The organism is Ferruginibacter sp. SUN106 (assembly GCF_050611765.1).
Classification (GTDB): domain Bacteria; phylum Bacteroidota; class Bacteroidia; order Chitinophagales; family Chitinophagaceae; genus Ferruginibacter.
The window spans coordinates 115,089-172,759 of the sequence record NZ_JBODJC010000006.1; the positions used below are offsets into that span (position 1 = coordinate 115,089).

Here is a 57,671-nt window from a genome sequence, read left to right on the forward strand (position 1 = left end):
TGGATTACCCGACAATGGCACAATAGCCAATGCTACAGCTGGTAACTATCAGCTGGCGCCTTATACGGGTAATAATGCCTTGCTATTACAACGTACGCAAAGTGGCAGCCTTACTTTAACTACGCCTTCCAAATACAGTAAAATAAGATTGCTGGCCCTTTCTACCGAAGGATCGAGCCTGATAAATGCAACCCTTACTTTTACTGATGGGTCAACTACTAACGCATTAACCAACTATACGCTTGGCGACTGGTTTAATAATACTGCAAACCTGGTGTTATCGGGTTTTGGCCGTTGTACAAGGGCTACTCCTGCCTCTGGTGCAGATGCCTACTCAACAAATCCAAGATTGTATTATGCAGAGATATCATTGTCTTGTACCGACAGGCAAAAAACTTTGCAAAAAGTAACTGTAACCAATGTTACTACTGCAGGTACTAATGCTCCTTTTCCTAATGCGGTATTCTTTGGGGTTTCCGGTATAGATTTTACGCAGACTATCAGTGCGGCAATCACTAATGTAACCTGCACCAATGCAGGTAGTGCAACACTTACTGTTACAGGGTCTGCATCACCATACACCATTGTATGGAATACCAACCCGGTACAAACAGGCGTTACTGCTAATAATCTTGGTGTAGGAACTTACCAGGCTACTATTACTGATGCCAGTGCCTGTGCTACTGTTTACCCTGTAGTTATGGCTGCACCTGCGCCACCAACACTCACCCTTCATGCGGATACAACTATTTGCTCGGGCGCATCATTTAATGCCAACACTGTTAGTAATGCCACCAGCTTTGCATGGTCGCCAACTACAGGAGTAAATAATCCTGCAATTGCAAACCCAATATTGGCACCAACTGGCACTACATTGTATACCGTTACTGCATCAACAGGTAGTTGCATTACCACTAAATCATTTACTACTTCAGTAAATACAGCAGCAACACTTACCGTGCATGCCGATACTACTGTTTGTGCCCCCACAGCCTTTAGCGCCAATACAGTAAGTAATGGTACCAGCTTTACCTGGTCGCCAACAAGCGGTGTAAGTAATCCTGCTATTGCCAATCCTGTTTTATCACCAACTTTCAATACCCAATATACAGTAACGGCGTCGGCTAGTGGCTGTAGCGCTTCCAAATCGTTTAATGTTACTGTAAATCCCGGTGTTACCGTTAGTGCAGGAAGTAATATTATTATTTTCCAGGGACAAAGTACACAGCTACAGGCAACTGCTTCTCAGGGTACTTACTTATGGACACCGGCGACGGCACTTAACGCAGCAAATATTTTAAACCCGGTAGCATCACCAACAGCAACCACCACCTATACTATTAAGGTTACCTCACCACAGGGATGTACTGCATCTTCCAGCGTGGTGGTTTCAGTAATAAGCGATTGTGTAAAACCAATGCAGGCCTTTACACCAAACGGTGATGGGTTTAACGATAAATGGTTTGTTACCAATGGCAACTGTGTTACAAAAGTTGCGGCAAGCGTTTACAACCGCTGGGGTAGTAAAGTGTTTGAATCTCTTGATTATAAAAACGACTGGGACGGAACATATAAAGGCAAACCTTTGCCGGATGGTACTTATTATTTTGTAGTTCATTATGACCTGATAAATAATAGTGGAGTAGATAAGAAAGGAAGCGTAACCATTTTAAGATAATTTTCCTAACAGTTAAAAATATTACACATGTATTCAATAAAAATAAAAATAGCAGCAGTTGTATTGTTTACTGTTGCCTTATCTGTAAATGCAGCTGCACAGCAGATATTTAAAGTAAGCCAGTATATGGAAAACAGTTTTATTCATAATCCTGCAGCAGTAGGGGCCAATGATGTAACAACTGTTGGAGGTGTATTCAGGAGCCAGTGGGCCGGCATTGATGGCAGCCCTAAAACTGTGATGCTTTTTGGAGATACTTATATTCCTTCCAAAAACACCGGGGTAGGCGTAGTACTGTATTCTGATAAAACTGGACCAACCAGCCGTACAGGAGGAAATTTTAATGTTTCTTACAGCGTTAAATTAGATGGTGATGATAAAAAAAGGCTGATGATGGGATTAGGGGCAGAAGTGATACAATTTAAAGTGGACAAAGATAAAATTGCTGAATTCATTCCTAATGATCCTTTGCTGGCATCCTCCGGCTCTACCATTAAAGGCGATGCATCTGCAGGGGTTTACCTGCGTACACCAAAACTAACAATTGGTGCATCTGCCTTTCAGTTGATACAACCTAAACTGGATTTTGTTAAATCATCCACTAATGTTGATGGTAAGTTATACCGCCACTTTTTCTTTACTGCCAGTTACTGTATTGTAACTGACGAATCAAATGTATTGCTGCCGCATGTGGAAGTGCGCTATCAGCCCAATGCACCCGCTGATTATGAGGCAGGAATTATGCTGCTGCATAAAGACCTTATCCATGTTGGGGTTAGCGCTCATTACAAACAGGATTACACCATTTTTGCTGGTCTTAAGATAGACCACAAATTCACTATTGGTTATGCGTATGATGTATATAACCACCCTATAAACACTTTTAACGGTGGTAATGGTGCTCATGAGGTATCACTGCGGTATTTCTTTAAAAAATAAAAATAGTTGCCATATAGTCCAAGTTTAAAGGAACAGCCTGTTTTGGCTGTTCCTTTTTTTTAACAGCATTATAAGCGAACAGCCAGCTGATTATTCTTTAGTTGTTGCTACCTTGCGCAGATAAATAGTAAAGTGAAAAAGTTTTTACAATTCATATTATCTTTATTCAGGAAAAAAAACTGTTGTAAATGAAAAAAGTATTTTTTGTGGTAATTGTTTCAATAGCTGCCATAAGTGTTAAAGCACAAATCAAAGTGGGGGCACCAGTACCTGAGATCAGTTTACCTAATGTAAAAGATAGTATGGTTAGCTTGTCTTCTTTTAAAGGTAAAGTGGTACTGATTGATTTCTGGGCCAGTTGGTGTGGTCCCTGCAGGGAATCGAACCCTGGTGTAGTGAAATTGTACAATAAATATAAGGATAAAGGCTTTGAGGTATTTAGTATTTCAATTGATAATAAAAAGAATGATTGGATAAAAGCTATTAAACACGACAAGATAAAATACACCCAGGTAAATGATAATGGTGGATGGAACGGCAAGGTACCAGCAGCCTTTGGTGTTGAAATGATACCAACAAGTTTCCTGCTTGATAAAAATGGCAATGTGGTGGCCATTGATGCAGAAGGAAAAAAGCTGGATAAGCTGGTAAGTGAATTACTGCAGTAATTATTTGTTGGTAGTTTTAAAACGAAATGATGTACCAATAGCAAAATAATAATCCGGCGCTTTTTTATTTAAACCAAACCCTGCAGAAGCGTCTAATTTAAAATTGTCAGTTACATAATAAGCAATACCTCCATCAATACTGTTTTCTGGCTTTTCATTTTTCCAGATAAAACCGAACGCTTCGATATAGGCATACCATTTTTCGCTAAGGTTAAAGCCCGGCGCAAAAGTGTAAGTATAAGCGGCAGGTTCTCCAAAACGCTCCCATTCCATACCAAGATTATACCCCAATGATACTTTTTCTGAAATAGTGTGTTGCATGGTAAACCTGAAATTTATACCATCAGTAGTGTCTTTGTTTATAGTTCTCAAACCTGCAAAATCATAATGAGCTATAAGCGAAATTTTAGGCCGCCATCCTTTTTCATCAAAGAAATTCAATTTTCCACCGAATTGGACATTATCAATACCAGTTTGGGTTTCAACAAGCTGATTATCATCTTTGAGTTTATAAGTGGCAAAGCCGGTTATAAGCCTTAACTCAAAACGTTTACCAACACCATATTTTGTTAATAAGGAGGGATGCTCCAAACGTATATCTGTCCATTTTGTAAACGGGCTATAATAACCTTTATCAACTTCTTTCAAAAAACCCGATTCAAATTGCATCCATTTTTTAGGTACAGTAAAAGCGCTTTCTGTTTGATCTGGCCTATCGGTGTCAATTTTTTCTATTTGAGCAGTTACTGTTACCGCTGTTACAAGCAGGGTAACCAGTAAAATTATTTTAATCATATTTAAAAATAAATTTAGTCTTGTCTAAAAATTAAAACAAAAATAGGAATTTATTCAGATACCAATGATTTTTTTTAATAGTTAAAAACCGGGGTAAATTATTTTGCAGCCGCAATACCTATTACCAGATGCTCCAGGTTATTTTCGTCGAAAAAGGTTTTGCAAATGCCTTCAGCAGCACGCAGTATCTGTGGCAGTTTGGGTTGTTTGTTTCCCAATAACTGGTAGGCTTTTTTGTAAGCATCAGCATCACTTATTTTACCAGTCTGTTGCAATGCTTCTTTAATGGCAATAACACCCAGGCCGCTGTCTTTTAATTTGCCCAGCTCGGCAATGATCCAGCTGAGCGCATAAAAATAATCCCGGTTGAGTAATAGAAAATATTTGCAATCGCCGGAATCGGGCATTTTGTTATAGGGAGAAGTAGTGATCTCTTTAGTAAGGTATTTGGTTAAATGTTTGGGCGAAGTTTTGGATTTACTTAATTGTATACAACCCTGCAAAGCCTGGGGATAAATACTCAACCATCTTAATTTTCTTCTCAGCTCATGTACATCAGCCTCCACATTATCAAAATGTAGTTTATCCTTGCTGATAAATTCTACGATCTCATAAATGGCAGTGCCATAAAATTTATTGATGGCTTCTACTTCGTCTTCTTCTTTCAGCCAGTCTGCTTCTGATAATTTTTTTTGAATCTTTTTAATTCTTTCAGCACCTGCACCTAACCATCCTTCCTCAGTTAACAATTCATTCAGGCTCTGAATTTTTTCTCTTGTTTGCGCATGCAGATAATTTACAATCGTTACAGGAATATTTTTATTGGCTGAAAATGATTTTGCAAACGCATCGTAATAATCAATGGCACCCAGTACATCTTCCAGCAATTTAAAATGCTCTTTTAATTTGCTGAACTTTTTTTTGTTATGCAGGCCAATGTACATTTTCGCCAATCCCTCCAGCATGAATAAAGGAGTACGGGCATTGTTCTGGTACAACCATAATGCAGGATTTTTTTGTTTAGCTGCTTTAGCTAAAAGCGTTTGTAACTGAGTAAGAAAAAACTCAAATCTTGCTATACCATTTTTCATACCTGTATTTTTATTGAACATTGATCATTGAATATTGAGCATTGTACATTTGTTTTCTACCACTTATCTTTCAAAAAAAGCTACGGCTCCACCTACCCATTCCTTATCCTTATTATACCTCGTGCCAATCATCTTGCCTTTACTTAACCTGGATAAATTATGTACTGCCTTTGGCCTTGCCCATCCATCTTTCCAGAAATAAAATAAACGTATCTCTGCTTTAGCAGGAACATCGGGTGTTTCAATTACATCAGCATATTTTACTTTGCGTTGCAGTATCCAGTTTTCAGGGTCTTTTACATCATCAATATCTTTTTGGGTAACATCAATTACCACGCCCATACCTGCAAAAGAAAAAAGTGGTTTTAAAACATAATGCTCCAGGTCTGAAGGCACCTGTTTCAACTCGTTTAAAAAATATGTTTTGGGAACATGAGGATTATTGATGAAAGGCAAAGTGAATTTACTGATGCGGTAAAACCAATTGGGATGCGGCACCCATTCCACATCATAATCTTTGGTAAGGTCAATTACTTCGCCCATGCCTTCCTGTTTTTGCAGGTCATCAAAGATCAGGCGGTTGTAAATTCTTTTTATTAGTGTTTTTACTCCGTTGTTATCATAAAATAATTTATTGCCTTCGGCTATTAATTTGGTAAGACAAACAGTTTTGATACCCAACACATCTTCGGTACAATAAAAATCAATTCTTGTTTTTTGCTGATCAGGATAAATCTCCAGCAGTATCACATTTTCAGGATCAAGATCACTCACCACAATTTCTTTAAACAATTGCAGGTAGGATTTTTTATCATACCCATTTAAATAAGCTGAAAAATTAGCCGGCACATTTGCATAGGCAGCAGTTATTTCGCTATGAAAAGCCTGGAAGGCAAACAGGGTGGGGAAGCCCTGCATTTCAATCAACTGTGGTTCAAGTTCACCACTATCGTTCTGGCAAATACCAAAATCAAAAGCAATAAAATCAGAATAGCTTTTTTGATTGGGTATTTTTATATCATCAGGAATTCCTCTTTCTGTAAGTGCAATAAATTTTTCATCAACTATCACATCAATAATATCTTCACAAGCATCCAGCATTTTCTGTGTAAAATCTTTCGGAATAAAAATGGGTGTTTCTGCATTCCTGAAATCCAATGCGCCGGGATGTAAATTCTCTATTTGTTTTACATAAGCCTCATATTTTTCTTTTGTAAAATTGCTGTTGAACTGCTGCCTTAATGCTTTTATCATTATACAAGTAATTTGAAGATGAACAGGTTAATAAAAGTAAAGAATAAAATTCATTTGAAAGGCTATAAACAAAGAAGTCAAGTTTTCAAAAACTTGACTTCTTTAGCCGCAAACGCTTACAACCCTGGCGAAGCTTAAATTTCAACTGGTTGTATACTTTCTACAGCCAGGTATAAAAAGTTGGGAAGTATATGAGCGTAGGTCCACATAATTTTGTCAGGGTCGTTTAAATGTTCGATCATCGATTCCCATTTTTGTTGTCCGTAATTTTCAATCACCGTTTTTTTCTTGTCTTCTGTTTGCAGGTGCATGCTCATACCTACAGCATCAGCCTCGGGATGAAACTGTGTACCGATCATATTATCATTAAAACGTACTGCCATTATCGCCCTTTCCAGGGGTACATGTGGCCTTTCTTTTTCAATAGCTAAAATGCTGGCACCCATCTGGTGCAGCTTGTTGTGGTTAGGTTCTATCACCTGGTAATCCCTGCTGTCAACAGAGTAAAACGGGTTTTTTAAACCTGCAAAAACTGTTTCTTCATTACCGGTGGGCAATAAATGTATGGGGAACACACCAAAGGCAGTGCTTTTTCTTTTACAGACAGTAGCAATTTTCAGATGACGGCAGACTAACTGGTACGAATGACAAATTAAGAATACTTTCTTCTTTTGCACATTAGCATCATTGGCATTCCATTCCATTATATTGTTCAGCCATTTAAAATATATGCTTTCCCATTCGCTGCCTTCGCTTTCTAAGGGGCTGCCGGGGCCGCCGCTGGAAATATAAATATCGTAGTTTAAGTCAGGTATTTGCTGTTGTTGGCGCACTTCAAATTCATCCCATTCCAGGTCGAGGTTATTAGCATCCCCAAATTGATTCAGTATTTCACGGATACAACGCATGCCCTGGTTGGGCTTGCCCTCATTCATGTCTAAAATTGCAACACGTACAGCCTTTTTATCGGTCCAATTCATATGCAAAGGTAACAATTTTTTAAAAGTGGGGATTTGGGTAGGCCCCTTTAATTTACTAACGCAATGTGAATTAAAAGATTGCCCTGCCATGTGTAAAAAATATCTAATATAAAATAATGATATAAGTACAGCTTTGTAATGATAACGCTCAGTGTTTTGTGCTTATTTTTTTACCATCTTGTAACGATATTAATACAAGACATATGCTCAATCATCAACAGCAACAGCAGCCTGAGCAATTGTTATTTAATTATTGCACTACCTGCCAACCTGCACCGGGTTCATCAGAAGAGCTACGGCAATTTGAAAAAATACAAAAAGGATTTTCCAATCAATTTGAATTATTTTTTCCTGATAACCTGGCATCAAAAACCATTGTGGTTATTCCCAGCCTTACATTGGACCAGCAGGTACTTACAAAAATTACAGGCGCATTGTATTATGAGGAAAGATTATTGTGTTTATTAATGCTGTTGCGTATGCCCCGTGCACATGTGGTGTATGTGAGTAGCATGCCGATTGACCCGGTGATAATAGATTATTACCTGCATTTATTGCCTGGTATCACAGGCTATCATGCAAGAGAAAGGTTAACGCTGCTGAGTTGTTACGATGCCTCTAAAGTTTCATTGACAGAAAAAATACTAAAACGCCCCAGGTTAATTGAGAGGATCAAACAAAGCATTCCGCATGGCCATGTAGCACATATTGCCTGTTTTAATACCACGGGTTTTGAAAGAACTTTGGCAGTGCAATTGGGGATACCTATTTATGGCTGCGATCCTTCTGTATTGTATTGGGGTACAAAAAGCGGTAGCAGGAGGGCTTTTTTAAAAGCAGGCGTAACAATGCCACCCGGCGCAGAAGAATTGAAAACCTATGATGATATTGTACATGCGGTAGCGGCACTAAAGGATATGCACCCGCAAATAAAAAAAGCGGTTATTAAATTAAACGATGGTTTTTCCGGAGAAGGAAATGCGGTAATAAAGTATCCGGATGGCCTTGGTAAAAAAGAATTGTTTGAATGGATACACCATAACCTCCATAAAAAAATAATACCTGTAGCAGAGCATCTTTCTGTGCAGGCTTACCTGGAAAAGTTTTACAGCATGGGAGGTGTTGTGGAAGCATTTGTAGAAGGTGCTGTTAAGCGATCGCCATCGGTACAATGCCGGATAAATCCTTTAGGCGAAGTGGATATTATCTCCACACACGAACAGGTATTGAGTGGCGAAGACGAACAGGTTTTTGTAGGGGCACATTTTCCTGCTGATGAATATTACAGAACAGCTGTGGGAGGATTGGGAAAGATCATTGCTAATGGATTAAAAAAAGATGGCGTGTTGGGAAGGTTCAGCATTGATTTTATTTCGGTAAAAGAAAATGATGGATGGAAACATTATGCTATTGAGATCAATCTGCGTAAAGGAGGTACCACACATCCGTTTTTAATGCTACAGTTTTTAACCAATGGTCATTACGATGAAGCTACAGGCTTATTTGAAACCGCCAATAAACAACCGCGTTATTATTTTGCGTCTGATAATGTTCAGAACGATAGTTACAAAGGCCTTACACCCCGGGATCTTATTGACATTGCCATGTTTCATGGATTGCATTTTGACGGCGCAGCACAAACGGGTGTGATGTTTCATATGATCGGTGCATTATCACAATATGGTAAGATGGGCATTGTATGTATCGGCAGTTCGCCTGATGAAGCTATTCTTTTTTATAAAAAAACCATTGCCGTGCTGGATGCTGAAACTGCAATAAAATAAAATCTGCGTAGTAAAAGCTGTTGTAAAAAAGTAATCCACAGGTGTGGAAAGATAAAGTGCTGTTAAAGCCTGCCCATTTGCAATAATGAAATACTACAGGATGATTTTTTTTCGTTCAACAACTTTTTAACGTAAACCAAATAACTATGAGAGCAAAGGCAATTACCCTTATTATTTTTTCTTTTTGTTTGTATGGCGCAAAAGCGCAGCTTTTATTTAAGCCCAATGCTGCAGTACAACAGGCATTGAAAGGTGTACTCAACGATTTTCCTAACAGGCTGCAAAACATTACCGGTGCATTGATACAGGAAAATGTTGAAAGCAGTGATTACAGCAGTACGATAAATTTTCCGGGCACAGAAAGTTGTACGATCACACAGTACCGATCGCAAAATAATAAAAACCGGAGCTGGCAGGCAGTGTTGCCCGAGGTGGATAATTTTGCAGCGGCAAAAAAACAATACCGGGAGTTGTTTTTGCAGGTAAAAAATATGTCATTGCATTTACCCGGCAATACAAAAGCTATTACTACAAAAGCAATCTACGATGAACCTAAGGAGGAGAAAAAATTTGCTGGCAGTATTTTTCGTATTGGCAATGATGATGAATTATATAAAGATGTAAAAATTGAAGTGGCATTGCAGTATATCATCACCGGGTGGCAGGTAAGTGTGTATGTGTACGACAAAAAAGAAGATGATGAGATACGGCCTGATACAGAGGTTAAAACAAAATAATGAGCAAAGGGCTTGTATAATTACAAGCCCTTTATATTTTATTACCTCACTAAAATTACGGTGCCTTTCATTTCCACTACTTTTCCGTATTTGTCCATTCCTTTTATCAGCCACACATAAGTGCCTGCCGCAGCTGGCTTTCCTTTATAAGTGCCGTCCCATCCTTTTAGCCATTGGTTACTTTGAAAAACCATTTCGCCCAGGCGGTTGTACACATTAAAATAATCGGTGAAAGCAATACCAACCGGTATTGGCCTGAATACATCGTTCATACCATCGCCGTTGGGGGAAAAGGCATTGGGTATATAATAAGTGGGGCCCTTGTACACTTTTATTAAAACATCATCAGTATTCGTACAACCAATGTCGTCAGTAACTGTCAAAGTAAAATAGGTATCGTTGTATAAAGTGGCCAATGGTTTTTGTGCAAATGCATTATTTAACGGTGTGGAGGGCGACCATAAATAAAATTTTCCGCCGCTGCCGGATAATTGGTGGGGTATGCCATAGATGGCATTAGTATCGTTACCTGCAAATGCAGGAACCGGTGGCCGCATAGTGATCAGTACATCATCCGTTACAGTAAAATTACAACCGTAGTTATCGGTTACCGTTAGTGTATATAGTTGTGTGGTGTCAGGCTTTGCAATGGCATTGGCTGCGTTAGCCGGTGTAACATTTGCAGCCGGCGCCCAGGCGTAATTTACAGCGCCTGATAAGTTGGTTGCATTGCCTTTTAAAAAGGCCGGAGTTTTATAACAGATACTGCTGTCTTTGCCGGCAAACGCAACTGGCTTGTGTAAAATTTTTATCCAGATATCATCGGTACGATTGCACATTCCCCAGCTTGCATTTAATATGTAATGAGTGGTATCAGCAGGTGTGGCAACAGGGTTTTTAATGTTTGCTGCACTTAAACCGGTTACAGGCGTCCATTTAAAAACATCAGTTCCTGTATTTGTCTGAGGTGCTAATGTTACGGATTGTCCAACACAAATAGTGGTATCGTTGCCAAGCGTTAAAAACATCTGGTCGTTTAAGATAACTGTTGCAGTGGAATTAGCAATACAGCCATTGGCATCTTTAATTTTAATATTATTGTAGTTACCGGCGCTGACGGTAAAGATGTTGCTGCTTTGGTAAGTAAGTCCATTGTCTATTGAGTAAGTATAGGCAGGAGTGCCGCCGGCGGCAACAATGCTAATGGTCCCATCATTTCCTGCACAGGTGGCATCCAGTGCACCGGAAACGGCACTTAATGCTGCAGGCTCTGTAATTGTTGCAGTGGTGGTACCATTACAGGTTGAACCGATCAATCTTGCTATAATAGTGTAAGTACCGGCCGGTTTATTAAAAACAGGATTTGTTTGCCAGCTTGTACCGTTATCAATGGAATATTCCACGTTGCTTCCCAACGGTGCAGTAACCATAATTGTTCCGTTTGCACCATTGCATTTTGCATTGGTTACATCAGTTGAAAGCGGGTTAAATGTTTTGTATACGATCATTGTATCCGAACCTTCTGTTTCAATAGCAGGATTATCACATTGTTTATAAAATGCTTTTACAACATAACTCATGCTGTCTTCTGCCTGGCAAATGTTATTGAAAGTAGCTTCCAGCTCGCCGGTACCAAGATCGTTCACTGTTCCCACAGAGATCAATACATTATTTTTATAAAGCTCCACACGGTTCAATAATGAAGTAGAACCATTGGGTACAAACCTGTACCCTTCATTGCGTGCAGTCCATACCGTACCATTTTTACCGGGGAGTGTAACGGCTTCATTCTGAGCCCAGTTTTGCACTCCGGCTATTGCCAGTCCGCCCTGGTAAGCAGTACAGGCGGGTTTATTGGCGTAAAAAAAATCTATCAAACCCGTGCCTTCATATAAAACAGCCTGCATAGTACAAAGAAGTCTTGGTGTTTGGTTATTGCAGGTAGATCCGATCCAATAATCGATCTGGTAATAGGAGAGTACAAATTTTCTGCATGGCGCAGTGCCTTCTAAACGCCACTCAATTTTTTTTTTAGGTGGCGATGCAGTAAGCGACGGATCCATATCATAATAAGCTAAAAAAATACTTGCCCTGGGGGCATAAAATATATTGGCATTATTTGGAGTACCCACATTGGACGGAATTTTATCACCGGGATTTATTACATAAGCCTCCTGTGTACCGGAATTGCCTGCTACATCAAAAGTAAGAACGCCGTTTGATCCGGCAGTCAGATGATTATAATTGGATCCATAAAAACAAAATGTAAATGGCAGATCAATTGTTGTGGAGAAGATATCATCTAAATACAATGTGTTTAATTCATTGCCAGCAGGTGAAGTGAAAGCATAGGGGGTATAGTCGATGGGAACAACCTGGTAGTTCTCTGATGTTCTGATGCTGGGAATTTTTGCTTTTAAATTAAGGCAGGACTGATTGCATTGTATAGTGGTGTCCTTACCGGCGTTTACATTAAAGCAGGATTGTGCCGATACCGTAACGAGGTCAAAGAAAAAAATGATTACTAAAAGAACAGGTAAAATTCTCTTCATCGCAGTTAGTTAGTTTGATTTAACCTACGATGAAGATAAAAAAAAACAGCCAGATTTCAGCCTCCTAATAGTGCCATCTTACAAATGCTTCCATAGCAGCATATTGCGTTAAACCAAGCCTTGCGTACAGCGAGGCCGTATTGGCATTACGTTCTTCGGCACGTTGCCAGAATTCCCTGTCGTCGCTGCCCTGGAAGGGAACACTGTCTTTTTGTGACTGGTGAATAAATATACCATGGCGTTTTTTTACTACCTGGTCGGGGCTCATAGGTATGGCCATTTCAATTTCAGTAATATCCCATTCCTGCCAGGCACCTTTGTACAGCCATAACCAGCAATCATCTATCCATTGTTCGCTGGTTTGTGCCTTCAATCTTTTCAACGCTTCAATCACCACGTCAAAACAAACTTTGTGTGTACCATGCGGATCAGCAAAATCGCCTGCACAATAGATCTGGTGTGGTTTGATTGCTTTTAAAAGATCCATTGTTATCTGCACATCTGCTTCACCCATCGGATTCTTTTCAATGGTACCCGTTTCATAAAAAGGCAGATTCTGAAAATGAATCTGCGATTCTTTTAAACCAACATATTTGCAGGTGGCTTTGGCTTCACATCTTCTTATTAAACCTTTAATGGCCCTTATTTCTGCGGTATCTTTTTCACTGCTTTTTTTTGTTTTTAAAAATGCTGTAGCATCATCTAAAATTTTTTTGCTTTTAGTTTCATCAATGTCAAACATATTTTCAAAACCTACAGCAAAATCAATAAACCTGGTAACAAATTCATCGGTTACGGCAATATTGCCACTGGTTTGATAAGCTACATGCACTTCATGTCCCTGGTCGTGCAGGCGCATAAAGGTGCCACCCATGCTGATGATGTCATCATCGGGATGCGGTGAGAATAAAATAATTTTTTTAGGAAAAGGGGTGCTGCGTTCAGGATGTTTAGTACCCTGGGCATTGGCTTTACCGCCAGGCCATCCGGTAATAGAATCACGGAGCATATAAAATACTTCCAGGTTAGTTTCATAAGCATTCCCTTTTTCGGTAAGCAGGTCATTTAAACCATTGTCATTATAATCTTCATTGGTTAAACTTAAAACCGGTTTTTTTATTTTTAAAGCAAGATTAGTAACTGCACGGCGAACCATTGTTGGTGTCCATTCGCATTCTCCGGTAAGCCAGGGGCTTTTAAATCTTGTTAGTTCACTTGCTGCAGATTCATCAATGATAAAAGTACAATCATCATGATTTTGTAACAATGATGCCGGAATATCTTCTGTATCGTCCAGCTCTACCGATTTTTGTATTACCGGGGCTTTGGTCTGGCCCCAGGCCATCAAAATTATTTTTTTACTTTTTAAGATGGTACTGATGCCCATAGTGATAGCCATACGGGGCACTTCGCTCATATTGCCAAATTCGTAAGCATTGGCCATACGGGTACTGTGGTCAAGTGTAACCAATCTTGTTTTACTATAGATACCGCTGCCTGGTTCATTAAAACCAATATGCCCGTTAATACCAATGCCTAATATCTGAAGGTCCAGCCCGCCTGCATCTTCAATTTGTTTTTCATAATTCAGGCAATGTTCTTTCACTTTATCTTTTGGTACTAATCCATCGGGCAGGTGATAATTATCGGGGTTGATATCAGTATGTTCGAATAAATTTTTCCTCATAAAGTAATGATAGCTTTGCAGCGCATCTTTCTCCATGGGATAATATTGGTCCAGGTTGAATGTAATTACATTTTTAAAACTCAATCCTTCTTCCTGGTGCATACGTACCAGGTGAGCATACAGTGTTTTAGGAGAAGATCCGGTAGCAAGGCCGATCACACATTTTTTGCCTTCGTTCTCTTTTTGTTTTATTAATGCAGCAATTTGTTGTGCCACAAAAGCAGAACCATCGCTGGAATTGGAAAATATTTTTACCGGGATTTTTTCTAAAGAATCTGTAAGGTCTATTTTGTTCATAGCTGTTTATAATGTGATGGTGTAAAACTACAGCATTATTTTTTTATAAAATACCCTTGGGTAATCAATAAATGCGGTCTTATAAGATGTAAAAATTCTGAAATACTACTTTTAGCCCGAGCAAATGGCGATGCTATTTTGTACTGTGTGGCCATATTGTTCGTATTTTTTCAAGGAGAGCCCGGCATTTAAGCAAGGCGTTTTTTGTTTTTCAAACCTTACCTTTGCGGCTCAAAAAATATTGTACAATTTGTGCAATCTGTGGCAATCATGAAGTATATCAACGAAATCAACAAACGTAAAACATTCGCTATCATATCGCATCCCGATGCCGGTAAAACTACACTTACCGAAAAGTTCCTTTTGTTTGGCGGTGCTATTCAAACTGCAGGGGCTGTAAAAAGCAATAAGATCAAGAAGCATGCTACCAGCGATTTTATGGAAATTGAAAGGCAGCGTGGTATTAGTGTGGCTACCAGTGTAATGACTTTTGAATACAATGGTCACCTGATCAATTTATTAGATACGCCGGGCCACAAAGATTTTGCTGAGGATACTTACCGTACTTTAACCGCTGTGGATAGTGTGGTGCTGGTGATTGATAGTGTGAATGGAGTAGAGGCGCAAACAAGGCGTTTAATGGAAGTAATTGCCATGCGTAATACGCCGGTGATCGTTTTTATCAATAAAATGGACAGGGATGGTAAAAACCGTTTTGACCTGTTAGAAGAAATTGAAAATGAGCTGAAGATCAATTTGCATCCGATGACGGTACCTATTAACAGTGGCAAGGATTTTAAAGGTGTGTATGACCTGCATGAAAAAAGCCTGGTTTTGTTTACCGCAGGCACAAAAGCAAACGACGAAGATGTGGTAGAGATCAAAGATCTGAATGATAAAATTCTTGATGCAAAAATAGGAGAGAAGGATGCGAATACTTTAAGAGAAGATGTGGAATTAATTGATGGCGTGTATGGCGAATTAAATGACGATGATTATTTAACAGGAAAAACAGCGCCGGTATTTTTTGGCAGTGCAGTAAATAATTTTGGTGTAAAAGAAATGCTGGATACTTTTATCCGCATAGCGCCAACACCAAGACCAAGACATACTACTACAAGGGATATTAAACCCGAAGAGGATAAATTCAGTGGATTTATTTTTAAGATTCATGCCAACCTTGATCCCAAGCACCGGGATAGGATCGCATTTTTAAGAGTGTGCAGTGGCAGGTTTGAGCGCAACACATATTATCACCATGTAAGAATGGACAGGGATTTCAGGTTTAATAATCCTTACAGTTTCCTGGCACGACAGAAAGAAGTAATTGAAGATGCTTATCCCGGGGATGTAGTGGGTTTGTTTGATACCGGCAATTTTAAAATTGGCGATACAATGACAGAAGGGGAAAATTTTTATTTTACAGGCATACCCAGTTTTTCTCCGGAGATATTTAAGGAAGTAGTGAATAAGGATCCGATGAAGACGAAGCAATTAGAAAAGGGATTGATACAATTAACGGATGAGGGCGTGGCGCAATTATTCACCCAATTCGGAGGCAATAAAAAAATTATTGGTTGTGTGGGTGAATTGCAGTTTGAAGTTATACAATACCGCTTGTTGCAGGAATATGGAGCTTCTGTACAAATGAATAGTTTACCTTTTTACAAAGCCTGCTGGTTAACCAGCAAAGACCCGAAAAAGTTAGAAGATTTTATCCGTTATAAACAAGCCAACATTGCAGCTGATAAAGACGGGCACATTGTATACCTGGCACAAAGCGAATGGTTCTTAAATACTGAAAGGCAAAATAATCCTGATATTGAATTCCATTTTACGAGTGAGATACATAAGTAATTAAATCATCGCTTAAAGATAAACCGCACCATTCCGTTACTTGTTTTGCTGCTGCTTATGCTTACTTCATGGCGTTTGTTACCATCATAAACAATCATCAATGCCGTGTTTGGCGGAATACTACCCAGGTTTTCTGCATACATAATTAATTCATTAGGCTGGCCATTTGTATTAACCGGCAGTATAAATGTTTTGGGCTTATCAGTTAAAAATAAATGGGTAGTAATAATTTTATCATTAAACACTATGGTTACAGAGTCGCCGTCAATTTCGGCGTTGTCATAAAATGAAACGGATAAGGAATCACCCGTTACTTCAATTTCTTTTAAAAGATTATTTTCTCTTTGTTTAATTAAAGCAGTAGCGGGGTCATTGTTAACCGGAATAGTAACAATTGTGTCTTTTGCAGGCACAGGCGGTAAAGCTGCAATTGTAATTGTTTGTATTGCTGTATCGCTGCAGCCATTTTTATTTTCTGCAATAAGTAATACATCATAGTTTCCTGGCTGCAGGTAAGTATGTGTTACCTTTTTTTCTTTATCAGAAGTGGTACCATCTCCAAAAAACCATTTGTATTGTAGCTTTTGTTTATTATCGATATTAAAGTTAAAAGTATTTTTTTCTGTTGCCTTTTCATAAGTAAAAGCTGCTGTTGGTTTGGTAATGGTAAAGTTTTTGGTAATAGTAATTTCTTTTCCATTGCTTCCGGTAGCAATAAGTTTCACAACGTAACTGCCATCCTTCTTGTACAAATGTGTAAAGGATTCTTTAGCTGCAGTAGCATTATCCCCTAAATCCCACTTAAAGGATTTAATATTTTCTGATGTTGAAATTTTAAATTGTACTGCATTGCAGTTGGTGATAGTGTACGTAAAGTCTGCTGATGGTTCATTTGATGATACAGGTTCTTTTATGTTGCAAAGTGACACTATCTCTGCTGCGGATAATTCCCTGTTATAAATACGTACCTCATCCATTTTGCCTTTAAACCAATCTCCGTCCGCTTCTCCTTTTTTTCCAAAAAAAATTTTTGAATGCCCATCCTGAAGTATGAATTTTGTTTTACTAAGGTCTTGTTTTTCTAATTGGCAATTAATGTAAAGTTTCCAAACTCCGTTATTGTAAGTTGATGTGATATGATACCAATTCTCGTTCTTTGGCAAAGCTGCATCGCTTTGCAGTACATGAGTATCTGCATAGCCTGTCATGGCTTTGTAGTTTACTGTATAAATTCCATAATTCCATTGCGCCTGGGTATGATTGCTTGAAAAAGGAGATTTAACAATCAATGCCTGTGCTGGTATTTTATTATTTTGGTCAGGCATTATCCATACTGATATTGAAAACGAGTCGTGCGGTCCGAAATCATAACGGCTGGAAAAAGGTAGCTGTATGTAGGAAGAACCATTAAAATAATAAGCTGAATTTGGCTCGCCATTTCTATCTGTTGTTTTCGAAGCTTTTTTTACAATTCCATTAATATCATTGCCGCTCATATCTTCGGCAGTACCTGAAAAAGGATAATAAGCAATAAGCCCCTTATTAAGATTTACCTGAGCACCAGTAACTAGCCCTAATGATAAAAATAAATAAAGCAGTATGTTCTTTTTCATAGTTTCTATCTTATTAATAATACATTTCCTTTTCTTTCCACCATACCGCAAGCTGTTTTTGCTTTTATATAATATACATAATTGCCTGGCAATGGTTTATCGCTTTTGTACAATCCGTTCCAGCATTGATAAGGATCGGTGGTATAAAAAACTCTTTCGCCGTAACGATTATAGATAGCAAATTCCAGTTGTTCAATAATGCCCCAGTATTTTATACCAAAGCAATCATTTTTGCCATCGCCATTGGGCGTAAATGTATTTGGCATCAGGTAAAGACTTTGGCCAATTTTAGTAACTGCAACAGTTAAGGTATCTGAATCATAACAGCCAAATGCATTACTTCCTTTAACTACATATTGGGTAGTTGTAACAGGACGGGCAACGGGATTGGCTATGCTGCTATTGTTGAGGCCGGTAGTGGGTGTCCAGGTATATTGCACAGCCCCTGTGGCTGATAAGTTAGAGAATTCAATTGAACAATCTATATCATTAGACTTGCTTGCCGTTACCAGCGGTACCGGGTTTACAGTTACAAGAGTAGATAATGTCTGTGAAATATTACATATACTTTCAGTAATGGTTACACTATAATTAGTTGTAGCGCCGGCAATTGCAGTTGGGTTGGCAATAGCGGCGTTGCTTACAAGTGCGGCAGGGCTCCATAAATAAATATTTCCGCCCGATGCATTCAGCTGTACCGGAGTACCATTACAGGTAGACTGAGCCGGCGAAACAGTAAATACAGGATCGGGCTTTATAGTAACTTTTACAGAATCTCTGTTGCTGCAGGTATTTACGTTATTGTTAATTACGGTTACATAATATTTAGTAACAGCTGCAGTTGGTGTTGCAATCGGGTTAGCAATATTGGGATTGTTTAAAGTAGCAGCAGGCGTCCACGTATAACTGGTACCACCGGTAGCCAGTAATTGTACAGAAGTATTTTTGCAGATGCTGGTATCATTCGATTTTGTAATAACCGGTTTAGGTTGAACTGTAATAGCCACCGTTGCCTGTGCTGAACAGCCATTAACAGTTGTGCCGGTAACAGTGTATGTGGTATTGGCCGCAGGTGTTGCCAGCGGGTTGGCAATAGTGGCGTTGGATAAACCAGTTGCAGGCGTCCATATATAAGTAGCACCTCCTGTGGCATTCAACTGTGTGGTAACTCCTGCACAAACTGTTGCTGTGCCAAATGCAGCAATCTTTGGTGTGTCAACTGTTATCTTTACACTATCTCGTTTAATTGAAACGGAGTTGAAAGAAATATCATCCAGTGCAAAATCATTACCGTTAGCATTATATGTGAAATCCTCCAGCGAAAGATCAACTGTAGTATTATTACCTGAATTCCAGTTTAGTTTTTGTTGCACCCACTGGCATGCCACGGAAGGGGCATTTAATGTAGGACCAAACTGAACTCCGTTGATGTAAAATTTAAATACTGCAAAATTTGCCAGCGAAACAGATTGAATCCAGGCAGAAAATTGATAAGAAGTATTGGGGGTTACACTAAAACTGCTTTTCCACAATTTTACTCCGGGAACAGTTGCGCCATTTGCTACCAGCATATTACCCGTTCCGGTGGTATGGTCAAGGCATGGGCTTGCCCCAGCATTCCATGTCTGTGCGTTTGTGGTAACTCCATAAACAGCATTGGCAACAGTGTTTGAAGTTTGATAACTGTAATCAGAAGTAAAGCCTGTGTTGCCGGAACTGAAATCTCCGTTGGGTATAAGGTTATTACCTAAAATTTCAGCAGTGTAATAGTATGTGATATTTGTTGGTGTGGAAGTGGTTGGATTAGTTAAAGAAGGGTTATTTAAGTAAGTGGCAGGTGACCAGCAAAAATTATTTGCGTATTGTGCCCTTAAAAGTTTAGTTGAGCCAAAACAAATGGTGGTATCAGGCGTAATTACAATGTCTGCCTGGGCTACATTGATACTTATTATTTTGCTGATGGTATCATTGCACGCATTATTCACTGAAAACCGAACCAGGTAATTGCCGGCTACAGCATAAGTATGTGTTGGTGTAAGCGTTCCGGTACTTGTACCAAGATCGCCAAAAGACCAATAAGGGTTTACGAGTGCTGCTCCTGCACCCGTGAATTGTACAGATAGTGGATTACAAACATCCTGCTTATACGAAAAGTCAAAAGCTGATGTGCCGGCAACGACTACAGATTTTAAAATGCTGTCTTTACAACCATTGTTATCAGTGATCGTCAGTCTCACAGTATATGTTCCAGCCGCACTATAAGTATGAGATGTGTTTTGTGTGACTGCAGTATTACCATCACCAAAATTCCACAGCCATGAAACAACGGGAGAGGAATTAACATAACCAAAGCCAAAGAAATTAAAGCTGTTGCATGAATTGTTAGAAGTAGTAAATCTTACCGAATCTATATTTACTTTAAAAGGCACAGCATCAACAGGAACCTGCAGGTTAAAAACATTTATACCTGCAGCGCCGGCCGTGGTTCCCCAATTAATGTTGCCGCCGTTTGTCAGTACACCACCAATACCACCAGTATTTACCGGGTTTACATTAGTGAGTATTGCTGCGCCAGGCATCCATAATACGCCGCCACCGGCCCCGCCTCCGGGACCAATTGTACCACCGGCAATGGCGCCGGTCATGTCAGCACCTTTACCGCCTTTTTCTTCAACCGTAGTGCTGGTTAAAACCTGGGTTACATTCAGCAATACTGTTCCTCCTGCACCACCGCCACCCATTCCATCATGACAGGTAATACCAGCACCTTGTGTACAAATATTTGCACTATCTCCGCTGGCAATTATTTTAAAACCATTATTTTTTATTTTTTGTGCATTGATCATAATTATGCCGCCGCCATTTCCTCCCGCCGGTACAGTACCGGAATTATTGGCGTGGCCGCTACCACCACCACCGCCCATAAAAATTTTATTTACAGCATTATTATAAATTAATGCCCTGCCACCAATGCCCCTGTTATCAAAAGGATCGTTGCCACATTCTTTTAATTGATACCCTCCAAAACCACCAGCACCTCCATTGGCACCACCGCCGCCGCCGCCATTGTGATCGAGACCTGCGCCACCGGCAGATGCCAATGCGCCTTTACCTCCTGTAATATTATTGCTGATAGAAGTAATGCTTTCGCCCTTGTTGCCGGAATATATACTACCTAACGGGTACACATATTCGTTTTGAAAACAGTTTGAAGTACTGCCCAGGTTATTATTAAAACCGGCACCTCCCCTGAAGCCTTTCCCTTTTACATCTATATCAGCATTTAACGTTACACTATCTGCTGCATTTAAAACCAGTACACCACCGGTGCTGCCGTTCCATGGCGGGCAGGTAAGGGTAGAGGTAATAGTGGCATTTTGATAGTAAGGCACCCTTATCAATTGCACTTTACCATTTGGCAGATCATAATTACGGGTAACAACATTCTTTAATTCAATGGTGTTGCCGGTTTTTGACTTTACATAATTGAACTCATAATTACCCGAGTTTTTATAGTCGGTAATTGTGCCAAAAGCTGCAGTATTGGTACTGTCAATAACAGCTCCTTTCATTTGAATCAGTAAAACAGTATCACCCTGGTTAAAAGCTGTGGCATCGCCAACGGTTAAAAGGTTTTTACAGGGATCAAATGCCAGGGCGGGAGTGTATTGATTGACGATACCAGAGATACCGAGATTTGCTGTAGTACAATTTTCGGGGAATGTAAAAGCAAACTTAATACCGTCTCCCGCAGGAGATAAAGGGTGAGCAGTTAAAGTAAAATTAACCTGTGATATACCGGGGCCAAAATAAATGGTTGCGTTAGCGTCATCCGGCGATTGCAATGGATTAACATCAGGGATTAATACATTGTTAGTAAGAGAATTACTATTGCCCACATGCAGGTCTCCATCAGAAGAAGTTAAAGTGAATGATTTATCAAAATCTATTCTTGAAACAGTTTGATAAACGTGTAAAAAGAATCCTTGTGAAGGGGGACTGCTAAAACTTATAGATCCGGTTTCATTGGAGATTACAGGATAGATGCCAATAGCACCCAGGTCGTTGGTATTATGGGCTGTAGTATTTGGCGGAGATGTTGTAGCAATTGTTGGATTTGGAGTAAACCAATTACCAGGAATTAAGGTGCTATAGGCTGTAGGTGCTATTAAATGTGCACTGTTACTAAAGCCAAAGGTCATCGTGTTATTGTCCGGAATTGTTGTTGTATAACTATTGGGATTAAATTGAGGCCAGAATTTGCAGGAAGGAATTACTGAGGCTTCACACGAATCTGTAATAAAGTTGCAGTTTGGATTTGTTTCGTTAATAGTGGCAGCGCCATTTATTGTACCGTTGTATAAGGTGTTACCCTGTTTATTTATTAGGTTATCAAATGTATAGTAACCCAGTAAACCAGTTTGAGTAGATGGATTGGGTAGAGAGGTATTCATATTGGCACGAATCTGGGCCTGAGTACGTGCTACATTCCATATACGGACCTCGTTAATATATCCAATTTGCTGGTAAGCAGGTCCGGGACTATTTGGACCGCAGCCAATTGTAGTCAGAAAATCATTATTAATTAAGTTACCAGTCCATGGGATAGAACTCACCAGGTAACCATTTCTATAGAATTTCAAAACAGAGCCATTATAAACCATTGCTAAATGATACAATTTGTCGTTTACAGGCATGCAGGAGGGCGGTGTGTTAACATATCCATTTGTAGTAGTAATCTCACAGGTGGACGCCATTAATGAATAATTAACATCGGCAGGGCCAGTATGTTTTGATACTATTTTACCTAATTGAAATGAAGGGTTCAGGGCTGTACTGCTACTAAATGAAGCTTCAACAGTAAGTTGATTACCTGTTACATCTAAATCTCCAACCGAAACATTTGATGGGTAAGATGGAGTTTTAAGCCAATTACTGCAGTTGGTTAAACAGGGGGCATTTTGCTGACTTAAAAAACTAACTTCCTGTTGATTTAGTACCCTGTTATAAATCCTTACTTCATCTATTTTACCTTTGTACCAATCACCAAATGCTTCTCCCTTTTTTCCAAATACAATTTTAGAGCTTCCATCCTGCAAAATAAATTTCGTTTGGCTCAAATCCTGGTTCTCCAGTAATCCATTAACATAAAGTTTCCAAATGCCATTTTTATAAGTAAAAGTAATATTGTACCAACATTGATTGGTTGATAATGTAGTTGTTCCCTGTAAAAAATTGGTGTTTGCAAAACCTGTCATCGCTTTGTTACTCAGGTCATAAATACCGTAATTCCAGTTTGATTGTGTATAAAGTGCATTGAATGGAGATTTTACTACAATGGCCTCGGCAATCCATGCAGGGTTTAACTCTGGTAATATCCATACCGATATGGATAAAGAATCCTGCGGAGCAAAATTGTATAAATTAGAATAAGGCAATTGAATATAAGAAGAGGAGCCATTAAATTGATAGGCAGCATTAGGATTGCCATACCTGTCAGTAGTTAAAGTTGCATTTGTAACAGTGCCATTAATATTATTACCGCTGGCATCGTTAGCATTTCCATTAAATGGATAATATGCAATTAACCCGTTATTAAGGTTGATTTGAGAATAGGAAAGTAAACTAAGTAGGAGATATATTAGGCTTAGGGTAGCTCTTTTCATAAGTATTTTAGAAATGGTTTATTAAAAATAATGAATATTTGATGAATAGCCTAAACGAAAATGACTATTTTAAAGAGTATGAAGAATGTAGAAAAGTTGCACTTGCGGATTTTTAAATTCAATGCTATTCTTTCAACCTGAACGCCACCACACCATTACTATCCTTTGTGCTGCTGATATTTAATTCATAACGTTTTTTGCCATCATAAATTACCATCAGTGCAGTATTGGGAGGAATGCTGCCGAGATTTTCTGCATACATCACTAACTCATTGCGGTTATTACCCGGTTCAACTTTAAGGTTGAATGTTATAGGTTTATCTGATAGGCGTTGGTGCGTTGTAATGATCTTATTATTGTAGATCAGTGTAACACTGTCACCATCAATTTCTCCATTATCGTACAATGTTACCGAAACAGAATCATGCTCCACTGTAATCTGTTTTACCAATTCGTTATTTCTTTTTTCTAAAGGCGTTTCTTTTGGGGTAGTGCTTGTTTTTATAGTATCAATAAATGGTGCTTTAACCGGCTCAGGAGCTTTATTGGTATCTTTCTTCTTTTCCTCTTTACACAATGCAAATATCTCGTTGGTGTTAAGCGCACGGTCGTATATTCTTACGTCATCAATATCGGCGTTTAACCAAAAAGGGAATATCGGGTCGTTTGTTTTTCCAAACAACAGGTCATCATTATTAGTAAAGGTTTCTTTGAAGTTAATGGCATATTTTAATTCGCAATCCACATACAATTTTGCGGTAGTGCCATCATTAGTGTACACTAATGAATACCATTGATTTTTCTTGATGTATGGTGTATAGGGTATTTGCGATGTGCCTGTTCCCCTGAAATTTAAATGAACAGAATCCGTAAGCGGATCACCACTGCAACCCTTGCTGCCAGTAAACAAGGCGTCATCAAAACGAAGTGCGTAATTACCAGGATAATAATCTGCAGTTCCTTTTAGTATGATTGAACTGGCATGGCAGATATCGTAATAAAAACCTGTTGGTCTTACCCAAACAGCCAATGTTACCTGGTTGCCAAAATTAAGCGAAGGGTTATTCGGAATCTGTATGTAGGTATTTATTCCATTAAAATGATAAGCGCTGTTGGGATTGCCGATCCTGTCGCTGGTTAAAGTAGCATTATTAAAAACAGGATTATTATTATTTCCACTTGCATCATTAGCATTTCCGTTAAATGGATAATAAGCTTTAAGGCCTTTGGTAATATTTACCTGGGCAAAACCTGTGTTACATAATAGCAATAAAATAAAAAATAAGTTCTTCATAAATTATGATAACAGGTGTTGCCGCAATAAAAGTGCTACACACCTGTATAATTACCTGGTGTAATAGCCTTCAGCTCTTTTTTTAATGCAGCAGAAATTTTTAAACCACTTATAAACTCGTGAATTGCTTTTTTATCAATGGCAGCTTTACCTCTTGTTAAATCTTTTAATGCCTCGTAAGGATTAGGATAGTTTTCCCTGCGTAAAATAGTTTGTATGGCTTCTGCAACAACAGCCCAGTTATTCTCCAGGTCTTCCTTTAATTTATTTTCATTAAGCACTAATTTACCCAAACCTTTTTCTATTGATTTTACAGATAAAATAGTATGAGCAACGGGTGTTCCTATATTTCTTAATACCGTGCTGTCAGTTAAGTCTCTTTGCAGGCGGGAGATAGGCAGTTTGGCTGAAAGGTGCTCCAGTAAAGCATTTGCGATACCTAAATTACCTTCTGCATTTTCAAAATCAATCGGGTTTACTTTATGAGGCATGGCACTGCTGCCAATTTCACCTTTTACAGTTTTTTGTTTAAAGTAATCTATACTGATATAATTCCAGATGTCTCTGCAAAAATCAATTAATATGGTATTGATCCTTTTTATCGCATCAAAATGTGCTGCTAATACATCGTAGTGCTCTATTTGTGTAGTGTATTGCTGGCGTTGTAATCCTAATTTATTTTCTACAAAATCATTGGCAAATTTTACCCAGTTGTATTTTGGGTACGCCACATGATGTGCATTGAAGTTTCCTGTAGCGCCACCAAATTTTGCTGTAAAAGGTATGTAGCTGAATAGTTGAATCTGATTTTCCAAACGTTCTACATACACCATCAGTTCTTTACCCAAACGTGTAGGTGATGCAGGTTGCCCGTGTGTACGTGCCAACATCGAAACATTTTTATAAGCTACAGCTAATTTACCAATAGAGGCCTGCAGGTTGATTACTGCCGGCAGGTATTCCTGTTCAATACTATCTTTCCAGAGTAATGGAATAGATGTGTTATTAATATCCTGTGACGTTAATCCAAAGTGAACCCATTCTTTTAAATCAGCGGCGCCCAATTTATCCAGTTGTGCTTTTAAAAAATATTCCACAGCTTTTACATCATGGTTGGTAATGGTTTCTGTTTTCTTAATTTCGGCAGCATCTTCCAGAGAAAAATCAGATACTACGTCATGCAATTGCTTTTTTAATTTAGCATCAACTTTTAAAAATTTCTTTTCCGCCAGGAACAAAAAATACTCCACTTCTACTAATACCCGGTATTTTATCAGGGCATATTCGCTGAAATATTCATCTAAATGCTGCAGTTGCTTACGATAGCGGCCATCAATTGGCGAGATGGCAGTTAATTGGTTTAAATCCATGACGTTGCTGTAAATTTGCAGCAAAAATACAGGAATTGACACAGAAGATTAAAGTTGGGGCAGTAAGTTATTTAAATACAAAGCCCCTTATCTACGGATTTGAAAAAGGAATGATGCATGCAGAAACAGAACTGGTATTTGATTTTCCTGCTAATATTGCTCAGAAACTATTAAATAACGAAATTGATATCGGTTTGATTCCGGTAGCGGTTTTGCCACTGATGAAGGAATATCACATTGTGGCCGACTATGGTATTGGTTGTGATGGGGCAGTAGAAAGCGTTTGCCTGTTCAGCGATGTGCCACTGGCAGAAATAAAAACGGTTTTACTCGATTACCAAAGCAGAACTTCGGTGGCATTGTTAAAAGTATTGTTGAAAGAGCACTGGAAAATAACACCAGAATTGATTGCTGCAGAAAAAGGCTTTGAGCAGCAAATTAAAGGCAGCACTGCCGGGTTAGTAATAGGAGACAGAGCGTTTAAACAAATACCTGTATCTACCTATCATTACGATCTTGGCCTTGCCTGGAAAGAAATGACCGGCTTACCCTTTTTATTTGCTGCATGGGTGAGTAACAAAAAAATGACCCCTGAGTTTACAGTAGCGTTTAACAAAGCCACTTCTTTTGGTTTAGATTATATTGACAGCATTGTAAAAGCAATAGATTATAAAGAAGCTGACCTTGATGATTATTATAAAAATAAGATCAGTTTTTTATTGGATCATAAAAAGCGAACAGCGTTGGAATTATTTTTATCTAAGCTTGGGTAGTTTTTATGCCTAGTCTTTTTTTAATACTGTTAACTACCGGTTCCATATCCGGGGTTAATTTTAAAAAATAAACTGTAACCATAAATAAGAGGGAGAATAATGTTGACCTGATGATCATTGCAGGTAGCCCCGACAGCGTTTGTGATACAAAATAAACCAGGCCGTATATTGCCGCAGCAACTATCACACTTTTTAAAGAGTTGATGGTAAAAGGTTGCATTTTAAATTTGTAATAGATAAACCATAACCTGATTATATTGTATACTGTAAGGCTTATGAAACCAGCAATACCTGCACCTACCATATCATATTTTTGTGTAAGCCAGTAATTAAGCGGAATAGTTAAGAATAATAACACTACGCCTGTAATAAATTCAAATTTCCAAAAGTTGCTGGTATGCAACATCTGGGCATTTACACCTGTGCCCATATCAATAATAAATTTCAATCCTAGAATAAATATCACGTATTTGCCTGCAATAAAGGTTGGGTTTATTTTAAGAAAAATATAAGCATCATCTATATTGAGCCAGATGTTTAAAAAAATAAATAAGGATATAATTAAAAGATTGATGGAACTACGGCTATAAATCCGGGAGATTTCCTTTAAATTTTTTTCTTTCCATGCAGTGGCAATATGAGGACTTGTAATTGCCACGATACTTCTTTGTGGTACTGATATAATACTTGCAATATACATGGACAGCGTAAAGATGCCCGATTTTTCCAGTCCACCCTGGCGTGTAAGATTGATGCTATCGAAATTTAACCCCAGGTAAAATATAATACCTCCGGTATACACAAACAACATCATTTTTAATATTTCTTTATAATGCTTTTTAGTAACAGAGCTTATCTTGAAAGTAAAATTCAACAGCCCATGCTTAATTAAAAATGCAGCTAAAAAAAACATTAGCAACGCATAACTAAAGGCATAGGATTTAACCATTTCGTCAAAATTGATCACTTTGAAAACAAACAATACAATTAAAAAAGTTACGATTAACCGGTGTACAGTTTCCCTTAAAAAACTAGGTGCTACTGCTTTCTTACTGATATAACTTTGTACTTCCAGGATATAATAAATGGTATAAAAAAAAGTGTAGGGTAATATCCAGTAATAATAATGTATGAGTAAAGATGATGTGGCCTGGAACTTGCGTACAACCAAAGGTTGAAAAAAACAGGCGAGTAAGCAAAGAATAATGAAGCCGGCGAAGGAAGAGAACAAAACAAAAGTAAAAAGATCATTTTCTTTTTTAGGTAACTCGTCATAATACGGAAAAAAACGACTCATCATTGCGGGAGCACCTAAAGTGCAAATAGAAAAGAAGACCAGGTTGATATTGATAATGGCTTGAATCAAACCATATTCTTCCGGCTTAAAAAGACCTTGCTTGGTAAAAAAGTATGTGTTAAGGGCGCCAAATGCAAAGCCCATATAAATTAATAAAGAAGAGAATATACTCTGGCGCCTGATATTACTCATTAGGATAATTGCTTAAATAGTTTTATTGCTTTTATTAGCTTTTCGGCAGTTACATCATTATAATCGCCAACTATAATTTCATCGGTCATATTGCGAAGTAATTGCTTTTCCACTTCATCCGGGTAAATAGGGTAAATATTTTTTCTTAACTCAGCAGGATATGGTGCAAAACGGCCATAATGAATACCATTGTACACTGCAAATGCCGGAACATTGCATGCAGCAGATAAATGTACAGATCCGGTATCGATACTCACTGTAAACTGACTCTTTTGAATTAATTCAATTACCTGTATCATATTGGTCTTACCGCAGTAGTCGGTTACATCGCCGGTAAAATTAGTGATGAAATTTATTGCATGAGGTACATCTGCTTTGGAGCCGCAGAGGCAGATATTAAATCCCAATGTTTTGGTAATAAAATTGGCTACGTCAATAAATTTATCTGTTGTCCATATTTTTTCCGGCTTGCCCGAACCCGGGAAAATTAATACATAAGGTTTTTCTGGAAGTGAAAAACTATTGTTTGAAACACGAGGGATCTCCAGTTCCGGAACTTTGATCTCTTGGCCCTTTAGCTGTTGCAGAAATAGCCGGTGTTTTAAAAAATCATGTAACTTATCCGGCACATTAATTAGCTGTGCATACAGGTTTTTATTGAATGGTTTTTCAATCGGTAATGCATTATCTGTATTTCCTGTATATGCAATTTTTAAAGGTGCCGCCGCAACACTAACTATAGCATCTTCATGCCTCCTTGTTCTGGAATAAACCATATTGATGGCAGTACCTGCATTAAGGTGGCTGATTTGCTTCAGCAATTGATACCGGTACAGCATTTTACTTTTAAAGAGGCCTTTATCAACCCAATAAGTGGCAATGATGGAGGGGTGCCGGTCAAAATTATCAAACAGGTTCTTCCACATCTGGTTACCTACAAAAATTATTTTTTTACCAGATCCATAAGTGGCTGCAATAAGTGTAATATAATTCCTGAACAGGATATAATCTCCCAGTTCATCCGTTTTGATCAATAAAATAGTATCATTATCTGTGGATTGCTTTCTAAGCTTTATTTTTGCCAGCAACAAAATCACCTCATAAATCATTAATTTAGCGGTATTCAACATGATTAGAATGCGAAATTTTAGTGATAAGCAAAAATATGGTTATATTATTTTATAAAAGGCAAGTTAAATAAAGTTCAATTTTTATGCAGACAGATGACAAAATTAAAGAGTCCAAATATTTCTCCGCCAGAAATGTAGATGTGAGTTTCTATGACACTTACAAAATTCCAAATTACCTGGCAAAAGTACTCCCTACTGATAGGGAAGCTAATATTTTAGATATTGGCTGTGGATTGGGACAATACCTGAACGAGGTTAATAAATTAGGCTATAAAAAAACGCTGGGTATTGATATTTCAGATGAATCAATAAAAGCTTGTAAGGATAAAGGTATTAATGTATTGAAAATAGAGGACGTAATAAGTTTCTCAAAATCAGTCACAGAAAAATTTGATTTTATAACAATGAGCCACGTTTTAGAACACGTTGATAAAGATAAAATTATTGATACTTTGATTGCCATAAAAACTTCTCTACTAAAAAAAGGGGGAGCATTTGTAGTGATGATACCTAATGGACAATCTAATACAGGAGGATATTGGATGTATGAAGACTTTACTCACTCAACACTTTTTACAGCAGGAAGTATTATATATGTTTTAAAATCGGCCGGATTTGAAGAGATTAATTTTTTAAATCCCGATGGAACAGACGATATGTCTTTTATTAAGAAGTTTATTATTAAAACACTGTTGAGATGGTATAAGTTTAAAGAAGATTTTTGGAATACAGTTACACAAAGTTCTTTTCATAAGCCAAGCCCAAGAATATACACTTTTGAACTAAAGGTTTTGGCCAGATAAAACTTAAGAAACCTTAATTACTTGTAAGTATGTTGAAGTATTTCCGAAAAAAAATTTCTCAATATAGGTATAGCTTATTTGACCGGAATTTTAATGAATTAAAAATCCTTGCCGCTAAGAAATTAATATACCAGAATAATCAGCTTGAAAAAATTAAAGAACTTTGGGAAGTAGAGTTTAATGCGTTTTCACAGTCAGGAGATGATGGAATAATACAATACCTGGTAAGTAAGTATCAGATTTCAAATAAGACCTTTGTTGAGTTTGGAGTTGAAAATTACCGGGAATCTAATACAAGGCTCCTCTTAATGAATAATAACTGGACGGGTTTGGTGATAGATGGCTCGAAGCGAAATATTGATTATATAAAGCATGACCCCATCTATATTTTTTTTGAATTACATGCTATTGAAGCCTTTATAACTAAAGCTAATATTAATGATATCATAGGTAAGGTGTTTTCAGGAAACATTGGGCTTTTAAGCGTTGATATAGATGGTAATGATTATTGGATACTGGATGCGATTACAATCGTTAATCCCGATATACTTGTGGTAGAGTATAATGCACTTTTTGGTGCACAAAGAGCAATTACTGTTCCTTACGATGCTACATTCGTGAGGACAGAAAAACATTATTCAAATCTTTATTGGGGAGCTTCAATAAATGCTGTTGTTAATCTGGCAAATAAAAAAGGCTATGTTTTTGTGGGATGCAACAATACCTGCAACAATGCATATTTCATTAAGAAAGAAATTTTTGACCGGTTTAAGGGAATTGAAGAGAAGACAAGTACAGATGGATATGTAAATTACAAGTTCAGGCAATCCCGGAACGAAGAAGGCCATCTTAATTATCTTAATCCTTTAGAATCATATGAGGTGATCAAAGGAATGCCGGTAATAAATATTCTTACCGGGCTCGAAGAAAAATTTTAATTAAATATCTTTTTCAAAAATCTTTTCAGGCGATGTGAAATGCCTCTTTTAATAACTTTCTCATACACAAGATCATCATTACACGTATTTAAAATGAATTCTTCGGGATGTTTTATTTCAGTGATTTCATAAACCACCCCTTTATACCAATTCGGCGTTTTGTTATGATGACTGCCACCATTTTCATCAAAGCCTAAATTTTTTACGAAATTATAATTTGGAATTACAGACACACCTTTAGCCATTAAAATTGTATAAGCCCATTGAGAATCCCACGTGTCAATTTCGTGAGATTTTGTTTTTTCAAATAATTCCTGGTCATAATATTTATTAAACGCCGGCAATTGCTTAAACTCCTCAAACTTTTTCATCTCAAAATCATATTTACTCCATGCTCTTCTCCAGCTTGCCCATCCCCATATATGCGGATAAATGGAAAAATAATAACTCTCATTGTTCACCTTCATTTCCGGCTCAATAAAATTACTGCCGGCGATATGCATGATACGATCATCATCTTTGTACTGATGTAGCAGGGTATTACAAAATGTAAAAAAAGATTGGTTAGGTAAACAATCATCTTCTAAAATAATCCCCATTTCTTCGTTGCTGAAAAACCAGTTGATAGCAGTACTAACGCCGAGGCCACAACCAAGATTTTCAGGTTGGTACAATGTTTTAACTTCTACGTCGGGATTATTTTTTTGCCAATTGTTTACCAGTTCATGTACGGCGGCGCATTTTATAGCATCATTGGCATTGCCTTTTCTTGCACCGTCTGTGGCAACATACAAAACAGGTGGTTGGTATATTGCAAGGGCTTCCAGTACCTGTTGTGTTGTTGCAGGCCTGTTGAATGCAATTAATAAAACGGAGTTCTTTAACATGGTTATTTTATAGCTTCTGCATATAATGAATCCCTTAACCTGGCCTGCAAATCAATAGAAGAATCAAATTCACGAATCCTGGCATTGCGGAGTCCCATTTTAGTCAGGATATTTATCATGTTGTTTTCATCAAACATATACTTGTGTTCAATCCCCATGTACGCAATATAATTTACCCAATCAATAAGCGATCCGGTATTATTAAAGCCAAGGTCGTATACAGGTTGATTTTTTGCTGCAAAGGTTTCATCCTTGTTTGTGTAAGCTTCAATAAATAACCTGGCATTGGGAACACAAATAGAGAAAACACCATTACTCTTAAGCACTCTTTTGCATTCAGTCAACAGACTTTCAATTGCTGGATACGGTAAGTGCTCAAATAAATGTGAGGAATAAATTTTTTCAATGCTATTATCAGGAAAAGGAATGCCTTTTCTTAAGTCCCAAACAAGATCGCATTTATGACCATAGTCCAAAGTAACCCATCCGTTACTACCTTTTTTTTCTCCTGCCCCAATTTCAAGAAAAATATCCTCTTTACTTTTTAATAACCGGTTTATTTTGGATTTTGATTGCATGATTAATTTAGCCCTGTACATTTTTTCAAGTAAAGCATAAATTGCAGGAGGAAGTATTTTTCTTAATTTTTTTCTCATTTGATAAATTGTATAAGGAGTGACTAAAACCAGATAATTGGGTTACAATATTCCTTTTCTTACCGCAACAATATTTTGAAAGGCGAAAATTTCATGAAAGAGAGGCCTGTATTTACCAAGAGGATACATGCTGTCAGGCAATAATCTGTAAAATTCAAAGCCGGGTAAAACATTAATGATATCTGACAAAAATGTTCTGGACATAATATTCATTTCGTTGAATTCAATCTGAATAATGTCAATCATATTGTTTGCTATGCATCCGGTAGCACCTTTAAGAACATTTAATTCGTTGCCTTCAGTATCAATTTTTAAAAAAGAAATATTACTAATATTATTGTCTTTTACAAATACATCAATCGAGGTAAGCTCAATATCGGTTTCTTTAACTGTGTACTCGTGAATTTTTTCTATCACATTTCTGAAAATGCTGGCATGCTCAGATCCGTCACTTTCGGCAGAATCATAAATTTTTGCTTTCATTGGAGATGCACTCAATCCCATTTCTACGGCATGAAACTTGTTTTTTTCTGCGCTTTTTTGCAGGATAGCAAAAGTAGCAGGATGAGGCTCAAAAGCATAAACAGGGGCAGTAGCACCTTTTTCAATAAGCATCACAGAGTAGTTGCCAACATTAGCTCCTACATCAAAAATTACTCCGGATGCTAATTTGTTTTTCTTTATTAAAAAACGGATAAACGCTGCCTCGCCACTTACTCTGTCATTTTCATAATTCAGTACGCCCATTCCATGCACACTTAATTTATACATCAACCTGTTAAGCGGGAAGAATGCTTTTCTTGCGAATAAGAAAACGTAAACTTTTTTTAGAGAGGTATATGCAGACATTAATGACTTTTTTCTATTATTATTTTTTCTGCCAGTAACTGATAATATCAGCAAGGCTTTGTTCTAATGAAATCTCAGGTTCCCAGCCAAAATCTTTTTTCATCTTTTGGTACGAGCCGGTAATTTTTCTGTTTTCGTTAGGGCGTATCAGTTGCGGATTTACTTCGGTGTGAATAGTGATATTCAGCAGTTCACTCATTTTTACAATGATATCTTTAAGTACAATACCCCGGCCCGAACATATATTATATACCGAATTGCTCTTGCCTTGTTTTAATAAAATATAATAGGCTTTAGCCACATCACGAACATCTAAAAAATCACGGGTGATAGATAAATCACCGGTGATGATCTTTTTTTCTTTAGTGTCATCAGCGGCTAAGGCTACCAGTTGTTTAGCAAAAGAAGAAATTACAAATTTATCTTTTTGTCCGGGGCCAATATGGTTGAATGACCGGGTGATAATAATATCTAAATTAAACCCTTCGGCATAAATAGTAGAGAGCATTTCCTGAGATACTCTTGCTACAGCGTATGGGCTCACCGGGTTTAACTTGTGTTCTTCGGTTAAAGGCAACTGTGATTCGGATACTTCACCGTATTCTTCGGATGAACCGACAGATAAAATGCGGCATTTTATTTTATACAACCTTACTTCTTCAACAAGATTTAAGAAAATATTGGTGTTGTTGACAAAGCTTTCCAAAGGTGTTTTCCAGCTTAGGGCCACACTACTTACTGATGCCAGGTGCAAAATATACTCTGGTTCAAAATCACTTAAGATAATGCCAACAGCGTCTTTGTTTAATAAGTCAATCAGTTTTATTGTGATGTCAAGATTAGGGTAGCGGCTTTTATCAAACTCTTCAATATCTCTTGCAATACCCATTACTTTAGAACCTGGTTCTACCGTGTTGAGGTAATCCAGAAAATGCGAACTTACAAAACCTGTGATACCTGTAATTAATATCTTCATTACGCTACGTTTATTTTTGGTGCAGTATGGTAGCCGCTTTTTCAGCAATCTTTCCCCAGTAAAAATGATCAAAGAATGCAACGGGGATTGCTGATGTTGTATTACTGTTGATTACAGCAGTAGCAAAATTTGCCCAGTTATCATCGTCAATAATTTTCATTTTGTCGCCGGTGATTGACAGCGGTACACCAATGGCACCGCTTGTTGTAGTCACCACATTTAAATTATACCCTAATGCCTCTACTAATTTGGTTTTTATACCACCCCCATCCATTACCGGGTTGATGAGCATATCAGCACCCTTGTAATACAAAGTTATATCATCCACAAAACCGGCATAAATAATATTTTTATTACTGTATTCTTTTAATCCATTGTAAGAAGGATCTAAATTACTGCCGCATACAACTATACGGTACTTAAAATCTTTTTGTTCCTGTAATAAAGGATTGATATGATTCAGGATCGTATCCAAAGCATCTTTATTGGGTTTGTAATTTAGGGAACCGTTGAATAAAATGATCTTCTCTTCTTTTCCAATATTATATAAAGCCGAAATGGTTTCCTTTGCTGAAGCGCTTACATTTTGTGATGGCGGGCCTGTAAGCTCAAATCCATAAGTAATGATGAAACATTTTTCAGGTTTCAGCTTATACTTTGTAATACCATATTGTTCATCATCCTGCTGGATAAAAAAATTATAGTCAGCAAAACGATGAGTAGTTCTTTCGTAATTCCATAAAATACCCCACCACCATTTGCCAATACTTTTAAACCTTTCAGCTTCTATATTTTGTGAGCGGACAACTAATTTAACTTTGCAAAATACTTTCAGTAGAATACCCAGCCAGCCATAATAAGGGTGTTCTATCATTAAGTGGGTGATCTTTTTTTCTTTAATAATTTTTCTTAAAGTAAAAAAATATAGCGGATTAGCATAGCGGAATTTACCATTCTCTATAATGTTCAATACCTCATACTCCTTCACCTGCGATACATCATTGTCCTTTACACTAACGCAGATGGTGGGTATGAGCGAAGAAAAAAACTTGACAAACAATGCAAAATGTTTTTGCCCGCCCATTTTTGCAGGTAAAAACTTATAAGGCATTAATGCTAAAACCTTTATTTCTTCTGTATTAACCATTCGTTTCAGCTGTCTTATTTCCTAATGTTTTCTTTATTTGCCAGCCAATAGTTCCAATTAACAATGCAATCATTAACCAGGTAAAAAATATACCTAGTTTAGATCCTGTAATATAAACGGCAGGTTCTAACTTAAATTCAATGCTATGTTTACCTGCAGGTAACATCAATGCTCTTAAAACATAGTCGGTTTTAATGATGTCTGTTTTCTTGCCATCAATGTATGCATTCCAGTCTTTGTAAAATATTTCGCTGAATACCGCCAGCTGAGGCGCTGCAGAATTGCTTTCGTATTTTATGGCATCATTATCAAAGGCGGTTTGCTTAATGTATGCGGCACTGTCAGGTGCTGTAAAGTTGCTGATTTTTGATTGATAACTTTTGTCTACAATAGCTGTATCCTTCGGATTAAAATCGTCTAATGCTTTCATCTCTGCAACAGCTCCATCTACATACTTAACAGTTTTTACAAACCAGCAATTACCTAAAGCACCAGGATTTTGAACTGCATCGGCTTGTCCACGGTTCTGCCCTGGTTGAATAAAATATTTGGTATTAAGCATATTGATCACATTGCTGTTAGGCGTACGGCGTGCCAGCTGGTAAGTGATCAGGTCATCATAAAGAGCCAGTTTAGCAGCAGAATATCCGCCAATAGTTTTATGATAGTAAGATGATTTTGATTGCTGGTAAGGATCGCCTTTACTCATGTCGAGCACACGGTAATTAGGATCTTTATCACGCAGTATATCCTGGTCGGCTTTACTCATTGGAAATTCTGCCGACTCAAAATCTGCCTTGCTGGCAAAGCTTTTATCATTAAGGTATTTAATGTCGAAGCTGAAAAGTTCAATAAATGCCGCTAAGGTTACACCTGCAATTACAACAGTTGCGTTGAGTTTCTTTTTTAAATACAATACAAAAAATGCTGCTGCAATTAAAACATACACTAACGACACCAGTATGTCTTTTCCTAAAAAAGTAGCCCTGTCTTTTCGTAATGCAGTTAAAACTCCTTTTGCCTGCGTATCTTCCAAGCGGTTATTCAGAATTTGTTCTTCATAAATGCTATTGTCTACTAAAGGCTGAAGTGCTTTATTACTATCAATGGCCAGGTATTTTTGTTGCATTTCTTCTTGCGACTTACTCTGCAACATTTCGTTGATCGCTTTTGTACGGTTTTTATTTTCTGCACTAAAATCGCTGGTAAAATAAAACCCAATAACGATAATAAAAATAGCACCTGTTGCTATTGCTCCCCACTTAAATTTCTTCCAGGTTTCGGCTTCTGCCTGGTGCGAAATAAGATATTCCAGTGTTAATGCCGCAAGTATGGGCACTACTACCTGTGGAATCACCAACGTCATTGTAGGTACCCTGAATTTATTATACAAAGGAAGATGGTCGAACAAGAAACTATTAAAACCAGGTAAATTTTTTCCCATAGCCATCATTATGCCTAATATGGTACAAGCCAATATCCACCATTTGTTTTTGTTATCTAACAAAAACAATCCTAAAATTCCTAAAAAGCAAATGATTGCGCCAAGGTATACAGGCCCAACAGTAAAGGGCTGATCACCCCAATAAATACTTTGCGAAAGACTTAACGCATATTTTTCTGCATCATAGCGGGGTTGAGGTACATTTATTTTTTCTTCAACTTGTTTGTACACATTTGATTTATCATCCAGTTTCGGAAATATTTCCTGCTCTCCATCACGTTCTGAAATGTGGCTGCCATAACCTTTTATTCCCGGAAACATCAGGCTGAAACTTTCCATTCTTCCATAGCTCCATTGAAAAGCATAGTCTATTTGTAAGCCAGTTGTTTTCGAGTCTTTGGTAACATTGTCTTTGGCAATATCTTTTTTGTCCATTACTAACATGCCCCCACGTTTACTGGAAGCTGTGTAATCGGCATTTACCCATAAGTTTAAAATATTAACACCAATACCAATAGCAGCTGCTACAGCTACAAGGCCAATTGCTTTGCCTGCATGTGCCAATTGTTTTTGCTTAACCCAGTTTATAAAATAGGCAATCGTCATTATCACTGCAATAATAAAAAAGTAATAACTGATTTGTTGGTGGTTCATGCCCAGCTGCATCATGGTAAATAATGCAGTTGAAGTAAAGCCCCATAAATATTGTTTCTCATAAACAAGCAGCATGCCTGCAAGTGTAGCTGGTATATAGGCCAGTGTAAGCATCTGTGTATCGTGACCAGCAACGGTGGCCATTGCAGTAAAACTGCTGAAGGCAAATCCTAAGGCTCCAATGATAGCCGTCCATGGCCTGAGTTTAATAACAGATAATAGTAAATACATGCTGATACACATCAAAAAGAAAAAATTGATGGGCTTGGGTAACCAAAGTGTAAAAATGTTATGGATCATTTCAACCGGGTTCCATGGGGTAGGGTAGGTGATCTGGTAACTGGGCATGCCTGAAAACATATTGGTAGCCCACAATGCACCACGGCCTTCTGTTTTTGTTTTTTCCATCAGTTGATGGCTCATGCCCTGCCATTGGGTGATATCACTTTGTTGCATAGTAAGGCTGCTGTCTAATGCAGGCTTGCAAAAAATAACTGATACCAATAAAAAAATACCAATTGCAATAAGATGGGGTAAGGCTTTTTTAAACCAGGTTGACTTCATTGTATACTATTTTTAAAGCTCTAAGATAATTGATTTATTTCGGGTTGATTGTTTCAAGGAAAGATTCGTAGGCCAGTTGTATTCCTTGGGGTAATTCAATGGCATGTTTCCATCCGGTTTGATTGATGCGGCTCACATCCATTAGTTTTCTTGGGGTGCCATCAGGTTTGGACTCGTCCCATACCAATTCGCCCCGGTAACCAACGATATTTTTTACAAGATCAGCCAGGTCAGCAATGCTCATGTCTGCCCCGGTACCAATATTCACAAATAGTTTTTCATTGTAATGCAGCATCAGGTGGTAACAGGCATCCGCAAGATCGTCTACATATAAAAATTCACGTTTGGGAGTGCCGGTACCCCATAAAGTAACAGTGGGGTTGCCTGCAATTTTTGCCTCATGAAAACGGCGTATCAATGCCGGCATTACATGAGATTTCTGCAGATCATAGTTATCATTAGGGCCATATAAATTAGTTGGCATTGCCGAAATAAAATTGCAGCCATACTGATCCCTGTAAGCTTCACAAAGTTTAATGCCTGCAATTTTTGCAATGGCATATGGTTCATTCGTGCTTTCTAATAAACCTGTTAACAGATATTCTTCTTTTAAAGGTTGTGGTGCCATTTTAGGATAAATGCAGGAGGAGCCCAGGAACAATAATTTTTTTACATAATTTTTATAAGCAGCATGAATGATGTTGGTTTCAATCATCAGGTTCTCATAAATAAATTCGGCCCTGTAGGTATTGTTGGCCATAATGCCACCCACTTTTGCGGCGGCAAGAAAAACATAGGCTGGTTTTTCCGCAGTAAAAAAATCATTTACAGCCTGCTGGTTGCGCAGGTCCAGTTGGGCAGATGTCCTGGTGATAATATTATCAAAACCTTCTGCTGTTAATTTTCTTACCAATGCACTACCCACCATTCCACGGTGACCGGCAATATAAATTTTATCAGTTTTAAGCATGTTTATTTTGTAAAGAAGACAATATTATAAATGATGATGAGGAATTACTTTTAATAAGGCGGCTACAAAAATAGCAAACTACAAATTTTCAAGTTTTAAACCAGTTTTAATTTTGTACAAAAAATTACCAACAGGAGAGTGCAGCAGGTGAAATAACACTTTCAATCTTATTTGCCATAAGTTCAGCAAAATGCTTTTTCCAAAATGCCTTTCATATACTTTTTTTGTTTCGGCAAGCGAAAGAAAATATCCGCTGCTGCTGATACCCGAAGGTGCGAAATTTATCAATGGGGATTCTAAAAAAATAAATTTTTCATCTGCAATACGACAAAGAAAATCATAGTCGGCTGCAATTTTTTCGGAAGTGCTGTACAATCCGTATTGATCATGCAATTGTTTTTTTACAAACATGGTTTGATGGCAGATACTCCTCATGCCCCGGTATAATTTATTTTTTTCGAAAGGTTTGCCGATGATCACCCATTGGTTGCCTCTTAATAATTTGTATTTGCTGTGTAACCATTGCAGCGAAGGGTTGTTATCAAAAGCAGCGGCAGCATGGGCAATAGCTTTAGCATCAAAAAAAGTATCACCTGAATTGAGCATCACCAGTATATTGCCCGTGGCATGTTTAATGCCTTTGTTGATGGCATCGTAAATACCATTGTCGGGTTCACATATCCATTTGCGGTAAACAGGCTGTACATTATTTTCAAGATAGTTTTTTATTTCAGCAGAACTTGATCCATCAATAATATAATGCTCAAATGGCGGCAGCTCCTGCATATCCACCGATTGGCAGGTGGCAATTACATCCTGCAGGTTATTGAAACATATGGTAATTACTGTAATGGTATTTGGCAAAAGCATATTCCGGCAAATTTATTTAATATGGGGCATTAAATAAATTAAAAAGAGTCGCCAATCAATTAGCGACTCTTCTGTAATATAAAGTATTCAAATTTTAGTACACTTACTCACGACTCACGCTATTAGTTCCCCATTCCCTGTTGTGCATTTTGCATGCTGTCCATTTCGCCTTTCATGTTTTTGCGTTTAAATAACGATACATCAACTTTTCCAAAGCGCCAGTTAAAGCTTAACCTTGCTACCTGCGGATCACGGCGGCGTTCTGAATCATATATCAGGAAAGAACTTTCAGCGTGTGTAGCACTCAGTTTTGTTCTGAATACATCACTCATTTGTAATGTTAATGATGCCGCATTATTTTTCATGAAATCTTTTTTAATGGCGATATCAACACCATAGTTAGGTTTGATATAACCCTGGGCGCCCGGAGAAGCCTGGCCAAAACCTCCACCTCCCATCATGCCACCGCCGCCGCGGCCACCCATGCCACCACCACTGCTGCTTGCGGGCACCAATGTTTTAGCCTGGTAATCGCCACTTAATTGTATAGAATAGTTTTTAGGTAGTTTAAAACTGTTATTGATCTTGGCAAACCAACTTACCTGCGATTGATTTGTACTGCCCGGTATATTACCTGCTTTCAGTTGGGTTTTATATAAATTTAAATTGGTCGACAGATCCCACCAGCTGATAAATTTATCTCTTACTGTTAATTCAAGGCCGTAAGTAAAACTGCTGTTGGCATTGGCATAGGTATTAAATGTAGCACTGTCGGATATTGCCGGATTAGGATTGGCATCACGGTATTGATAACGGGTAATCAGGTCGTTGGTATTACGAAAATACAGAGTGGTTAAAAAAGAATGCTTATTAGATAATTGATTCTGATAAGATAATTCCGCCAGGTTGGTAAATTCAGGTATCAGGTCTGGATTACCTTTTGAAATATTCAACGGATCGGTTACATCAACAAAAGGAATTAACTGGAAAAAGTTGGGCCTGTTGATCTTCCTGGAATAATTCAGTTGCATATCCTGCTTGTCGGTAAGTTTATAAGTAAAAAATGCGCTGGGAAATAAGCTGAAAGGATAACTGTTACTGAACTTTTGGTTTTTAGTAATCAGGTTACCATTGTATTCACTGCTTTCTAATCTTAAGCCTAATTGGTAAGTGAATTTATTAAGCTGCTGCGAAAAAGTGGTATAACCTGCATAAACGGCATCAGTAAATTTGTAATTGGAAATGGTATTACTACCAAATAAAATCTGTCCGTTAGTATAATCCTTATAAATATTGGTGATAGTATTAAAACTGGTAAAATCCCTGAAAGAAGCCCTTGCACCGAATTCAATTTTCATTTTTTCAGTAATAGGGTTGCTGTAGTCTGTTTGTATGGTAAGGAATTTTGTAGTTCCTCCACCCGTGGTATTCTGAAAAAGATTCAACCCTTTCAGGTTGCTGGCAGCAGTATATTGTTTCTGGTCATTATCCGATTCATTATCGTTCTTGCTATAATTGAAATTTACATCAGCTGTTAATTCCTTTCCTGCTTTAGCATAATTATGTTTATAGCTGAAAGTGCTGCCATAATTCCTGAAATTACCAACGCTGTTAGAAGCACGGGTGGCAGTTTCGTGTACTGAGCTGGAAGAGTATGTGGTATCATTTATGCTGTTCAAAAAGTCATTCGTTTTAAACTGTCCTCTTACAACATTGCCACCAATAGTGAAAGTGTTCCTGTTGTTTAAAAAATAATCCATGCCAATTCTGCCAAAAGCAAAAAAGCCTTTGTTAACCGGATTATTCATTTGCAAAGAATGTGCGGTATTATTGGTAAAAAAGTCAGTACGTTCTGTAGTTACATCACTTTTTGATTTACGAATGCCCAACATCCCTGCAGCAAAGAAATTTACTTTTTCCTGCTTTACATTAATATCACCACCAAAGCCGGGCCTTCCACGGCTATCAATGCTTGCTCTTATGTTTCCATTGTAACCTGCTTTACGGTTTTTCTTTAAAACAATATTTAATATACCGGCACCACCGCCACTGGCATCATATTTTGCACTGGGATTGGTGATCAGTTCTACAGATGCAATGGCATCAGCAGGTATCTGGTCCAATGTCATTGTGGTAGGCCTGCCATCAACAAATATTTGTGGTGCAGCATTACGCATAGTTACATTCCCATCAATATCTACATTTACGCTGGGTACATTTTTCATCACATCTACAGCGGTTCCACCAACACTGGTAAGATTTTTTTCTACATTAAAAACCTTGCGGTCAATACTCATAGTAAGTAATGGCTTATTAGAAACCACGGTCACATTCTGCAATTGCAGGGCATCCACATCTAATTTAATATTGCCCAGGTCTTTATCCACGCTATTTAACATGCCACTCATGTCGCCATTCTTCATGCCCGACATATTCAGGGAAAAGGCAACTTTTCTTTCGATGGTTTTATAGCCAATGGCAGTAATTTTTAATTTATACTGCGCCATGATATTTAAATTCTCCAGGCTGAATTCGCCTTTTTTAGTAGTAAGCATACCGCTAACCACCACATCCCTTCTTTTTTTGGTCATGGTATCCAGTTTGTTCTGGATCAGTTGTACCGAAGCTGCATCAACTGGTTTATTGGTAGTAGAGTCGATGATCTTGCCATAAAAATGTCCAAGGTTCATATTCTGGCCGCCACCCATTTGCCCACGGCCAGCGCCCCCTGGCATTTGAGCCAGTGCACTTGTAGTTAAAGAAATCAGCACCAGGCTCAAACAAATTCTAAAAAAGTTCATATTGTAGTTTTAATGTTAGATGTAGTTTAGACGCTTTTATGTTAAAAAACTGTCGGTTTTTGCAATAAAACGCAAAGGTGCTCTCAAAAGTTCAGTTGCAATACCCTTACATGATGAGTGGTAGTATAACTTGTGGAGTTGCAGACGGCATTACTGAATTGTTATCAGTTGCTTAATACCTGTATCAATACCTGTAACAGGCCTATCAAAAGGCCAAAAAATCCGCCGATCACCTCTAAAAACTGGAATTCTCTTTTAGTGATCTGGTTTAGTATATCCTCCAGTTTTTCTGACGAAAAGCTGGCAACTTTATCGGTAACAATTTTCTCCAGGTCCAGGTCTTTTTCCAGTTTGGTCATATAACTTTTCATCAAAACAGGAAAAAGACTCTCCAGTTCCATTAAAAAAGCATCTTTAAGCTGGTTAATGGTTTTTTCTCCAATTAGCATGGAAAGCATTGGAAAAACCTCTTTTAATTTTTCTCTTAAAAACTTGTCTATATGAGCTTCAATTTCGGGCTTTAAAAGCTGGATATTTTCAGGGTTGGTAACCTTGGCTTCAATTTCGGCAAAAGATAAAAACTCTTTACTTACCACCTGGCCCAGCTTTTGGGCTATCAGTTGCTGGTTTTTTGGAAAAATTCCCTGTAGCTTAAATCCGAAAATGTTTATTGGATTACGTGGATGAAACAACATTTTAATAGCGATCCATGTGGTTACCCATCCGGTAAAAGCCGATAAAAAAACAGGAATAATATAATGAGTCCAATGCATGAGTTGCTTATTTTGGGTGCAAAGAAAGCATTTTTACACCGCTTGCTCAAAATGTAATTTTGAGGGAGAAAAGTTTTTCATTATTTTTGCCGTCCAATAAAAAACGGTAGTCGTAGCTCAGTTGGTTAGAGCATCAGATTGTGATTCTGAGGGTCGGGGGTTCGAGCCCCCTCGATTACCCAAAAAAAGGAGTTTCATTTGAAACTCCTTTTTCTATTTACTTATAAAAAGTTACTATGCCGGTATCTACATTATAAAGCCCGCCTATTATTTTGATGGCACCCTGTTGTTCAAGTTCTGCTATTATCGGGCTTTCTCTTTTAATTCTGTCTATTGTTAAAAACACATTCAGCTCGGTAACATTTTTAACAAAAGATTCATTGGAGCCGTCTCTGTTTTCTATAGTTGTTTTTTCGTTGTAAATGGCAGGCTGAATTTTATTAAGCAATGTGGTGAGGTTACCCATTTCCACATGATTGCAGGCACCTGCTATTGCACCGCATTTAGTATGGCCCAGTACAAGTATAATTTTAGTGCCCACCAATTTGGTGGCAAATTCCATACTACCCAGAATATCTTCATTCAAAATATTGCCTGCAATACGTATGCTGAATATATCGCCAAGGCCCTGGTCAAAAATCAGTTCTGCCGAGGTACGGCTATCAATACAGCTTAAAATTGTGGCAAAAGGAAACTGGCCTTTTGAGGTTTCATTTACCTGCTGCAGCAGGTTACGGTTAGCCTTTAAATTTTTTACAAATCTTTCATTACCCTCTTTTAAAATTTCAAGGGCTAAATCAGGCGTTAAACTGCTTTGCGTTTCTTTTGAATGAGTGTGCATTTTTGTAATTTTAGTAGTTAGAGTATATAAAAATCTTTTGCCGGGTATGGCTTCGGCGTATCAGGGTCGTTAAGTAGTTGTTTTAAATTGATTTCAATATTCGTGGCAATTGTTGTCATTGCTGTATCGGTAGGCTGATTACTGAATGGATCCTGCAAATGCGTAGCTGATTTTTCCAAAAGAAAAAAAGCGGCAGAAATTACCAGTAGCAGTGGAATCTCAAACTGGCTTTCAATATCCCGTAGCGCTATGCAAAGCGTTATTACGAATATGTAAATAAAAAAATGTAAAAAAAGCCGGTAGGTGGAAGGGAAAACGGTGCTTTTGATTCTTTCTGCCATACCCATAGCATTAGAGAAATTTACTAATGTAGTATTGATTTGTATCTGGCTGAAAACATCCAGCTGCTTTTTCTTTTTTAGTTCAGCAATTTGTAAAGTATTTAGTTGTAATAACGCCAGTGGCTTATTGTTATGTTTGCTTATCACCGCCAAGTCATCCGGAGAAATATACTTTTCTACATTCTCAGTTGGGTGTAAACCTCTTAAAGTTTGCCCCAAGCTAAAGCACCAGGCAATGTGGCGATAGGCGATTTGTTTAATGCTGGTTTCATTTCCTTCACGTACAAATGATTGTAATTGTAGTACAAAGCTTCTGCTATCATTTACAATTGCACCCCATATTTTGCGTGCCTCCCACCACCTGTCGTAAGACTGGTTAAGTTTAAACGAAAGAATTACCGAAATAGCTGTACCTAAAAAGGCTGGTATAGAAAGTGGCATTTCGGGGATAATGGTTTTAAATTTTTCCGTAAAATAGTATACCACGATTGCAATCAGCAACACATACATTATCTCCAACTTTATTTTGTTGAGGATAAAACGAACCGGGATCTTTTTATTCAGCAACATCTGCCTGTATTTTTGTTTTAACAAAGATAATAAAGCTTTTATAAATAATAGTATTACTATCTTAAAAAATTGTAAAAGTATCTGCAATAGAACTATTGCTATTTTGATAATTAATTTAAGTAGTTTTGCAAAAACATTTACCAGCATGGATTTTCAGGTAAAATTTAAAGTAAACGAAAAAATATATTTACGGGACCCCGAAAGTAGTGAGGTGGGGAGGCAAATGGTAAAAATAGCAATAGACCTGATTTATGCATTAGGGTTTGAGCAGTTTACCTTTAAAAAATTAGCTATAGAGATCAATAGTACAGAAGCTACCATATACCGGTATTTCGAAAATAAACACCGGCTGCTTTTATATATACTAAATTGGTATTGGTGCTATATGGAGTTTTTAGTGATCTTTAAACTACAAAATGTTGCAGATAAGAAAGAAAAATTAAAGATCATCATTCAGCTGTTAACGCACGAATTACCAGAAAGTTCCGGACAGCTCGATTACAATAAGAAATACCTTAATCAAATTGTAATTACTGAAAGCAGTAAAGTTTACCTGGTAAAAGAGGTATCGGAAATTAATAAAAACGAAGTGTTTAAGCCCTATAAAGATTTGTGTGCTAAAATAGCAGAAACTATTTCGGCTTACAAACCAACCTATAAATATCCAAGGTCTTTAAGTACTACCCTTATTGAAACATCACACGATCAGCAATATTTTAGTGTCAATTTACCACGCCTGACTGATGCGCCGGCTAAAAATAATTCAGAATTTACAAGTAACTTTTTAACTGATCTGTTATTTAAGGTTTTGGGATAGATCATGAGCGGCTATAAACTGAAATCCAACGGCCTTACACTATACTTCCGTTTTTTATGATGTATGCCTGAAATAATTATTTCAGATACCGCTCACAATGTTTCCAATAAGCAGAATAAGAAGGGTAAAAACCAGTGACCGAAGGAAACAGCCAGTCGCGGCTGTCTTTGATGCCGGGGTAATGAGTAAAAGCCGGGTGCTCTTTTGCAATAAATGCCGGGCTGGCGGAATGGTTAGTTTCATTATACAAAGCCTGCAGTGCTGACAACTCTCCACAATACACCTGAATGCCTGCTATGTTCCTGGATAGGTCAATGATAAATGATATTACTTTTTCGCTGACCGGGTACCTGCTGAAATGGGATGGTTCCAATAATAAAACCCTGTTTACATTATCTGTTTTTCTCCATTGCGGGTCGATATTATAAGCATTATAGAGTAAAGTGGGTTTTGTGCAGTCAATGACCGGCACTGCTGTTTGTGGCAGCACTGTTTGTAATTGTAAAGCGCAGGTTTCCATTAGTCTATCCGGCACCGGTATTGCTGCTATTGTTTCATAAGGCTTATCTAAAAATGTGTGTTGCTGACCACTGAGCGTATACCTGTTTATATTTTCCTGGTTGCAGTAATATTTTTTTGCCGCAAAAGCGCCGGCTACCCACTGCCAGCTACAATTATTGCTGGCTATATCTCCATCCAGTAAATGATAGTATAACCATTTTGAAGGCTGCAGCCAATGCGCTTTGGCAATGTTACAGGCTATGGCTGCCACATACATCCTGGTATGATTGTGCATGTAGCCGGTGGTATATAAATTATTTACCTGGTCGTCAATCGTGTGAATACCTGTTGCTGCATTTTGTAATGCGCTGATCATTTCATGATGCAGGGTATCCGGCTGTGGTTGTCTCAGATCCTGCCAGATCAGATCTTTTGTGGCCTGCCATACACGCTGGTAATATTCACGCCAGGCCAATTCCCGGAGCAATTTTTCAATTTCATACAGCGTGTATCCTCTTTTCAAAACGGCTTCTTTGACCTGTAACGTACTGATAACACCTCGTGAAATATAGGGTGACAAATAAGTCACAGCTCCGTTAATAAAGTTTCTTGTCCGGGCATAACTAAGGGGATCGACCTGGTCTACTTTTTCAAGTACCAGGCCGTAGTCTGTAACAAATTTGCGCCGGGGCGATTGAGATGAGGCTTGCATGCTTACCAGTGCTGTGTTTGTTTATGTCATTATTATTCTGTTTAATATTCCGCTGCGGCCTTAAGGCTTTGCATAGGGCAGCCTTTGTAATCGCCGGGTAGTATGGTAGCTGTCAAGCCCCGAGCAGGTAATGGTGCCGGCTTTTTCAATATCCAAATAACCATCCTCCGCCCAACAATCTTCAGGGAAATACAGTTGCGTGATGGCACCAATGACCATTATAGTATTGTTGATGGTAAGATCGATACGTTCTTTAAATTCCACTTCAAGCTGCACTTTGCTTTCTTTTACAAATGGTGCTACACAATCATTTTTGTATTCTGTTGTTAAACCCGTTGCATTAAATTCAGAAATATCCTTAGGATACCGAGCCGATGACTGGTGCGCCTGCGGGTATATATTTTCATTAATATGGTTGATCGTATACACGCCCGTTGCCAGAATATTAGTAAGCGTGTGCCGCTCCACCGAATCAGGCCGCATAATGAAACAGATCAAAGGAGGGTTAGCGCCAATATGAACAATGGAGCTGAAAACAGCAAGGTTGGTATTGCCCGAATTATCGGTAGTACCAATAAGGCATAAGCTTTTAAAACCGCCCACGCTGTTTATTAAGTGCGCCCTTTTACGTTGTTCCATCGCCATTAATCCGGGATAAGTTATTTGTGTCTGCATTTTCAATTTTGACAAGGTTAAGTAGATATTTATTTTTCCAGCTAACTGCATTTGCACTACGGGATAAACAATACATGCGGTTATATGTTTAAAAAACGCTGCAGTAATATCTCCAATTTGTAATACACCTATCCAGCCCGGGAAGAAAAACTATCATTTCGCACCATCAATTTTACAGTTTACTCCGGCAGGCATATCCATTCCGCCCCTTACTTGTAATTAAGAGATAAAAACAATCTATCATGAAAATTATCAATCAATTTAACCAGATCCTGTTTGCCACCTCATTGGGTGCCACCTTACTTTTATCGTCTTGCAGTAAAGATGATGAACCCACGCCTGCTCCTGCAAATACCATTACTGATGTAGTATCTAACACCGCCAGTTATAGTGTTTTAAAGGAAGCGGTAGTAAAGGCAAACCTCGCTGCTACCTTAAGTGGTACGGGACCGTTTACTGTATTTGCACCGGATAATGCAGCTTTTGCAAGCGCAGGAATCACTTCAGCTACCGTGACTTCTCTAACTGCCCCGCAATTAAGCGACTTGTTATTATATCACACTATTGGTTCTAAAATATTAGCCGCCAATGTTCCGGCAGGTCCTAATGCAAAAGTTGTAACTGCCGGCGGGGATTCTGTTTTTGTAACTAAAAATGCATCCGGCGTATTTGTAAATGGTATTGCAGTAGCGCAGGCTGATATTGCAGCAGATAATGGTGTAATTCACCGCCTGGCCAAAGCATTAAATAAACCTTCCGGCAATATTGTGGCTACAGCGCAAACACCAGGTTCCGGCCTCGATTCCCTGGTAAAAGCGATCGTACGTGCCAATAATGCCACCGGCGGAGATCCTACTTTGATCAACACATTGAGCACTGCTACTATTACTGTATTTGCACCTACCAACGCTGCATTTACCCAATTGCTGGGCGCTCTAAGCTTGACAGATATCAACCAGATTCCTGTAGCTACGTTGTTAGCCGTACTGAGGTATCACGTGGTGGGTGGCAGGGCTTTTTCATCTGACCTTGCCAATGGCCCGTTAACCATGCTGGCAGGAGGCAATACTACCATCAGTCTCACCAGTGGTGCAACTATTAAAGGCAACGGAAATGGCACTACCGCTTCAAATATTGTGGCTACCAATATCATGGCACGCAACGGCGTGGTACATGTAATCGACAGGGTTTTATTACCATAGATATTATCGGAAAACCAAGCTGCATCAACGGTGAACAATTTTTAATTTTTACCGTTGATGCTTATTAAATATTAACCAGCAGCGATGTTTGCTCATAAACACAGGTATCTTTTTATTGTACTCCTGGCGGTATACACCTACCTCAACACCGTATTATGTGAAGTGTATAAATATTTTCACATTGAAATAGAATGGTATGTTGCTTTTGGTACCATAATGGCTATTACTTTATTAACCTGGGAAAGCAGCCGCTTACTGGAACCCCGGTTTAAAAAAATATTCCACATCAGGGAGTTTAAGATCAGCACGCTGGCAATGTTTTTTATTGCCGGAAGTATACTTACGACTATAATAACTGTTGGCATTGTTTTCTTTGTGAGTATGGTGCTGCATCACTACACTGTTAGTGAAAGTTTTATTCCTCTCAAACTGAATTTAATTTATGCATGGCTTGCCAATTTGTTATTTCACTTACTTAATGCCATTAAATTTTATTTTACTGAGTATAAAACCAAATGGATGGAGGCAGAAGAATTAAAGAGGATATCTGCCCAGGCAGAATTACAGTTGGTAAAAAGCCAGATCAATCCTCACTTTTTATTTAATAACCTCAATGTACTTTCTGCATTGATCATGAAAAATAATAATGAAGCCAACAAGTTTATAGAAGAGTTCTCCAAAGTATACCGCTATATTCTAACTACGCATGATAAAGAACTGGTTGATATAAAAACAGAACTGAATTTTATTAAGCCCTACATTTTTTTATTGGGGAAAAGATTTGCCGAAGGGCTGGAGATTGTTGTTGATGTACCGGAAGCTTACGAAAAATTTTATGTGATACCGGCATCGTTGCAAATGCTGATTGAAAATGCCATTAAGCATAATGTGGTAAGTAAAAATAAACCGCTGCATATTGATGTACATGTTAACGGCAATAATACTATTGTGGTAAAAAATAACCTGCAACTAAGGGAATCGGTAGATAATTCCACTAAAGTTGGACTTAATAATATCATCAAACGGTACTGGTTATTCAGCGGACAAAAAGTTGAAGTTAAAAACGACAATGAGGCTTTTACAGTAACGCTGCCATTACTTACTTTAAATTAAAATACCTGATGAATATTTTAATTGTAGAAGACGAACAACTGGCACAGGAAAGGTTACAGCTTTTAATTAAAGCTTACGATCCTTTAATTAATATAGCAGGCTGCCTGGAAAGTGTAGAAGAAACGGTGAACTGGTTTAATACCAAACCTCATCCCGATTTATTGTTACTGGATATTCATCTATCCGACGGAGAGAGCTTTGAAATATTCAGGCAAACCAATATTCAAAAGCCGGTTATTTTTACTACTGCTTACGAAAATTATGCTATTGATGCGTTTCAGTTATTCAGTATTGATTATATTTTAAAACCCGTTACTACAGAAGGAATAGCAGCAGCCTTAAACAAGTATAAAAACCTGTCTGCAGCATTTGCTCCAAAGGATTACCAATTGCTGATGGAACAGGTAAAAGATAATTTTTCAGTCAATTATAAAACCAGGTTCTTGGCCAAAGTGGGGCAGCGTTTATTTTTTATTCCGGCTACTGATGTGGCTTACTTTGCGGCAGATAATAAAATTGTTTTTTTAATTGACAAAGAAGGTAACCGTTTTGTAATTAACTCCACAATGGAGAAGTTAGAAACAGAACTGAATCCCAAACATTTTTTCCGGCTGAACAGAAAAATAATTATTAATGCAGATTCTATTGAGCAGGTAAAGCCTTATCATAGCAACCGGCTGAAATTGCAATTAAAAGGAATCAGCACCTTGGAAGAAATTATTATCAGCAGGGAAAGAGTGGCAGAATTTAAACATTGGGCAGATAATTAAAAAATTGAAGCTGAATATATACTACCATCATTTTTATGCTACTGGAATTTCATAAGGGGGCAGATAAAGTCTACAACAGTGTTTGGGTTTTAAAAAGCATTTGTAACTAATTGATTATCTTTTTGTTAGATAATAATCAATAGTAACAGGCTGTTAAAAGGTTAACAAGGTTTTTCAAATCATTAAATTAATAAAAGGTTCGAAAACTGTACCGTAGCTAACCCATTAAAAGATTTCTGTAGTAAAATGCAGAAGCCTTTTTTGTTTTTTGGCAAAACCATGACAAAAAGCAACCATTCATCCGCATATTTTTCCAAAAAAAGCCTTTAACAAAACATTATTCACGTAAGTTCGTTTACAACAAATAAAAACAATCGTTTTACGTTATTTTTACATCATGCAAAAAATTGCAAGCTTTATGATGAGTAAAAAATTTATTCCGGTTATACTGGTGCTTACCGGGGCAAGCCTTTTTGTGGCCTTTAAATCGCAGGGAAGATCGGGGAATGATGACAATCCAAGGTCGAAGTATGCGAAAGTATTGCGCTATGTGGGTATGTACCTGGAAGAAGCTCACTTCAGCCCTAAGAAAATTGACGATAATTTTTCGCAGGTGGTATTCAAAAAATTTACTACCGACCTGGATGATGAGAAAAGCATTTTCCTGAAATCTGATATTGATTCGCTGGCGAAAAAATATGATGGCAAAATTGATGATGAAATTCACGGGAGTGAATTGCAATCTTTTTTTGCTATTAATGAAGTGTATTTAAAAAGACGTGATGAAGGATTTGCACTGGCCAATGAATTTTTAGCAAATCCGTTTGATTTTACCAAAGATGAGTCGGTACAGTTTGACAGGGATAAACTTGATTTTCCTAAAACCGAAGCTGACCGCAAAGAAGTGTGGAGAAAGACCATTAAATACAGTGTATTAAGCAGGTTTGTGGAATTACAGGAAGACAGGGAAAAAAATAAAGGGAAAAAAGATTTTGTGCAAAAGGCAGATAGTACTTTGGAAAGAGAAGCCAGGGAATTTGTAAAGAAAAGAATGGATCGTATGATGGCAACCAAAAAAACACATGAAACTGCGGATGAAAATTTCAGCACTTTCGTAAACGCCATTACATTAAGTATGGATCCTCATACGGATTATTTTCCTCCGGTAGATAAACGTTCTTTTGATGAAAGCATGAGCGGAAAATTCTATGGTATTGGTGCACAATTGAAAGACGATGATGGTAAAATAAAAATTGCCACACTTATTTTGGGTATGCCTGCAAAACTGAGCAATAATATTGCCGTAGATGACGAAATTTTAAAAATTGGTGAAGGTAAAGCAGAGCCTGTGGATGTAACCGGCTATGCTGTTACTGATGCGGTAAAACTAATAAGAGGTGCAGAAAAAGGTTCGGAAGTAAGATTAACGATTAGAAAAGTAGATGGCACAATTAAAGTAGTTTCTTTATTAAGAGATGAAATAAAACTGGAAGATACTTTTGCAAAAAGCGCAGTGATCAATGGCGAACATAAAGTAGGATATATCTGGTTGCCTGAATTTTACCAGGATTTCCAGAATCCCAATGGCGCAAGATGTTCTAATGATGTAGCTAAAGAAGTAGAAAAATTAAAAGCAGAAAATGTAGAAGGTATTATTCTTGACCTTAGAGGAAATGGCGGCGGATCACTATCTGAAGTGGTTAAAATGGCTGGCTTGTTTATTGAGGATGGCCCGATTGTACAGGTAAAAGGCAGAGACGAAAAAGCTTCTGTTTTAAGAGATAAGGACAAAAACGTTTTATACACAGGTCCGCTTACTGTAATGGTAGATGAAATGAGTGCATCAGCATCTGAAATTTTTGCAGCCGCAATACAGGATTATAAAAGAGGTATTATTATCGGCAGCACTTCTACTTATGGAAAAGGTACTGTACAACGCAATATTGCTTTATCACCGGAAAGTGAAAATCCTTTATTGGCCAGCAAAAATACTGAAGACCTTGGCGCATTAAAATTAACGCTGCAGAAATTCTATCGTATCAATGGCGGGGCTACACAGTTAAAAGGTGTGGTGCCGGATATCGTTTTACCTGACCGTTATGAATATTTAAAATTCCGTGAAAAAGATAATGCTTCAGCATTACCATGGGATACTATTGCCAGGGCAGATTATCAGCCATGGACCAGTACCGTAAGTAACGATGCAGTAGTCTCTATGTCTTACGATCAGATCAATAAAGGTTCTGTATTCAGTAAAATAAAAACCAATATTGATTGGTTAGGTACTAACAGTGAAAAGGAATATTCTTTGAATATTGTAAAGTATAAGCAAGAACAGGCCGAGCTGAAAGCAACTTACAAACAATTGGAAGACTTAAACAAACTACCTAAGGAACTGGTTGTAAAAAATATTGCTGCGGATACGGTAAACATTAATGCAGCTAAAGACAAACTAGAAAAAAATAAGCAATGGCTTAAAAGAATAGGTGCTGATATTTACGTTGACGAATCTATGAAAGTGATCAACAATATGATCATGCAAAAAGCTACCGCAAAGAATAATTAAGCAATTTCCAAATACAAATAAAAATCCCGTTCAACTTATAAGGACGGGATTTTTTATTACTTACAGATAACGTTCTTTTAAAACTGCCATATGATGGTACACATGCCCGATGGCAGTAAAACCCATACTGATAGCAGTAGTGGGATTGTTATTAGCAATGCCGCTGTTATTTAATGCTTCTTCAGTAAAACTGTGGAATAAAATTTCAGTTGATTTTCTTACCAATAAAAATTCATCAGCCAGGTCTTTCCAATGGCGAACGTTGGCGTTGCTGTTGGCAGCATATTCATTTTCGTCAAAGCCAGGTAAAGAGCTCTGGTCTTTGCGGGCAAAACATAATGCCCTGTAACTGAAGATCCTTTCGGTATCTATCATATGTTGAATCAATTCCTTAATAGTCCATTTGCCCGGAGCATAGGAGTGATTAGACTTTTCTTCATTAATACTATAAAGGAATTTGGTGAGCAGTAATGACTGATGACGAAAAGCCGCTGTAAGGTCCTCTTCCGGCACCAGGTCGATATATTTTTGAAAATAGGATGGATGAGTAGAGGGAGATGGTTTTGGCATTAGCAAAAGGTTTAAACGTTAATTTCTAAGGAATGAAATTACAATAAAATTTATAGATGGGAACACGGTTTTTTCTTTAAGGGCAAAGAAGGATAATGCCTGATGAAAATGTGCGACATAAAAAAATCCCGAAGCTTTTTGGCTTCGGGATTTTTTTATTTTTAAACGATCTTATCCTTTTTTAGTTTTCACTAATTTAGGTTTTGGTAAAACTTCTTTCTGTATTTTTCTTTCGCCTTTTAAAGTAGATGCCAGTTTTAATGCTGCATAAGCATTTACAATACCACCACTTTTGCTGATATCGGAGAGATTTACCATGTCTTCAGTGCCGGGTTTGCTTACTTTAAAATCAGGTTTTTGGGTTGAATTTTCTAAAACATACTTCAACTGCTTTGCAGAAAGGTTGGGAAAATATTCCAGTGTTAAAGCGGCAATACCAGCCACCAGCGGGCAAGCCATGCTGGTACCCTGTAAATTACCATACGTGTTACCCCCGGGTAGTGTAGCGTAAATTTTTACACCGGGAGAAAAAACATCCACTTCTTTTTTACCATAATTGCTAAAAGAAGCAGTTAATCCGCCATTTTTAGGATCGCCGCTGGCACCAACCGTAACTACGTTGCCCGCCCTGCCTTTTCCATTAATGTAAACCGGGCTGGGGAAATTATCTTCGGTATCCACATCCTTGGCATCATTACCTGCGGCGTGTACCAATAAAACATTCTTGCTTTCGGCATAGCGGAAGGCATCATCTACCCATTGTTTTTGCGGACTGAAATCCTTGCCAAAACTCATACTGATCACTTGGGCACCATTATCTACCGCATAACGGATAGCATTGGCAATATCCTTATCATGTTCGTCTCCGTCAGGTACCGCACGTACCATCATTATACGCACATTGTCTGCAATACCATCCATACCCTTGCCATTGTTACGTACTGCAGCTATAATACCCGAACAGTGTGTGCCGTGCATTGGCGTGCTGGCCATAATATCATTGTTACCATAAAAACGGTCGTTGATATTAGTTTCATCATCTTTTACTATATCTGCCCTGTAGGTTGGCGGTGGTGTATTTTTAGATTCTTCTTTTTTGTCTTCTCCTGCAACATATTCAGCAAAGCCTTCCATAAATTCTTTATTGGTAGCTTCCAGTTGATTGTTGGCCTTCATTAAACCCAGCAATGCATTTTTAGAAGTTTTTTGAGCAGGTTCTGTAGGAATAAAAGAATTTAACTCGGTGCCGGTAAACACTTCTTTTGCCAAAGCAACTTTTAGAGTACTGTCGCTTTTTTGCATGTTGGCTAATAATCTTTTTAATATTACTATATCAATGCCGGCATCTTCTTTCCCTTCGCCTGTAATATTGGCTTTGGCTTTTTGCCACATGGTAAATTCTGCCAGGTCTTTAGGGGCAATATCTCCTTTTTCTTTGCCTTCGTATTTTGATTTAAGGTCATGGTACACCCTTGCAGCTTCGTAGCTGTCTTCCTTTACATTGCGGCCATCTTTTCCGCCCAGAAAATTCCAGCCATGTACATCGTCGATGTAACCATTATGGTCATCATCAATACCGTTGCCGGGAATTTCTTTTGGATTGGTCCATAAAATAGGTTTCAGGTCTTCATGCAGTGTGTCAATACCACTGTCTATCACTGCTACAATAACTGTTTTGCTTTTAAGATTTTTTGACTTTATAAAACTATAAGCTTTGTTAGCGCTAACGCCATAGTAACCGGTACTGTCTTTATCCATCAAATGCCATCCATTGGGAGTGCTCTCTTTTTGGGCTTTACTGATTGAAAAACTAAGGGTACCGATCACAAATACAATTAGGAATTTATGCATATATTATATTACTTTTTTTCAAAGTTAATGAAGAAAATTATACGGCATCTAAATACTACGTTAAATGGTAAGTGCGGTAAAAAAGCTATTTGGTTGCTTCAAATACGCAAATTTCAACTCTCCTGTTTTTCCATTGTACCAATGGGTCGTTCAGGTCGGCAGCGGGCATTTTATTACCTAGTGAAAGAATCGTTAAACGATTTTTATCTATGTAAAAACTGGCCACATAATCGGCAGAAACGCTGGCCCTGAGTAAAGAGCGGTTGTAATTGGCCTCCTGGCTGCCCACATTATCGGTATGGCCTTTAAATACGGCCACCAGTTTGGGATTGGCTTTTAATAATTTCACCACTTTATCTAATGTTTCAAAAGCTTCAGTTTTTAAGATGCTTTTGCCAGGTTCAAAATAGACAATAAAGCAGGTAGTGTCTGTGTTTATTTTGGCGGTATCAACTTTAACGGGGCAGCCATGATTAGCGGCAACACCGGCAACAGTGATACATTGGTCGTCATCGTCATTTATACCATCACCATCCGTATCGGGAACAGGGCAGCCACCATATTTTGCAGAGCCTTTAATACCCGGGCATTTATCGTGTACATCTGCAACGCCATCTCCATCCCTGTCTGCCAGGGTATCTATCGTTACAACAGGAATATTGATATCGTGGTCTTTGGTTTTTTTGGTTTTTTCCGGCCTTTCAGGTTTTTCTCTTTTTTGATGGGTGTATAAAGTGTATGCTGCTGTAATGCCAAATGTTTTTACCTTATGTTTTACCGCATCCCTGGCATCCTGGAAATAATCGGTAAGCGGAATATTAGCATTGATGTAAAGCGATAAATTATTGAATTCAAAACCTGCGCAGATACTCCAGCTGAAAAAAGTGGGTTTGTATTTTCCTGGTCCGCTTCCGGTAGTGAGTTTACTATTGGTTTTATCAACAGGCGTTAATGAGCTTCCAAAATAATCTGCCTGTATCTCTTCCTTCCCTCCGGCTAAAAAACTTACAACAGGCCCTGTGCCTGCAAAAAAACTATTGGTACTTTCTTCACCAAACATAAATTTTTTACGCAGGTTAAGATTAAGGTCAACGTAGTTTATTTTTTGCGTAAAGCCGGAATCTTTGATAGAATTGTTAGTGCCGGTTTCTTTCTG

At 38.0% G+C, this 57,671-nt stretch carries 43 protein-coding genes and 1 tRNA gene (2 of these 44 cut by a window edge); 15 read left to right on the forward strand and 29 right to left on the reverse strand.

The features are described 5' to 3' along the window. The 3 genes from ACQ334_RS22845 to ACQ334_RS22855 form a co-directional block, all read left to right on the forward strand. Positions 1-1,678 carry the 3' portion of a gliding motility-associated C-terminal domain-containing protein gene (locus ACQ334_RS22845; RefSeq protein ID WP_430990603.1) on the forward strand. 248 nt of this gene lie to the left of the window's left edge, so the window shows 1,678 of its 1,926 coding nt (coding positions 249-1,926); its start codon lies beyond the left edge, outside the window; the stop codon is at positions 1,676-1,678. Between the two features lie 27 nt (positions 1,679-1,705). Then, positions 1,706-2,617 carry a PorP/SprF family type IX secretion system membrane protein gene (locus ACQ334_RS22850; protein WP_430990604.1) on the forward strand — a complete coding sequence of 304 codons (912 nt, stop codon included), beginning with the start codon at positions 1,706-1,708 and terminating at the stop codon, positions 2,615-2,617. A gap of 188 nt (positions 2,618-2,805) precedes the next feature. Next, positions 2,806-3,285, forward strand: coding sequence for a TlpA family protein disulfide reductase (locus tag ACQ334_RS22855; protein WP_430990605.1), 480 nt, complete (start codon positions 2,806-2,808; stop codon positions 3,283-3,285). Here ACQ334_RS22855 and ACQ334_RS22860 read toward each other — a convergent pair whose 3' ends face one another. The 4 genes from ACQ334_RS22860 to ACQ334_RS22875 form a co-directional block, all read right to left on the reverse strand. Continuing rightward, positions 3,286-4,080 carry a transporter gene (locus ACQ334_RS22860; protein ID WP_430990606.1) on the reverse strand — a complete coding sequence of 265 codons (795 nt, stop codon included), beginning with the start codon at positions 4,078-4,080 and terminating at the stop codon, positions 3,286-3,288. It abuts the gene before it with no gap. 98 nt (positions 4,081-4,178) lie between these two features. Further along, positions 4,179-5,171, reverse strand: a complete 993-nt coding sequence (locus tag ACQ334_RS22865) for a hypothetical protein (RefSeq protein ID WP_430990607.1) — start codon at positions 5,169-5,171, stop codon at positions 4,179-4,181. A gap of 63 nt (positions 5,172-5,234) precedes the next feature. Then, positions 5,235-6,425, reverse strand: a complete 1,191-nt coding sequence (locus ACQ334_RS22870) for a hypothetical protein (RefSeq protein ID WP_430990608.1) — start codon at positions 6,423-6,425, stop codon at positions 5,235-5,237. A gap of 134 nt (positions 6,426-6,559) precedes the next feature. Next, on the reverse strand, positions 6,560-7,405 hold the full coding sequence (locus tag ACQ334_RS22875) for a type 1 glutamine amidotransferase (RefSeq protein WP_430990609.1): 846 nt from the start codon (positions 7,403-7,405) through the stop codon (positions 6,560-6,562). Positions 7,406-7,608: 203 nt separating this feature from the next. Here ACQ334_RS22875 and ACQ334_RS22880 point away from each other — a divergent pair, with 203 nt between their 5' ends. Together ACQ334_RS22880 and ACQ334_RS22885 are read left to right on the forward strand one after the other, a co-directional pair. Then, positions 7,609-9,189, forward strand: a complete 1,581-nt coding sequence (locus ACQ334_RS22880; RefSeq protein WP_430990610.1) for a peptide ligase PGM1-related protein — start codon at positions 7,609-7,611, stop codon at positions 9,187-9,189. 146 nt (positions 9,190-9,335) lie between these two features. Then, the gene (locus ACQ334_RS22885; protein WP_430990611.1) at positions 9,336-9,926 is read left to right on the forward strand and encodes a hypothetical protein; all 591 of its coding nucleotides are present in this window, start codon (positions 9,336-9,338) and stop codon (positions 9,924-9,926) included. Positions 9,927-9,967: 41 nt separating this feature from the next. Here the strand turns inward: ACQ334_RS22885 and ACQ334_RS22890 are convergent, their stop codons facing one another. Together ACQ334_RS22890 and nagB are read right to left on the reverse strand one after the other, a co-directional pair. Further along, a complete protein-coding gene (locus ACQ334_RS22890) occupies positions 9,968-12,478 on the reverse strand; it encodes a gliding motility-associated C-terminal domain-containing protein (RefSeq protein WP_430990612.1) in 2,511 nt (836 codons plus the stop codon). A gap of 64 nt (positions 12,479-12,542) precedes the next feature. Continuing rightward, positions 12,543-14,462 (reverse strand): glucosamine-6-phosphate deaminase, encoded by a 1,920-nt coding sequence (gene nagB / locus ACQ334_RS22895; RefSeq protein ID WP_430990613.1) that lies wholly within the window; start codon positions 14,460-14,462, stop codon positions 12,543-12,545. Between the two features lie 270 nt (positions 14,463-14,732). Here nagB and ACQ334_RS22900 point away from each other — a divergent pair, with 270 nt between their 5' ends. Continuing rightward, entirely contained in the window at positions 14,733-16,319 is a 1,587-nt protein-coding gene (locus ACQ334_RS22900; RefSeq protein WP_430990614.1) for a peptide chain release factor 3, read from the forward strand. Between the two features lie 5 nt (positions 16,320-16,324). Here ACQ334_RS22900 and ACQ334_RS22905 read toward each other — a convergent pair whose 3' ends face one another. The 4 genes from ACQ334_RS22905 to purB all read right to left on the reverse strand — a co-directional run bounded on the left by ACQ334_RS22905 (position 16,325) and on the right by purB (position 26,262). Next, the gene (locus tag ACQ334_RS22905; protein WP_430990615.1) at positions 16,325-17,932 is read right to left on the reverse strand and encodes a PKD domain-containing protein; all 1,608 of its coding nucleotides are present in this window, start codon (positions 17,930-17,932) and stop codon (positions 16,325-16,327) included. 5 nt (positions 17,933-17,937) lie between these two features. Then, positions 17,938-23,598 (reverse strand): LamG-like jellyroll fold domain-containing protein, encoded by a 5,661-nt coding sequence (locus ACQ334_RS22910; RefSeq protein ID WP_430990616.1) that lies wholly within the window; start codon positions 23,596-23,598, stop codon positions 17,938-17,940. 124 nt (positions 23,599-23,722) lie between these two features. Continuing rightward, complete coding sequence (locus ACQ334_RS22915) at positions 23,723-24,892, reverse strand: LamG domain-containing protein (protein WP_430990617.1); 1,170 nt, start codon at positions 24,890-24,892, stop codon at positions 23,723-23,725. 35 nt (positions 24,893-24,927) lie between these two features. Then, positions 24,928-26,262 (reverse strand): adenylosuccinate lyase, encoded by a 1,335-nt coding sequence (gene purB, locus ACQ334_RS22920; RefSeq protein ID WP_430990618.1) that lies wholly within the window; start codon positions 26,260-26,262, stop codon positions 24,928-24,930. A gap of 35 nt (positions 26,263-26,297) precedes the next feature. Between purB and ACQ334_RS22925 the strand changes: the two genes are divergently transcribed. Beyond that, complete coding sequence (locus ACQ334_RS22925) at positions 26,298-27,035, forward strand: menaquinone biosynthetic enzyme MqnA/MqnD family protein (RefSeq protein WP_430990619.1); 738 nt, start codon at positions 26,298-26,300, stop codon at positions 27,033-27,035. On the opposite strand, the gene ACQ334_RS22930 is transcribed toward ACQ334_RS22925, so the two are convergent. Next, positions 27,022-28,524 (reverse strand): lipopolysaccharide biosynthesis protein, encoded by a 1,503-nt coding sequence (locus ACQ334_RS22930; RefSeq protein ID WP_430990620.1) that lies wholly within the window; start codon positions 28,522-28,524, stop codon positions 27,022-27,024. The genes ACQ334_RS22925 and ACQ334_RS22930 overlap by 14 nt on opposite strands. Next, complete coding sequence (locus ACQ334_RS22935) at positions 28,524-29,654, reverse strand: glycosyltransferase family 9 protein (RefSeq protein WP_430990621.1); 1,131 nt, start codon at positions 29,652-29,654, stop codon at positions 28,524-28,526. Before ACQ334_RS22935 ends, ACQ334_RS22930 begins: the two co-directional genes overlap by 1 nt. Before the next feature lie 83 nt (positions 29,655-29,737). On the opposite strand from ACQ334_RS22935, the gene ACQ334_RS22940 reads away from it, so the two are divergent. Beyond that, positions 29,738-30,457, forward strand: coding sequence for a class I SAM-dependent methyltransferase (locus ACQ334_RS22940; RefSeq protein WP_430990622.1), 720 nt, complete (start codon positions 29,738-29,740; stop codon positions 30,455-30,457). A gap of 29 nt (positions 30,458-30,486) precedes the next feature. After that, positions 30,487-31,395 carry a hypothetical protein gene (locus ACQ334_RS22945; protein WP_430990623.1) on the forward strand — a complete coding sequence of 303 codons (909 nt, stop codon included), beginning with the start codon at positions 30,487-30,489 and terminating at the stop codon, positions 31,393-31,395. Here ACQ334_RS22945 and ACQ334_RS22950 read toward each other — a convergent pair. The 10 genes from ACQ334_RS22950 to ACQ334_RS22995 all read right to left on the reverse strand — a co-directional run bounded on the left by ACQ334_RS22950 (position 31,392) and on the right by ACQ334_RS22995 (position 43,986). Next, positions 31,392-32,282: a hypothetical protein gene (locus tag ACQ334_RS22950; RefSeq protein ID WP_430990624.1), complete on the reverse strand. Its 891-nt coding sequence runs from the start codon at positions 32,280-32,282 to the stop codon at positions 31,392-31,394. The genes ACQ334_RS22945 and ACQ334_RS22950 overlap by 4 nt on opposite strands. Before the next feature lie 2 nt (positions 32,283-32,284). Beyond that, positions 32,285-32,938 (reverse strand): class I SAM-dependent methyltransferase, encoded by a 654-nt coding sequence (locus ACQ334_RS22955; RefSeq protein ID WP_430990625.1) that lies wholly within the window; start codon positions 32,936-32,938, stop codon positions 32,285-32,287. A 42-nt stretch (positions 32,939-32,980) separates the two neighbouring features. Further along, the gene (locus ACQ334_RS22960; RefSeq protein WP_430990626.1) at positions 32,981-33,787 is read right to left on the reverse strand and encodes an FkbM family methyltransferase; all 807 of its coding nucleotides are present in this window, start codon (positions 33,785-33,787) and stop codon (positions 32,981-32,983) included. A 19-nt stretch (positions 33,788-33,806) separates the two neighbouring features. Next, a complete protein-coding gene (locus ACQ334_RS22965; RefSeq protein WP_430990627.1) occupies positions 33,807-34,763 on the reverse strand; it encodes a GDP-mannose 4,6-dehydratase in 957 nt (318 codons plus the stop codon). A 10-nt stretch (positions 34,764-34,773) separates the two neighbouring features. After that, positions 34,774-35,910, reverse strand: a complete 1,137-nt coding sequence (locus tag ACQ334_RS22970; protein ID WP_430990628.1) for a glycosyltransferase — start codon at positions 35,908-35,910, stop codon at positions 34,774-34,776. Beyond that, the gene (locus ACQ334_RS22975) at positions 35,903-38,572 is read right to left on the reverse strand and encodes a hypothetical protein (RefSeq protein ID WP_430990629.1); all 2,670 of its coding nucleotides are present in this window, start codon (positions 38,570-38,572) and stop codon (positions 35,903-35,905) included. Before ACQ334_RS22975 ends, ACQ334_RS22970 begins: the two co-directional genes overlap by 8 nt. A gap of 34 nt (positions 38,573-38,606) precedes the next feature. After that, complete coding sequence (fcl, locus tag ACQ334_RS22980) at positions 38,607-39,542, reverse strand: GDP-L-fucose synthase (protein ID WP_430990630.1); 936 nt, start codon at positions 39,540-39,542, stop codon at positions 38,607-38,609. Between the two features lie 78 nt (positions 39,543-39,620). Further along, positions 39,621-40,412, reverse strand: coding sequence for a glycosyltransferase (locus ACQ334_RS22985; RefSeq protein WP_430990631.1), 792 nt, complete (start codon positions 40,410-40,412; stop codon positions 39,621-39,623). Between the two features lie 122 nt (positions 40,413-40,534). Then, positions 40,535-43,213, reverse strand: coding sequence for a TonB-dependent receptor domain-containing protein (locus ACQ334_RS22990; protein WP_430990632.1), 2,679 nt, complete (start codon positions 43,211-43,213; stop codon positions 40,535-40,537). A 164-nt stretch (positions 43,214-43,377) separates the two neighbouring features. Further along, positions 43,378-43,986, reverse strand: a complete 609-nt coding sequence (locus ACQ334_RS22995; protein ID WP_430990633.1) for a DUF445 domain-containing protein — start codon at positions 43,984-43,986, stop codon at positions 43,378-43,380. Positions 43,987-44,092: 106 nt separating this feature from the next. Here ACQ334_RS22995 and ACQ334_RS23000 point away from each other — a divergent pair. After that, positions 44,093-44,166 (forward strand) — tRNA-His (locus ACQ334_RS23000). 37 nt (positions 44,167-44,203) lie between these two features. On the opposite strand, the gene ACQ334_RS23005 is transcribed toward ACQ334_RS23000, so the two are convergent. Together ACQ334_RS23005 and ACQ334_RS23010 are read right to left on the reverse strand one after the other, a co-directional pair. Beyond that, a complete protein-coding gene (locus ACQ334_RS23005; RefSeq protein WP_430990779.1) occupies positions 44,204-44,875 on the reverse strand; it encodes a carbonic anhydrase family protein in 672 nt (223 codons plus the stop codon). After that, a complete protein-coding gene (locus ACQ334_RS23010) occupies positions 44,845-45,738 on the reverse strand; it encodes a bestrophin family protein (protein ID WP_430990634.1) in 894 nt (297 codons plus the stop codon). The genes ACQ334_RS23005 and ACQ334_RS23010 overlap by 31 nt, the downstream gene beginning before the upstream one ends. A gap of 145 nt (positions 45,739-45,883) precedes the next feature. Here ACQ334_RS23010 and ACQ334_RS23015 point away from each other — a divergent pair, with 145 nt between their 5' ends. Next, positions 45,884-46,555, forward strand: a complete 672-nt coding sequence (locus tag ACQ334_RS23015) for a TetR/AcrR family transcriptional regulator (RefSeq protein ID WP_430990635.1) — start codon at positions 45,884-45,886, stop codon at positions 46,553-46,555. A 76-nt stretch (positions 46,556-46,631) separates the two neighbouring features. Here ACQ334_RS23015 and ACQ334_RS23020 read toward each other — a convergent pair whose 3' ends face one another. Then, positions 46,632-47,768 (reverse strand): FAD-binding domain-containing protein, encoded by a 1,137-nt coding sequence (locus ACQ334_RS23020; protein WP_430990636.1) that lies wholly within the window; start codon positions 47,766-47,768, stop codon positions 46,632-46,634. A gap of 60 nt (positions 47,769-47,828) precedes the next feature. After that, positions 47,829-48,443 (reverse strand): flavin reductase family protein, encoded by a 615-nt coding sequence (locus tag ACQ334_RS23025; protein WP_430990637.1) that lies wholly within the window; start codon positions 48,441-48,443, stop codon positions 47,829-47,831. 242 nt (positions 48,444-48,685) lie between these two features. Between ACQ334_RS23025 and ACQ334_RS23030 the strand changes: the two genes are divergently transcribed. The 4 genes from ACQ334_RS23030 (at position 48,686) to ACQ334_RS23045 (ending at position 54,094) form a co-directional block, all read left to right on the forward strand. Then, the gene (locus ACQ334_RS23030; protein WP_430990638.1) at positions 48,686-49,645 is read left to right on the forward strand and encodes a fasciclin domain-containing protein; all 960 of its coding nucleotides are present in this window, start codon (positions 48,686-48,688) and stop codon (positions 49,643-49,645) included. Between the two features lie 84 nt (positions 49,646-49,729). After that, on the forward strand, positions 49,730-50,758 hold the full coding sequence (locus ACQ334_RS23035) for a sensor histidine kinase (RefSeq protein ID WP_430990639.1): 1,029 nt from the start codon (positions 49,730-49,732) through the stop codon (positions 50,756-50,758). Between the two features lie 8 nt (positions 50,759-50,766). Continuing rightward, positions 50,767-51,528, forward strand: a complete 762-nt coding sequence (locus tag ACQ334_RS23040; protein WP_430990640.1) for a LytR/AlgR family response regulator transcription factor — start codon at positions 50,767-50,769, stop codon at positions 51,526-51,528. A 397-nt stretch (positions 51,529-51,925) separates the two neighbouring features. Then, complete coding sequence (locus ACQ334_RS23045; RefSeq protein ID WP_430990641.1) at positions 51,926-54,094, forward strand: carboxy terminal-processing peptidase; 2,169 nt, start codon at positions 51,926-51,928, stop codon at positions 54,092-54,094. 60 nt (positions 54,095-54,154) lie between these two features. Here the strand turns inward: ACQ334_RS23045 and ACQ334_RS23050 are convergent, their stop codons facing one another. From ACQ334_RS23050 to ACQ334_RS23060, 3 genes are all read right to left on the reverse strand, one after another. Further along, on the reverse strand, positions 54,155-54,664 hold the full coding sequence (locus ACQ334_RS23050) for a DinB family protein (RefSeq protein ID WP_430990642.1): 510 nt from the start codon (positions 54,662-54,664) through the stop codon (positions 54,155-54,157). Between the two features lie 171 nt (positions 54,665-54,835). After that, entirely contained in the window at positions 54,836-56,515 is a 1,680-nt protein-coding gene (locus ACQ334_RS23055) for a S8 family peptidase (protein WP_430990643.1), read from the reverse strand. An 85-nt stretch (positions 56,516-56,600) separates the two neighbouring features. Continuing rightward, positions 56,601-57,671, reverse strand: the 3' portion of a protein-coding gene (locus tag ACQ334_RS23060; protein WP_430990644.1) for an OmpA family protein. 285 nt of this gene lie beyond the right edge of the window; only the last 1,071 of its 1,356 coding nucleotides appear in the window; the start codon falls outside the window, past its right edge; it ends in the stop codon at positions 56,601-56,603.

Excerpts from the sequence above, each read along its gene's own strand:
- ACQ334_RS22850 (WP_430990604.1), top strand. The coding sequence starts at position 1,706 with ATGTATTCAATAAAAATAAAAATAGCAGCAGTTGTATTGTTTACTGTT.
- ACQ334_RS22855 (WP_430990605.1), top strand. The coding sequence starts at position 2,806 with ATGAAAAAAGTATTTTTTGTGGTAATTGTTTCAATAGCTGCCATAAGT.
- ACQ334_RS22860 (WP_430990606.1), bottom strand. The coding sequence starts at position 4,080 with ATGATTAAAATAATTTTACTGGTTACCCTGCTTGTAACAGCGGTAACA.
- ACQ334_RS22865 (WP_430990607.1), bottom strand. The coding sequence starts at position 5,171 with ATGAAAAATGGTATAGCAAGATTTGAGTTTTTTCTTACTCAGTTACAA.
- ACQ334_RS22870 (WP_430990608.1), bottom strand. The coding sequence starts at position 6,425 with ATGATAAAAGCATTAAGGCAGCAGTTCAACAGCAATTTTACAAAAGAA.
- ACQ334_RS22875 (WP_430990609.1), bottom strand. The coding sequence starts at position 7,405 with ATGAATTGGACCGATAAAAAGGCTGTACGTGTTGCAATTTTAGACATG.
- ACQ334_RS22880 (WP_430990610.1), top strand. The coding sequence starts at position 7,609 with ATGCTCAATCATCAACAGCAACAGCAGCCTGAGCAATTGTTATTTAAT.
- ACQ334_RS22885 (WP_430990611.1), top strand. The coding sequence starts at position 9,336 with ATGAGAGCAAAGGCAATTACCCTTATTATTTTTTCTTTTTGTTTGTAT.
- ACQ334_RS22890 (WP_430990612.1), bottom strand. The coding sequence starts at position 12,478 with ATGAAGAGAATTTTACCTGTTCTTTTAGTAATCATTTTTTTCTTTGAC.
- nagB (WP_430990613.1), bottom strand. The coding sequence starts at position 14,462 with ATGAACAAAATAGACCTTACAGATTCTTTAGAAAAAATCCCGGTAAAA.
- ACQ334_RS22900 (WP_430990614.1), top strand. The coding sequence starts at position 14,733 with ATGAAGTATATCAACGAAATCAACAAACGTAAAACATTCGCTATCATA.
- ACQ334_RS22905 (WP_430990615.1), bottom strand. The coding sequence starts at position 17,932 with ATGAAAAAGAACATACTGCTTTATTTATTTTTATCATTAGGGCTAGTT.
- ACQ334_RS22910 (WP_430990616.1), bottom strand. The coding sequence starts at position 23,598 with ATGAAAAGAGCTACCCTAAGCCTAATATATCTCCTACTTAGTTTACTT.
- ACQ334_RS22915 (WP_430990617.1), bottom strand. The coding sequence starts at position 24,892 with ATGAAGAACTTATTTTTTATTTTATTGCTATTATGTAACACAGGTTTT.
- purB (WP_430990618.1), bottom strand. The coding sequence starts at position 26,262 with ATGGATTTAAACCAATTAACTGCCATCTCGCCAATTGATGGCCGCTAT.
- ACQ334_RS22930 (WP_430990620.1), bottom strand. The coding sequence starts at position 28,524 with ATGAGTAATATCAGGCGCCAGAGTATATTCTCTTCTTTATTAATTTAT.
- ACQ334_RS22935 (WP_430990621.1), bottom strand. The coding sequence starts at position 29,654 with ATGTTGAATACCGCTAAATTAATGATTTATGAGGTGATTTTGTTGCTG.
- ACQ334_RS22940 (WP_430990622.1), top strand. The coding sequence starts at position 29,738 with ATGCAGACAGATGACAAAATTAAAGAGTCCAAATATTTCTCCGCCAGA.
- ACQ334_RS22945 (WP_430990623.1), top strand. The coding sequence starts at position 30,487 with ATGTTGAAGTATTTCCGAAAAAAAATTTCTCAATATAGGTATAGCTTA.
- ACQ334_RS22950 (WP_430990624.1), bottom strand. The coding sequence starts at position 32,282 with ATGTTAAAGAACTCCGTTTTATTAATTGCATTCAACAGGCCTGCAACA.
- ACQ334_RS22955 (WP_430990625.1), bottom strand. The coding sequence starts at position 32,938 with ATGAGAAAAAAATTAAGAAAAATACTTCCTCCTGCAATTTATGCTTTA.
- ACQ334_RS22960 (WP_430990626.1), bottom strand. The coding sequence starts at position 33,787 with ATGTCTGCATATACCTCTCTAAAAAAAGTTTACGTTTTCTTATTCGCA.
- ACQ334_RS22965 (WP_430990627.1), bottom strand. The coding sequence starts at position 34,763 with ATGAAGATATTAATTACAGGTATCACAGGTTTTGTAAGTTCGCATTTT.
- ACQ334_RS22970 (WP_430990628.1), bottom strand. The coding sequence starts at position 35,910 with ATGGTTAATACAGAAGAAATAAAGGTTTTAGCATTAATGCCTTATAAG.
- ACQ334_RS22975 (WP_430990629.1), bottom strand. The coding sequence starts at position 38,572 with ATGAAGTCAACCTGGTTTAAAAAAGCCTTACCCCATCTTATTGCAATT.
- fcl (WP_430990630.1), bottom strand. The coding sequence starts at position 39,542 with ATGCTTAAAACTGATAAAATTTATATTGCCGGTCACCGTGGAATGGTG.
- ACQ334_RS22985 (WP_430990631.1), bottom strand. The coding sequence starts at position 40,412 with ATGCTTTTGCCAAATACCATTACAGTAATTACCATATGTTTCAATAAC.
- ACQ334_RS22990 (WP_430990632.1), bottom strand. The coding sequence starts at position 43,213 with ATGAACTTTTTTAGAATTTGTTTGAGCCTGGTGCTGATTTCTTTAACT.
- ACQ334_RS22995 (WP_430990633.1), bottom strand. The coding sequence starts at position 43,986 with ATGCATTGGACTCATTATATTATTCCTGTTTTTTTATCGGCTTTTACC.
- ACQ334_RS23010 (WP_430990634.1), bottom strand. The coding sequence starts at position 45,738 with ATGTTGCTGAATAAAAAGATCCCGGTTCGTTTTATCCTCAACAAAATA.
- ACQ334_RS23015 (WP_430990635.1), top strand. The coding sequence starts at position 45,884 with ATGGATTTTCAGGTAAAATTTAAAGTAAACGAAAAAATATATTTACGG.
- ACQ334_RS23020 (WP_430990636.1), bottom strand. The coding sequence starts at position 47,768 with ATGCAAGCCTCATCTCAATCGCCCCGGCGCAAATTTGTTACAGACTAC.
- ACQ334_RS23025 (WP_430990637.1), bottom strand. The coding sequence starts at position 48,443 with ATGCAGACACAAATAACTTATCCCGGATTAATGGCGATGGAACAACGT.
- ACQ334_RS23030 (WP_430990638.1), top strand. The coding sequence starts at position 48,686 with ATGAAAATTATCAATCAATTTAACCAGATCCTGTTTGCCACCTCATTG.
- ACQ334_RS23035 (WP_430990639.1), top strand. The coding sequence starts at position 49,730 with ATGTTTGCTCATAAACACAGGTATCTTTTTATTGTACTCCTGGCGGTA.
- ACQ334_RS23040 (WP_430990640.1), top strand. The coding sequence starts at position 50,767 with ATGAATATTTTAATTGTAGAAGACGAACAACTGGCACAGGAAAGGTTA.
- ACQ334_RS23045 (WP_430990641.1), top strand. The coding sequence starts at position 51,926 with ATGCAAAAAATTGCAAGCTTTATGATGAGTAAAAAATTTATTCCGGTT.
- ACQ334_RS23050 (WP_430990642.1), bottom strand. The coding sequence starts at position 54,664 with ATGCCAAAACCATCTCCCTCTACTCATCCATCCTATTTTCAAAAATAT.
- ACQ334_RS23055 (WP_430990643.1), bottom strand. The coding sequence starts at position 56,515 with ATGCATAAATTCCTAATTGTATTTGTGATCGGTACCCTTAGTTTTTCA.